The 56,758-nt window shown below is 67.5% G+C and carries 51 protein-coding genes and 2 tRNA genes (1 of these 53 cut by a window edge); 28 read left to right on the top strand and 25 right to left on the bottom strand.

What is annotated here, in order from left to right:
- From ABB28_RS18210 to ABB28_RS15440, 4 genes are all read right to left on the bottom strand, one after another.
- Positions 1-68: the 5' portion of a LiaI-LiaF-like domain-containing protein gene (locus ABB28_RS18210; RefSeq protein ID WP_042614080.1), read on the bottom strand. Its footprint begins 100 nt before the window's first position; only the first 68 of its 168 coding nucleotides appear in the window; its start codon is at positions 66-68; its stop codon lies off the left edge, out of view.
- A 16-nt stretch (positions 69-84) separates the two neighbouring features.
- Positions 85-507: an HIT domain-containing protein gene (locus ABB28_RS15450; RefSeq protein ID WP_057687266.1), complete on the bottom strand. Its 423-nt coding sequence runs from the start codon at positions 505-507 to the stop codon at positions 85-87.
- On the bottom strand, positions 504-1,178 hold the full coding sequence (locus ABB28_RS15445) for a dienelactone hydrolase family protein (RefSeq protein ID WP_057687265.1): 675 nt from the start codon (positions 1,176-1,178) through the stop codon (positions 504-506). Before ABB28_RS15445 ends, ABB28_RS15450 begins: the two co-directional genes overlap by 4 nt.
- Positions 1,179-1,249: 71 nt before the next feature.
- On the bottom strand, positions 1,250-1,489 hold the full coding sequence (locus ABB28_RS15440; RefSeq protein WP_057687264.1) for a hypothetical protein: 240 nt from the start codon (positions 1,487-1,489) through the stop codon (positions 1,250-1,252).
- A 261-nt stretch (positions 1,490-1,750) separates the two neighbouring features.
- Between ABB28_RS15440 and rimO the strand changes: the two genes are divergently transcribed.
- Both rimO and ABB28_RS15430 read left to right on the top strand, forming a co-directional pair.
- Positions 1,751-3,124 (top strand): 30S ribosomal protein S12 methylthiotransferase RimO, encoded by a 1,374-nt coding sequence (rimO, locus tag ABB28_RS15435; RefSeq protein WP_057687263.1) that lies wholly within the window; start codon positions 1,751-1,753, stop codon positions 3,122-3,124.
- Positions 3,121-4,014 carry a DUF3025 domain-containing protein gene (locus ABB28_RS15430; RefSeq protein WP_057687262.1) on the top strand — a complete coding sequence of 298 codons (894 nt, stop codon included), beginning with the start codon at positions 3,121-3,123 and terminating at the stop codon, positions 4,012-4,014. Before rimO ends, ABB28_RS15430 begins: the two co-directional genes overlap by 4 nt.
- Before the next feature lie 360 nt (positions 4,015-4,374).
- Here ABB28_RS15430 and greB read toward each other — a convergent pair whose 3' ends face one another.
- Together greB and ABB28_RS15420 are read right to left on the bottom strand one after the other, a co-directional pair.
- Positions 4,375-4,893 (bottom strand): transcription elongation factor GreB, encoded by a 519-nt coding sequence (gene greB / locus ABB28_RS15425; RefSeq protein WP_057687261.1) that lies wholly within the window; start codon positions 4,891-4,893, stop codon positions 4,375-4,377.
- A 43-nt stretch (positions 4,894-4,936) separates the two neighbouring features.
- Positions 4,937-6,442, bottom strand: a complete 1,506-nt coding sequence (locus tag ABB28_RS15420; RefSeq protein ID WP_057687260.1) for a helicase HerA-like domain-containing protein — start codon at positions 6,440-6,442, stop codon at positions 4,937-4,939.
- 123 nt (positions 6,443-6,565) lie between these two features.
- Between ABB28_RS15420 and ABB28_RS15415 the strand changes: the two genes are divergently transcribed.
- Positions 6,566-8,170, top strand: a complete 1,605-nt coding sequence (locus tag ABB28_RS15415; protein WP_057687259.1) for a transglycosylase SLT domain-containing protein — start codon at positions 6,566-6,568, stop codon at positions 8,168-8,170.
- 187 nt (positions 8,171-8,357) lie between these two features.
- On the opposite strand, the gene ABB28_RS15410 is transcribed toward ABB28_RS15415, so the two are convergent.
- The 3 genes from ABB28_RS15410 to cysS are packed head-to-tail and all read right to left on the bottom strand — an operon-like array spanning position 8,358 to position 11,485.
- The gene (locus tag ABB28_RS15410) at positions 8,358-9,605 is read right to left on the bottom strand and encodes an MFS transporter (RefSeq protein ID WP_057687258.1); all 1,248 of its coding nucleotides are present in this window, start codon (positions 9,603-9,605) and stop codon (positions 8,358-8,360) included.
- Positions 9,602-10,054: a SufE family protein gene (locus tag ABB28_RS15405; RefSeq protein WP_057687257.1), complete on the bottom strand. Its 453-nt coding sequence runs from the start codon at positions 10,052-10,054 to the stop codon at positions 9,602-9,604. The genes ABB28_RS15410 and ABB28_RS15405 overlap by 4 nt, the downstream gene beginning before the upstream one ends.
- 54 nt (positions 10,055-10,108) lie before the next feature.
- Positions 10,109-11,485 carry a cysteine--tRNA ligase gene (cysS, locus tag ABB28_RS15400; RefSeq protein ID WP_057687256.1) on the bottom strand — a complete coding sequence of 459 codons (1,377 nt, stop codon included), beginning with the start codon at positions 11,483-11,485 and terminating at the stop codon, positions 10,109-10,111.
- A 175-nt stretch (positions 11,486-11,660) separates the two neighbouring features.
- Here cysS and ABB28_RS15395 point away from each other — a divergent pair, with 175 nt between their 5' ends.
- The 10 genes from ABB28_RS15395 (at position 11,661) to proB (ending at position 21,694) form a co-directional block, all read left to right on the top strand.
- Positions 11,661-12,221: a hypothetical protein gene (locus tag ABB28_RS15395; RefSeq protein ID WP_057687255.1), complete on the top strand. Its 561-nt coding sequence runs from the start codon at positions 11,661-11,663 to the stop codon at positions 12,219-12,221.
- A 263-nt stretch (positions 12,222-12,484) separates the two neighbouring features.
- A complete protein-coding gene (locus tag ABB28_RS15390; RefSeq protein ID WP_057687254.1) occupies positions 12,485-13,495 on the top strand; it encodes an N-acetylornithine carbamoyltransferase in 1,011 nt (336 codons plus the stop codon).
- Positions 13,496-13,556: 61 nt separating this feature from the next.
- Complete coding sequence (locus ABB28_RS15385; RefSeq protein ID WP_057687253.1) at positions 13,557-14,750, top strand: argininosuccinate synthase; 1,194 nt, start codon at positions 13,557-13,559, stop codon at positions 14,748-14,750.
- A 132-nt stretch (positions 14,751-14,882) separates the two neighbouring features.
- Positions 14,883-15,971, top strand: a complete 1,089-nt coding sequence (locus ABB28_RS15380) for an acetylornithine deacetylase (RefSeq protein ID WP_057687252.1) — start codon at positions 14,883-14,885, stop codon at positions 15,969-15,971.
- 72 nt (positions 15,972-16,043) lie between these two features.
- Positions 16,044-17,372, top strand: a complete 1,329-nt coding sequence (locus tag ABB28_RS15375; RefSeq protein ID WP_057687251.1) for an acetylglutamate kinase — start codon at positions 16,044-16,046, stop codon at positions 17,370-17,372.
- Entirely contained in the window at positions 17,369-17,971 is a 603-nt protein-coding gene (locus ABB28_RS15370; RefSeq protein ID WP_057687250.1) for a GNAT family N-acetyltransferase, read from the top strand. Before ABB28_RS15375 ends, ABB28_RS15370 begins: the two co-directional genes overlap by 4 nt.
- On the top strand, positions 17,968-18,921 hold the full coding sequence (gene argC, locus ABB28_RS15365) for an N-acetyl-gamma-glutamyl-phosphate reductase (protein ID WP_057687249.1): 954 nt from the start codon (positions 17,968-17,970) through the stop codon (positions 18,919-18,921). Before ABB28_RS15370 ends, argC begins: the two co-directional genes overlap by 4 nt.
- A 40-nt stretch (positions 18,922-18,961) precedes the next feature.
- A complete protein-coding gene (gene argH, locus ABB28_RS15360; RefSeq protein WP_057687279.1) occupies positions 18,962-20,257 on the top strand; it encodes an argininosuccinate lyase in 1,296 nt (431 codons plus the stop codon).
- Entirely contained in the window at positions 20,257-20,520 is a 264-nt protein-coding gene (locus ABB28_RS15355) for a YciI family protein (protein WP_057687248.1), read from the top strand. The genes argH and ABB28_RS15355 overlap by 1 nt, the downstream gene beginning before the upstream one ends.
- Before the next feature lie 10 nt (positions 20,521-20,530).
- On the top strand, positions 20,531-21,694 hold the full coding sequence (gene proB, locus ABB28_RS15350) for a glutamate 5-kinase (RefSeq protein WP_057687247.1): 1,164 nt from the start codon (positions 20,531-20,533) through the stop codon (positions 21,692-21,694).
- Positions 21,695-21,728: 34 nt separating this feature from the next.
- Here proB and ABB28_RS18055 read toward each other — a convergent pair whose 3' ends face one another.
- Complete coding sequence (locus ABB28_RS18055; RefSeq protein ID WP_152983490.1) at positions 21,729-23,171, bottom strand: Ig-like domain-containing protein; 1,443 nt, start codon at positions 23,169-23,171, stop codon at positions 21,729-21,731.
- Positions 23,172-23,440: 269 nt separating this feature from the next.
- On the opposite strand from ABB28_RS18055, the gene ABB28_RS15340 reads away from it, so the two are divergent.
- Positions 23,441-24,697 carry a glutamate-5-semialdehyde dehydrogenase gene (locus ABB28_RS15340; RefSeq protein WP_057687245.1) on the top strand — a complete coding sequence of 419 codons (1,257 nt, stop codon included), beginning with the start codon at positions 23,441-23,443 and terminating at the stop codon, positions 24,695-24,697.
- A 140-nt stretch (positions 24,698-24,837) separates the two neighbouring features.
- On the opposite strand, the gene pgaD is transcribed toward ABB28_RS15340, so the two are convergent.
- The 10 genes from pgaD to ABB28_RS15290 all read right to left on the bottom strand — a co-directional run bounded on the left by pgaD (position 24,838) and on the right by ABB28_RS15290 (position 35,476).
- Positions 24,838-25,332 carry a poly-beta-1,6-N-acetyl-D-glucosamine biosynthesis protein PgaD gene (pgaD, locus tag ABB28_RS15335; RefSeq protein ID WP_057687244.1) on the bottom strand — a complete coding sequence of 165 codons (495 nt, stop codon included), beginning with the start codon at positions 25,330-25,332 and terminating at the stop codon, positions 24,838-24,840.
- Positions 25,329-26,579 (bottom strand): poly-beta-1,6-N-acetyl-D-glucosamine synthase, encoded by a 1,251-nt coding sequence (gene pgaC / locus ABB28_RS15330; protein WP_057687243.1) that lies wholly within the window; start codon positions 26,577-26,579, stop codon positions 25,329-25,331. Before pgaC ends, pgaD begins: the two co-directional genes overlap by 4 nt.
- A gap of 1 nt (position 26,580) precedes the next feature.
- Positions 26,581-28,467 (bottom strand): poly-beta-1,6-N-acetyl-D-glucosamine N-deacetylase PgaB, encoded by a 1,887-nt coding sequence (gene pgaB, locus ABB28_RS15325; protein WP_057687278.1) that lies wholly within the window; start codon positions 28,465-28,467, stop codon positions 26,581-26,583.
- A 16-nt stretch (positions 28,468-28,483) separates the two neighbouring features.
- Entirely contained in the window at positions 28,484-30,520 is a 2,037-nt protein-coding gene (gene pgaA, locus ABB28_RS15320) for a poly-beta-1,6 N-acetyl-D-glucosamine export porin PgaA (RefSeq protein ID WP_057687242.1), read from the bottom strand.
- A 350-nt stretch (positions 30,521-30,870) separates the two neighbouring features.
- Complete coding sequence (locus ABB28_RS15315; RefSeq protein WP_057687241.1) at positions 30,871-32,091, bottom strand: CynX/NimT family MFS transporter; 1,221 nt, start codon at positions 32,089-32,091, stop codon at positions 30,871-30,873.
- Positions 32,092-32,264: 173 nt separating this feature from the next.
- Positions 32,265-32,341, bottom strand: a tRNA-Pro gene (locus ABB28_RS15310).
- A gap of 84 nt (positions 32,342-32,425) precedes the next feature.
- Positions 32,426-32,502, bottom strand: a tRNA-Pro gene (locus ABB28_RS15305).
- Positions 32,503-32,556: 54 nt separating this feature from the next.
- Entirely contained in the window at positions 32,557-32,673 is a 117-nt protein-coding gene (gene cydX, locus ABB28_RS15300; RefSeq protein ID WP_042614095.1) for a cytochrome bd-I oxidase subunit CydX, read from the bottom strand.
- Between the two features lie 46 nt (positions 32,674-32,719).
- Positions 32,720-33,874 (bottom strand): cytochrome d ubiquinol oxidase subunit II, encoded by a 1,155-nt coding sequence (cydB, locus tag ABB28_RS15295; RefSeq protein ID WP_057687240.1) that lies wholly within the window; start codon positions 33,872-33,874, stop codon positions 32,720-32,722.
- 15 nt (positions 33,875-33,889) lie between these two features.
- Positions 33,890-35,476 (bottom strand): cytochrome ubiquinol oxidase subunit I, encoded by a 1,587-nt coding sequence (locus ABB28_RS15290; protein WP_057687239.1) that lies wholly within the window; start codon positions 35,474-35,476, stop codon positions 33,890-33,892.
- A gap of 192 nt (positions 35,477-35,668) precedes the next feature.
- Here ABB28_RS15290 and cydD point away from each other — a divergent pair, with 192 nt between their 5' ends.
- The 4 genes from cydD (at position 35,669) to ABB28_RS15270 (ending at position 42,169) form a co-directional block, all read left to right on the top strand.
- On the top strand, positions 35,669-37,447 hold the full coding sequence (gene cydD, locus ABB28_RS15285; protein ID WP_083492054.1) for a thiol reductant ABC exporter subunit CydD: 1,779 nt from the start codon (positions 35,669-35,671) through the stop codon (positions 37,445-37,447).
- Positions 37,444-39,129 carry a thiol reductant ABC exporter subunit CydC gene (gene cydC / locus ABB28_RS15280; RefSeq protein ID WP_057687237.1) on the top strand — a complete coding sequence of 562 codons (1,686 nt, stop codon included), beginning with the start codon at positions 37,444-37,446 and terminating at the stop codon, positions 39,127-39,129. Before cydD ends, cydC begins: the two co-directional genes overlap by 4 nt.
- 144 nt (positions 39,130-39,273) lie before the next feature.
- Positions 39,274-40,770: a S8 family serine peptidase gene (locus tag ABB28_RS15275; RefSeq protein ID WP_057687236.1), complete on the top strand. Its 1,497-nt coding sequence runs from the start codon at positions 39,274-39,276 to the stop codon at positions 40,768-40,770.
- A gap of 187 nt (positions 40,771-40,957) precedes the next feature.
- Complete coding sequence (locus ABB28_RS15270) at positions 40,958-42,169, top strand: trypsin-like serine peptidase (RefSeq protein WP_057687235.1); 1,212 nt, start codon at positions 40,958-40,960, stop codon at positions 42,167-42,169.
- 6 nt (positions 42,170-42,175) lie between these two features.
- On the opposite strand, the gene ABB28_RS15265 is transcribed toward ABB28_RS15270, so the two are convergent.
- From ABB28_RS15265 to ABB28_RS15250, 4 genes are all read right to left on the bottom strand, one after another.
- Positions 42,176-42,583, bottom strand: a complete 408-nt coding sequence (locus tag ABB28_RS15265; protein ID WP_245625352.1) for a DUF1294 domain-containing protein — start codon at positions 42,581-42,583, stop codon at positions 42,176-42,178.
- Positions 42,580-43,692, bottom strand: a complete 1,113-nt coding sequence (metX, locus tag ABB28_RS15260; protein WP_057687234.1) for a homoserine O-acetyltransferase MetX — start codon at positions 43,690-43,692, stop codon at positions 42,580-42,582. The genes ABB28_RS15265 and metX overlap by 4 nt, the downstream gene beginning before the upstream one ends.
- Before the next feature lie 100 nt (positions 43,693-43,792).
- Entirely contained in the window at positions 43,793-44,635 is an 843-nt protein-coding gene (gene asd, locus ABB28_RS15255; protein WP_057687233.1) for an archaetidylserine decarboxylase, read from the bottom strand.
- Positions 44,632-45,282 carry an SCO family protein gene (locus ABB28_RS15250; protein WP_057687232.1) on the bottom strand — a complete coding sequence of 217 codons (651 nt, stop codon included), beginning with the start codon at positions 45,280-45,282 and terminating at the stop codon, positions 44,632-44,634. Before ABB28_RS15250 ends, asd begins: the two co-directional genes overlap by 4 nt.
- 127 nt (positions 45,283-45,409) lie before the next feature.
- On the opposite strand from ABB28_RS15250, the gene prmB reads away from it, so the two are divergent.
- From prmB to ABB28_RS15210, 8 genes are all read left to right on the top strand, one after another.
- Positions 45,410-46,339 (top strand): 50S ribosomal protein L3 N(5)-glutamine methyltransferase, encoded by a 930-nt coding sequence (prmB, locus tag ABB28_RS15245; protein ID WP_057687231.1) that lies wholly within the window; start codon positions 45,410-45,412, stop codon positions 46,337-46,339.
- On the top strand, positions 46,336-47,439 hold the full coding sequence (gene aroC, locus ABB28_RS15240; RefSeq protein WP_057687230.1) for a chorismate synthase: 1,104 nt from the start codon (positions 46,336-46,338) through the stop codon (positions 47,437-47,439). Before prmB ends, aroC begins: the two co-directional genes overlap by 4 nt.
- On the top strand, positions 47,432-48,469 hold the full coding sequence (locus ABB28_RS15235; RefSeq protein WP_057687229.1) for a 2-hydroxyacid dehydrogenase: 1,038 nt from the start codon (positions 47,432-47,434) through the stop codon (positions 48,467-48,469). Before aroC ends, ABB28_RS15235 begins: the two co-directional genes overlap by 8 nt.
- An 81-nt stretch (positions 48,470-48,550) precedes the next feature.
- Positions 48,551-49,579 carry an aspartate-semialdehyde dehydrogenase gene (locus ABB28_RS15230; protein WP_057687228.1) on the top strand — a complete coding sequence of 343 codons (1,029 nt, stop codon included), beginning with the start codon at positions 48,551-48,553 and terminating at the stop codon, positions 49,577-49,579.
- Between the two features lie 66 nt (positions 49,580-49,645).
- Positions 49,646-51,604 (top strand): FimV/HubP family polar landmark protein, encoded by a 1,959-nt coding sequence (locus ABB28_RS15225; protein WP_057687227.1) that lies wholly within the window; start codon positions 49,646-49,648, stop codon positions 51,602-51,604.
- Between the two features lie 26 nt (positions 51,605-51,630).
- A complete protein-coding gene (locus ABB28_RS15220; protein WP_057687226.1) occupies positions 51,631-51,996 on the top strand; it encodes a VOC family protein in 366 nt (121 codons plus the stop codon).
- Positions 51,997-52,049: 53 nt separating this feature from the next.
- The gene (truA, locus tag ABB28_RS15215; protein ID WP_057687225.1) at positions 52,050-52,820 is read left to right on the top strand and encodes a tRNA pseudouridine(38-40) synthase TruA; all 771 of its coding nucleotides are present in this window, start codon (positions 52,050-52,052) and stop codon (positions 52,818-52,820) included.
- Complete coding sequence (locus tag ABB28_RS15210) at positions 52,817-53,473, top strand: phosphoribosylanthranilate isomerase (protein WP_057687224.1); 657 nt, start codon at positions 52,817-52,819, stop codon at positions 53,471-53,473. The genes truA and ABB28_RS15210 overlap by 4 nt, the downstream gene beginning before the upstream one ends.
- A 21-nt stretch (positions 53,474-53,494) precedes the next feature.
- Here the strand turns inward: ABB28_RS15210 and ABB28_RS15205 are convergent, their stop codons facing one another.
- The gene (locus tag ABB28_RS15205) at positions 53,495-54,388 is read right to left on the bottom strand and encodes a LysR family transcriptional regulator (RefSeq protein WP_057687223.1); all 894 of its coding nucleotides are present in this window, start codon (positions 54,386-54,388) and stop codon (positions 53,495-53,497) included.
- A 96-nt stretch (positions 54,389-54,484) separates the two neighbouring features.
- On the opposite strand from ABB28_RS15205, the gene trpB reads away from it, so the two are divergent.
- Together trpB and trpA are read left to right on the top strand one after the other, a co-directional pair.
- On the top strand, positions 54,485-55,702 hold the full coding sequence (gene trpB / locus ABB28_RS15200) for a tryptophan synthase subunit beta (RefSeq protein ID WP_057687222.1): 1,218 nt from the start codon (positions 54,485-54,487) through the stop codon (positions 55,700-55,702).
- 39 nt (positions 55,703-55,741) lie between these two features.
- Complete coding sequence (gene trpA, locus ABB28_RS15195) at positions 55,742-56,551, top strand: tryptophan synthase subunit alpha (protein WP_057687221.1); 810 nt, start codon at positions 55,742-55,744, stop codon at positions 56,549-56,551.
- The last annotated feature ends 207 nt before the right edge of the window (positions 56,552-56,758 follow it).

Raw genomic sequence — 56,758 nt, 5'->3', positions numbered from 1 at the left:
AGGTTGGTGGCGAGCATGAACAGCCCGACCAGGATCAGCAGGATGGCAGCGACTAGATTGAAACGCATCGGAGTCTGCGAACGCTCAAGGGTGGGGCGGATATCCTAGCTTGTCCTTCCAATGCGCGACACGCCGCTGCAGCTCGGCCGCGTCATGCCGATGTGCCTGGCCGCTGCCCCAGACCGGACCGGGCCACGCCGGATCGCCCTCGTGGCGGCCGATCACGTGGAAATGCAGCTGGCGCACGATGTTGCCCAGCGCGCCGATGTTGATCTTCTCTACGCCGTCTTCGGACTTCAGCGCCTTGGAGGTGCGGTTGAGTTCGGTACGCAGCTTGTCCTGCTGTTCGCCGTCCAGTTCGATCCATTCGGTGATGCCCGCCAGCCGCGGCACGATCACCAGCCACGGGAAACGTTCGTCGTTCATCAGCCTGATCTGGGACAGGGGCCCTTCGGCCACCAGGACGCTGTCATTGGCCAGGCGCGAATCCAGTTCAAAATCGCTCATCCAAGATGCTCCGTGAAGAAGTCCAGGGTGCGTTGCAGCGCCAGGGCGGCGCTGTCTGGATCATACGCATGTCCGACGTCGCGGTTGAAGCCATGGTCGGCCGGGTAGACGAAGGTTTCCATGGTCGGCAGCTTTTCGCGGTGCGCGGCGACGGCTTCCGGCGGGATGCTCTTGTCCAGCGCGCCGAAGTGGAACATCACCGGCGCCTTCGGCGTTTCATCGAGGTACTGCACGTTGCGCGCCCCGTAGTAGCTGACCGACGGCAGGCCCAGGCGCAGCGCGGCGAGCAGGGCGATGCTGCCACCCCAGCAGTAGCCGACGGTGCCGACCTTGCCATGGCCTGCCAGCCGGGTAGCCGCGGCCCGGACCAGGACCAGCGACTTTTCCACGCCGATCGCGTTGACCGCGTCCAGGCCGGCCTTGACCCCGTCGTTGTCGTAGGGCAGCTCCAGCGGGGCGGACCCCGCGTGATCATCGAGCAGGTCGAAGAAGGACGGCACCAGCACCGCATAGCCTTCAGCGGCGAAGCGTTCGGCCACCGAACGCATGTGCGCATTGACGCCGAAGATCTCCTGGATGACCACCAGGGCGCCGCGCGGCGTGCCCGCGGGCAGGACTTCCCAGGCCTGCGCCTTTCCGTGGTGGGTATCGAGCGTGATCCAGTTGCCCATCGTGTGAGGCCTCTTCAGTAGGGTTCTGATCGCATTATCCTCCTCCGGTACGTCAGGGCGCTGTCAGCGATTCAGCGGCATCCCAGGTGCTGCGGATGCTTGTCCTGTGCCCTCAGGTCGGCAAGGAAGGCCTCGAACCTGGCCATGGCCGCCTGCAGGGTGGCTTCGACGTACTCGATGCGGCGGACCACGGGTTGGCCGTTCTCGTACAGTCGATAGGAGCAGGTGTAGGTGCTGGCGGCGGCATTGGCGGGCGAAAAGCCGGCGCCCAGCAGCACGGCGGCCATGCAGGTCACGACAAAGGGTTTCATCAGGCGACTCCTGTGGGATGGATGCCGGCAGCGTGCCGGTCCGCGCACCTGCGATGTCCGCAGTGCGCAGCTCCATCGTGTGTCTGCCGGGGCCGTGTGCCCATGCAGGATGCTGCGGAATCGCGGTAAAGGGGGCGGCCGCGTCCGCACCGACGCCAGCCGTCGGCGGGGCAGGGTTCAGGGGCGTCCAGCGGGCCCGGTATACTTGTCCCATCCAGGCCCCCAGGCCACGCCCGGCCCAGGCCCCCAGAGTCCCGATCCATGTCCCAGCTGAACCCCAAAGTCGGCTTCGTCAGCCTTGGCTGTCCGAAGGCCCTCGTCGATTCCGAACGCATCCTCACCCAGTTGCGGGTAGAGGGATACGACATCGTCCCGACCTACGACGCCGCCGACGTGGTGGTGGTCAACACCTGTGGCTTCATCGATTCGGCGGTGACCGAATCGCTGGATGCGATCGGCGAGGCGATGAACGCCAACGGCAAGGTGATCGTCACCGGCTGCCTGGGCAAGCGCCCGGAGCAGATCCGCGAGGCGTATCCGGGCGTGCTGGCGGTGTCCGGGCCGCAGGACTACCAGAGCGTGATGGAAGCGGTGCATGCGGCGATTCCGCCGCGCCACGACCCGTTCGTGGACCTGGTACCGGACTACGGCGTCAAGCTGACCCCGCGCCATTACGCCTACCTGAAGATTTCCGAAGGCTGCAACCACAAGTGCAGCTTCTGCATCATTCCGTCGATGCGCGGCAAGCTGGTTTCGCGGCCGGTGGATGAGGTGCTGCGCGAAGCCGAACGGCTGGTGCGTGGCGGCGTGCGCGAACTGCTGGTGGTGTCCCAGGACACCTCTGCCTACGGCGTGGACGTGAAATACGCCGAGCGCATGTGGCGCGACAAGGCCTACCAGACGCGGATGAAGTCGCTGTGCGAAGGCCTGTCCGAGCTGGATGCCTGGGTGCGCATGCACTACGTCTACCCGTACCCGCACGTGGACGAGATGGTGCCGCTGATGGCGGAAAACCGCATCCTGCCTTACCTGGACATCCCGTTCCAGCACGCCAGCCCGCGCATCCTGCGGCTGATGAAGCGTCCCGGCGCGGTGGAAAAGACGCTGGAGCGGGTGCAGAACTGGCGCCGCATCGCGCCGGACATCACCGTGCGCTCGACCTTCATCGTCGGCTTCCCGGGCGAGACCGAAGCCGAGTTCGAGGAACTGTTGTCGTTCCTGGACGAGGCGCAGCTGGACCGCGTCGGCGCGTTCGCGTATTCGCCGGTGGAAGGCGCCACCGCCAACGACCTGCCCAACCCGGTACCGGAAGAAGTGAAGCAGGAACGCCTGGCGCGCTTCATGGAAAAGCAGGCGCAGATTTCCGCGTCGCGGCTGGAAGCCAAGATCGGCACGGTGCAGCAGTGCCTGGTCGATGCGATCGAAGGCGATATCGCCGTGGCGCGCTCGAAGGCCGACGCACCGGAAATCGACGGGCTGGTGCATATCCAGAATGCCGATGCGGTGACCCTGCGGGTCGGCGATTTCGTCGACGTGGAGATCACCGAAAGCGACGAGCACGATCTGTACGGCGATGCCTTGCCACCGGCTGCCGTGCCCGCCGTGCGCAAGGCACTCGACCTGAAAATGCTGTGACTCCGCCGGAAGCGCAGGGTCCCGGGTGGGCGACGACCGCTGGTCGTCACGCTTCGGATTCCAGCGCGACCCGCCGCCGCTTCGTCGCGCCACCGCGCGAGGCGGTGGATGCGGCCTGCTTCGCGCACCCGCTGTTTGGCGCACTGGCGCCGTTTTCCAGGCTGCTCGAGGCTGCGCAGTGGCCTTCCATCGAAACGCTCAACGCGGTGTTGCCGTTATCGGAAAAGCAGCTGGCCGAGCAGGACGCGGCATTGCTCGCGGATGGCCGGCATTACGAGCAGCGCATCGCCGAAACCGGCCAGATCGCCACCCGTGCCTGCAACTGGCACGACCTGTTCAACGCGCTGGTGTGGGCGCGGTACCCGGGCATCAAGCGGGCGCTCAATGCCCGCCAGTGCCAGCACATCCAGCAGGTGGGGCGGCAGGTGCGCAACCGCGCGCAGGCCGCGCTGACCCAATTCGACGAATCGGGGGTGATCGTGCGGGTGCGTGACCCGCATCTGCTCGCGGCGTGGGATGCGCACGACTGGCAGGCGCTGTTCGTGCAGGGGGCAGGGCAGTGGGTGAGCGGGGAGATCGGCGTGGCCGCAGTGATCGGTCATGCGCTGATGGAGCAGGCGCTGCTGCCGGAGCGGCTGCTGGTGGGCAAGTGCCTGGTGGTGCAGGGCGAGGAGGACGATGCCTGCATTGCAGCCGTGACGCGTGCGCTGGACGCGGGGGCGGTGCTGCAGGACCCGCTGGAGCTGCGGCCATTGCCACTGGCCGGCATCCCGGGCTGGCACCTGCGGCAGGATGCCGGGCTGTACGCCCAGGCCGATTATTTCCGTCCGTTGCGGGCGGGACGCGAGTATCCGCCGCCGCTGTGTGTTGGGGGGCTCGGTCCGCACTGATGCAGGGCGCGCGTTCCGGTAGCGCCGACCCAGGGTCGGCGGCTTCTGGGGCAGCTGCGCGATGCGCTCGCCGAGCGTGGCTCGGCGCTACCGGAATGTCCGTGCGCTTCGGTAGCGCCGACCCAGGGTCGGCGGCTTCTGGGGCAGCCGCGCGATGCGCTCGCCGAGCGTGGCTCGGCGCTACCGGAATGTCCGTGCGCTTCGGTAGCGCCGACCCATGGTCGGCGGCTTCTGGGGCAGCCGCGCGATGCGCTCGCCGAGCGTGGCTCGGCGCTACCGGAATGTCCGTGCGCTTCGGTAGCGCCGACCCATGGTCGGCGGCTTCTGGGGCAGGCCGAGCGCGGCTCGGCGCTACCGGCGTTACCGTTCCTGCGTTCCGGCGCCGTACTGCACCGACAGGATCGCAAAGCCCTGGCGGCCGCCGGGCAGTTCGACTTCGAACTCATCGTCCACGCGCTTCTTCAGCAGCGCCCGCGCCAGCGGTGAGTCGATGCTGATCCAGCCGGTGGCGGCATCGGTTTCGTCCGGGCCGACGATGCGATAACGGCTGATCTCCGCGCTGTCCACGTTCTCCAGCTCCACCCATGCACCGAAGAACACCGCCTGCGCGTCGCTCGGTTCGCCATCGACCACGCGCAGCGCCTCCAGCCGCTTGCTGAGGTAGCGCACGCGGCGGTCGATCTCGCCCAGCTGCTTCTTGCGGTAGGTGTACTCGGCATTCTCCGAGCGGTCACCTTCGGCCGCCGCAGACGCCAGTGCCTTCACCACCTCCGGGCGGCGCACCCGCCACAGGTCCTCCAGCTCGGCCTTCAAGCGTGCATGGCCGCCGGAGGTGATCAGCGCGGTGCTCTTTTCTGCGGGGGGACGCCAACGCGACATCTACTGCTCTCTACGCAACTGCAATGGGACAGCTTACGGGCCTTCAGCGCTTTCCGCCGAAGATGCCGCCGAGGATCCCGCGCACGATCTGGTTGCCCAGCTTGGTGCCCACCGTGCGCGTGGTCTGCTTGGCCATGGTTTCGATCATCCCCTGGCGGCGCTTGGTGCCGAAGATCGCATCCTTGATCGTCTGGCCGAAACCGCCGTCCTGCGCGTCGTCCTGCTCGCGCGTGCGCGCCTTGGGGGTAGCGGCCTGTTCGACGGTCTTCTGCGCGCGCTGGGCCAGCAGTTCAGCCGCCGATTCGCGGTTGATCGCCGTGTCGTAGCGGCTGCCGACCGGACTGCCTGCGCGCACCTGGGCACGTTCGGCTTCGGTCACCGGCCCCATGCGGCAGCGCGGCGGGGCAATCAGCGTCTGCTGCACCGGCATCGGGATGCCCTTGTCCTGCAGGGTGGATACCAGCGCTTCGCCGGTGCCCAGCGAGGACAGCACGCGTGCCACGTCCAGCTTCGGGTTGGGCACGAAGGTCTCCGCAGCGGTCTTCACTGCCTTCTGGTCGCGTGGGGTGAAGGCGCGCAGCGCATGCTGCACGCGGTTGCCCAGCTGGCCGAGGATGTTGGACGGCACGTCGTCGGGGAACTGCGAGCAGAAGTACACGCCCACGCCCTTGGAGCGGATCAGCCGCACCACCTGTTCGATGCGCTGCACCAGGGCAGGGGGCGCATCGTTGAACAGCAGGTGGGCCTCGTCGAAGATGAAGACCAGCTTGGGTTTTTCCAGGTCGCCGACTTCCGGCAGGGTCTCGAACAGTTCCGACAGCAGCCACAGCAGGAAGGTGGAATACAGCTTCGGCTTGAGCACCAGCTGGTCGGCGGCCAGGATGCCGATCACCCCGCGGCCATCGTGGTTGACCCGCATGATGTCGGCCAGTTCCAGCGCCGGTTCGCCGAAGAACGCCTCGCCGCCGTCCTGTGACAGCCGCAGCAGGGCGCGCTGGATCGCCGCCACCGACTGCGCACTGACCAGCCCGTATTCGGTTGAAATGTCCTTGCGCTCTTCGGCCACCAGGCCGAGCAGGGCACGCAGGTCGTCCAGGTCCAGCAGCAGCAGGCCGCGGTCGTCGGCCAGCTTGAACACGATGTCCATCACCCCGGCCTGGGTGTCGCTGAGCTCCAGGATGCGGGTCAGCAGGGTCGGGCCCATCTCGCTGACGGTGGTGCGCACCGGATGGCCGAGCTTGCTGTACAGGTCCCAGAACACGGCCGGACTGGCGGCCGGCGCGTAGTCGGCCACGCCGATCTGCGCGGCGCGCTGCAGCAGCGCATCGCCACCGGCGCCGGCCACGGCCAGGCCGGACACATCGCCCTTCACGTCGGCCAGGAACACCGGCACGCCGATCCGCGAGAAGCCCTCGGCCAGCGTCATCAGGGTCACGGTCTTGCCGGTACCGGTGGCGCCGGCGACCAGGCCGTGGCGATTGCCGAGCTTCGGCAACAGGGTGACCGCTACGTCGTCGGTGATGCCTTTGCCGAGCAGAATCGGGTCCATGGTCCATCCCTCGTGATGAATGCGCGCAATGTTAACCGGCAGCGCGGTGCGGGCCCGCCCCGGGTTGCCCGGATCGTGGCGGCACCGCTACTCTGCCTGCCTGATTCGCACACAGTGCCAAAAATGCCCGTTCCTGTCCTGCTTGCTCGTGGATTGCCCGTCCTGGCCCTCGCCAGCCTGCTGCTGGCCGTCCCCGATGCCCATGCGCAACGTGTTTCCGCCCGTGATCGTGCCAAGGCCGAGGCGCTGCAGCAGCGCATGGGCGTGGCCGAAAAGCGCTACACCGACGCGCTGCTGCGCGTGGCCAATGCCGATCCGAAGGCGGCGGGCGAGGCCGATGCAGCGCTGGAAGACATGGAGGACGTGCTGAGCGAGTGCGTGGGCCAGAAGGGCTGCCAGATGAGCACCCTGCTGGCGACCTACAAGCGCCTGCTGAAGCGTGATGCCGACGCCGAAGGCGATGACAGCGTGGCCGATGAGGCCGGCGACACCCTGCAGGCCGACCCGGACCACATCGGGCCGCTGGCGGCCGACGTGCCCGAGGCGGCGCGCGCGGCGGCGCTGCTCAACGACAAGCGGCATGCCTTCGACAGCATGGTCGAGTACAACCCGGCCATCCAGGCCGGCATCCGGCGCTGGCTGACCGACATGCGCCCGGCGCTGCTGACCAGCTACGAGAATTACCAGAACGTGCGCGCGGTGATGTGGCCGGAATGGGAAAAGCGCGGCCTGCCCGAAGCGCTGTTGTTCGGCATCATGGCCAAGGAATCCAACGGTCGCGTACACGCCTCCTCGCGCGCCGGCGCGGCCGGCCTGATGCAGTTCATGCCGGCCACCGGCCGGCGTTTCGGGCTGGGCCCGGATGGCACCGGCTTCGACACCCGCTTCGATGCGCGCAGCGCGGCCGAAGCCAGTGCGACCTACCTCAACGAGCGCATGCGCCAGCTCAACAACAACATCGAGCTGTCGTTGGCCGGCTACAACGGCGGCGAAGGCCGCGCGCTGCGCGTGTTCCGCCAGGGCGGCGGGCAGAGCTTCTGGGTAGACAGCGTGTACAGCGAATTCCCGGCCGAGACCAAGGACTACGTGCCGATGGTGATCGCCGCGGCGTGGATCTTCCTGCACCCGCAGCAGTACGGGGTGGAGTTCCCGAAGGTCAACGCACAGCCGGCGACGGTGCGCCTGGCCAAGTCCACCACGATCTATGAGCTGACCATCTGCCTGGGCAGCCAGGGCACGCGGGATGGCTACATGCGCACCCTGCGCAACCTCAACCCGCGTTACGAAGCCGATGGCTGGATCCCGGCCGGTACGCTGATCAACGCGACCACCCGGATCGCCGGCCTGTACACGCGCAACTGCGTGAGCGGCCCGCGGGCTGACCTGGCACGCACGCTGATCACCGCTGATCTGAACGCGGCGATCGTGCGCCCCAGCGCGGCCAGCTTCACCGGCAGCGTGGCGGTGGGCGGGGTGGTGCCGGTCGCCGCGGCGGAAGCCAGCGTGGTGGGCACCGCGCCGACCGCGCCGGTCGTGGCGCCGCGTCCGGCCGCGCCGCGCGCGCAGCCGGTGCGCTCGCACAAGGTAGGAAAGGGTGAGACGCTGGGCCGGATCGCCGCGAAGTTCAGCTGCGACGTGCCCACGCTGGCCCGCGCCAATGGCCTGAAGGCCCCGGCCTACAGCCTGCGCCAGGGCCAGACGCTGAAGCTGCAGGGCTGCGGCAACTGACGATCCAGGCAGTGACGGCCGCTGGCCGTCATGCGGCAGGATCCCGCCGAGCAGGGCTCGGCGCTACCGGACCACCGGCGGCCGAACCACCGGCAGGGTAGTGACGGCCGCTCGCCGTCATGCGGTTGGATCCCGCCGAGCATGGCTCGGCGCAACCGGACCACCGGCGGCCGTCACGCTGCCGGATCTATTGCAGGTCGCGCAGGTTCAGGCGGCGCAGCGTGGGGTTCTTCCACGCCGTGATGCCCGCCACGCTGAGCACCGCGAATCCGCCCAGCACGACCGCCGGCACCAGTCCCAGCCACTTCGCCATCGTGCCGGCGTAGAACGCGCCCAGCTCGTTGGACGAGCTGATGAAGATGCCATTGATCGACGAAACGCGGCCGCGCATCTCTTCCGGCGTGGCCAACTGCAGGATGGTCGAGCGCACCACCACCGAAACGCCATCGAACGCGCCGTAGAACAGCAGGATCAGCGCCGACAGCCAGAAGTGGTGCGACAGCCCGAAGCCGATCACGCACAGCCCGAAACCGGCCACCGCGAACAACAGCACGCGGCCGGCATGCTTCTGCAGCGGGTGGCGGGCCAGCCACAGGCCGACCGCGATGGAGCCCAAGGCAGGCGCCGCACGCAGGATGCCCAGTCCTTCCGGCCCGTAATGCAGGATCTCCTGCAGGAAGGCAGGCAGCATCGCCACCACGCCGCCCAGCAGCACCGAGAACATGTCCAGCGCCATCGCCCCGACCATGATCCGGTTGCCGATCACGAAGCGCGCACCTTCGGCGATGCTGCGGAAGATCGGTGCGGCCGGACCGGTGTGCACCGGCTCGCTGACTTTCAGCGTGGCCAGGCAGGCCATCGCCATCAACGCAAAGCCGGTCGCAACGCCGTACGCCACGCCCTTGCCGCCCCAACCGACCAGCACACCGCCCAGTGCGGGGCCGACCACCATGCCGGCCTGGAAGAACACACTGCCCAGGCCTGCGCCGCGGGCGAACTGGTGGCGCTCCAGCACCCGGGCGAACAGGGCGTTGTAGATCGGTGACAGGAAGGCACGGACCATGCCGGTCAGCGCGATGGCGGCATAGATCGGCCACACGCCGTGGAACGGCAGCCAGCCCAGCGCCACCGCGCACAGCACCAGCGCAGTCGCCACCAGGCCGGCGCAAGCGGCCATGCCCAGCCGGCGTCGCGGCAGATGGTCGACCAGGTAGCCGGCAAACGGGGCGACGCAGAAGAACGGCAACACTTCGGCCAGGCCGACCAGGCCCAGCGAAAAGGGATTGCGGGTCACTTCATAGATGTGCCAGCCCACGGTGACCGCAACCACCTGGTAGGACAGCATCGCGAAGATGCGGTAGGCCAGCAGCTTGCTGAAGCCCGGGCGCGCCAGCAGCGTGCGTGCGGTCTCTTCGGTGGGGGCCGGCAGACTCACGGGCGCGTGGACTGCAGCTGTGCCTGCGCGGTTTCGCGGATGAAGGCCAGCATCGCGGCCACGCCGTTGCTGCGGGTGGGCGACAGGTGCCGTGACAGGCCGATGTCCTGGATGTAGCTGGGTTCGGTATCGATGATTTCCTGCGCCGAGCGCCCGGAGTACACGCGCAGGGCCAGGAAGATCAGCCCGGACACGATGGCCGAGTCACTGATCGCGTGGAAGTGCAGGGCATCGGCGTTGCCCTCCGGCACGATCCATACCATCGACTGGCAACCCAGCAGGCGGTGCTCTTCGCTCTTCCATTCTTCCGGGAAGACCGGCAGCTTGCGGCCCAGGTCGATCAGGTACTGGTAGCGCTCTGACCAGTCGCCGAAGAAGGAGAACTCCTCGGCAATGGTGGTCTGGGCCTCGGCGGCGGTGGCTTCAAGCGGGAACGGGGAGTCGGTCATTTCATTCTTCATGTGGCGGAGTGCGGCCGGCAGGGAGGGCCGGCACGAGGGCGATCAGGCGCGCTTGCGCACCCAGCGCACGCCCTGCGCGGTGTCTTCCAGCACGATCCCTTCGGCGGCCAGCTGGTCGCGGATGGCGTCGGAGCGGGCAAAGTCCCGTGCCTGCTTGGCGGCGGCACGCTCATCGATCAGGGCCTGGATGCGCGCATCGTCGTCGCTGCTGCCGCCCGCGGTGCCGAACCAGGCGGCGGGATCCTGCTGCAGCAGGCCCAGCGCCAGTCCGGCGCCCAGCAGGTCCTGCTTCAGTTGCATGCGCTCGGCCGGATCGGTGGCCCTGCGCGCTTCGCCGGCGATGCGGGCCAGTTCGGCCAGCGCAAGCGGCGTGTTGAGGTCGTCGTCCAGGGCTGCTTCCACCACGGCCGGTATGCGGGCACTGGCCTGCAGGTCGGCGAGGTCGCGCAGGGTGCCGTACAGGCGGTCCAGGGTGCGCCCGGCCTGCTCGATCACCGCATCGGACCAGTCCAGCGGCTGCCGGTAGTGGGCGGAAAGCAGGGCCAGGCGCAGGGCTTCGGGCGGATGCTGGCGGACCAGGTCGTGCACGCGCTCGATGTTGCCCAGCGACTTGCTCATCTTGGCGCCGCCGAAGTTCAGCATGCCGTTGTGCAGCCAGAAACGCGCGAACACCTTGCCGCCATGCGCGCACTCGCTCTGCGCGATTTCGTTCTCATGGTGCGGGAACTGCAGGTCCACGCCACCGGCATGGATGTCGATGGTCGGGCCCAGGTGGGCGGCGGCCATCGCCGAGCATTCGATGTGCCAGCCAGGTCGACCACGGCCCCATGGCGAGTCCCAGCCGGGCAGGTCGTCGCTGGAAGGCTTCCACAGCACGAAATCGCCGGCTGCGCGCTTGTACGGAGCCACTTCCACGCGGGCGCCTGCCAGCATTTCCTCCGGATCACGGCGGGAGAGCTTGCCGTAGCCGTCGAAGGTGTCCACCGCGAACAGCACGTGGCCTTCTGCGGCATAGGCGTGCCCGTTGTCGATCAGCTGGGCGATCATTTCCACGATCTGCGGCATGTGCGCGGTGACTTCCGGTTCGATGTCCGGTGGCACCACGCCCAGCGCGGCCATGTCCTCGCGGTAGGCGGCGGCGAAACGGTCGGTGATGGTGCTGATCGGAACGCCCTGCTCACGCGCGGCGGTGTTGATCTTGTCGTCCACGTCGGTGATGTTGCGGGCATAGCGCAGGGCGCCGAAGCGACGGCGCAGCAGGTCGGCCAGCACCCCGAACACGACCGGGCCGCGTGCATTGCCGATGTGCACGTAGTTGTAGACCGTGGGGCCACACACATACAGGGTCGGACAGGCCGGATCGAGCGGGGCGAACGTTTCCAGCTGGCGTGTCAGGTTGTTGTGCAGGCGCAGGGTCATGGCGGGGGCGCTGGGGGACAAGCCGTTGATTCTAGCGCTGCAGGGGCTCCCGGGGTACCGCGCGGGGTCATCCGGGCACGCCATGGGCTGGCCCCCTGCGCGGCGGACGGGTAATGTTCAGCCCCTTGGCGTCCGTGCTGCCTACACTATCGATGTGCCCTCGAACCCGTTGCCGATGAGATACCTCTTCCTTCCCGCACTGGCTGCCTGCCTGCTGGCCGGCCCTGCCATGGCCCAATCGGAAGAGGCCGAGCCGCGCAACCGGGTGGTGATCGTGGAGAACATCAAGCTCGATTACGCCCAGGTGCTCAACGTCGAACCGGTGTTCCAGACCCTGCGCGCCACCCGCACCGAAGAGCATTGTGAACCGGTCACCACGCGCAACCTGCCGCCGGTCAACGTCACCGGCGAAGAGCCGGTGGAAGAAAAGGGGCGCTTCGGGCGCCTGTGGGATTCGGTGCGATCGATCTTCAAGCCCGGCGAAGAGGGCAGTGCCGACGTGGCCGCGGTGCCGGTCGGGGCCCAGCCCAGCAACGCGCCGATCCTGACCCGTGACTGCCGCATCGTGCCGGTCGGGCGCGAGTTCCGCCGGCCCATCGCCTATGACGTGGACTACGTCTACAAGGGCACCAAGTACCGCTCGCGGCTGCCGGAAGATCCTGGCAACCGGCTGAAGATCCGGGTCTCCATCACCCCCTGGGTCGGGGCCGAACAGGGTTCGCCGGCAAATCCCTGACGGCGGGTCTTGCACCGCACCATCGGCCATGCCACCATGGGCGGAAATGAACGCCACCGACTTCCAGCACGACTCCAGCGCCGCCCGCCAGGCCAGCAGCATGACCTCGCGTGCCCGCCGACCGGAATCCCACATTTCCGCTGGGTGACCGGAGCTTCGTGCTGTCTGTTCGGTAAAAAACCCAGCCCCCCGGCTGGGTTTTTTCGTTTCCGGGTTCTGAAAAGTTGCATCTGCACTCACCTCCACACCGCAAGGATCGATTGATGTCCCTCAAGCACTTCCTGAACACCCAGGACTGGAGCCGCAGCGAACTCGATGCGCTGTTGACCCAGGCCGCGCTGTTCAAGCGCAACAAGCTCGGCGACCAGCTGAAAGGCAAATCGATCGCGCTGGTGTTCTTCAACCCGTCCATGCGCACCCGCACCAGCTTCGAACTGGGAGCTTTCCAGCTCGGTGCCCACGCGGTGGTGCTGCAGCCGGGCAAGGACGCATGGCCGATCGAGTTCAACCTCGGCACCGTGATGGATGGCGATACCGAAGAGCACATCGCCGAAGTGGCCAAGGTGCTGGGCCGCTACTGCGACATGATCGCGGTGCGCGCCTTCCCGAAGTTCGTGGACTGGTCGGTCGACCGCGAAGACACCGTGCTGAAGAGCTTTGCCAAGTACTCGCCGGTGCCGGTCATCAACATGGAAACCATCACCCATCCGTGCCAGGAACTGGCCCACGCGATGGCACTGCAGGAGCACTTCGGCACCCAGGACCTGCGTGGCAAGAAGTACGTGCTGACCTGGACCTACCATCCCAAGCCGCTGAACACCGCGGTGGCCAACTCCGCGCTGACCATCGCCACCCGCATGGGCATGGACGTGACCCTGCTGTGCCCGACCCCGGATTACATCCTGGACGAGCGCTACATGGGCTGGGCCGAGCAGAACGTAGCCGAGAACGGCGGTTCGCTGCAGGTCAGCCATGACATCGAAAGCGCCTACACCGGTGCCGACGTGGTGTACGCCAAGAGCTGGGGCGCGCTGCCGTTCTTCGGCAACTGGGAACCGGAAAAGCCGATCCGCGACCAGTACAAGCACTTCATCGTCGACGAGCAGAAGATGGCGCTGACCAACAACGGGGTCTTCAGCCATTGCCTGCCGCTGCGCCGCAACGTCAAGGCCACCGATGCGGTGATGGATTCGCCGCAGTGCATCGCCATCAACGAGGCCGAAAACCGACTGCACGTGCAGAAGGCGATCATGGCCGCGCTGGCCGGCCGCTGATTTCTTTCCGATTCGAACCTTCCGCCGGGCTTGGCCCGGCGCTACCAGGACCTTACCCCCCATGAGCAACAAAGACGTCGTCCTCGCCTTCTCCGGCGGCCTTGATACCAGCTTCTGCGTGCCCTACCTGCAGGAACGCGGCTACAACGTGCACACCGTGTTCGCCGACACCGGCGGCGTGGATGATGAAGAGCGCGATTTCATCGAAAAGCGCGCCGCCGAACTGGGCGTCACCAGCCATGTCACCGTCGACGGCGGTCCTGCGATCTGGGAAGGCTTCGTCAAGCCGTTCGTGTGGGCCGGCGAAGGCTACCAGGGCCAGTATCCGCTGCTGGTGTCGGACCGTTACCTGATCGTCGATGCCGCGCTCAAGCGCGCCGCCGAACTGGGCACCAACATCATCGCCCACGGCTGCACCGGCATGGGCAACGACCAGGTGCGCTTCGACCTGGCAGTGAAGGCGCTGGGCGACTACCAGATCATCGCCCCGATCCGCGAAATCCAGAAAGAGCACACCCAGACCCGCGCCTACGAGCAGAAGTACCTGGAAGAGCGCGGCTTCGGCGTGCGCGCCAAGCAGCAGGCCTACACCATCAACGAGAACCTGCTGGGGCTGACCATGTCCGGCGGTGAGATCGACCGTTGGGAAGCGCCGGGCGAAGGCGCCCGCGGCTGGTGCGCACCGCGCAGCGAATGGCCGGAGCAGGCCCTCACCGTCACCCTGAAGTTCGTCGACGGCGTTGCCGTGGAGCTGGACGGCAAGGCGCTGCCGGGCGAGAAGATCCTGGCCACGCTCAACAAGCTGTTCGCTCCGTATGGCGTGGGCCGCGGCGTGTACACCGGCGACACCGTGATCGGCCTGAAGGGCCGCATCGTGTTCGAAGCGCCGGGCCTGGTCTCGCTGCTGGCCGCGCACCGTGCGCTGGAAGACGCGGTGCTGACCAAGCAGCAGAACCGCTTCAAGCCGGACGTGGCGCGCAAGTGGGTGGAGCTGGTGTACGAAGGCTTCTACCACGACCCGCTGAAGACCGACATCGAAGCCTTCCTGAAGTCCTCCCAGGCCAAGGTCAATGGTGAAGTGGTGCTGGAAACCCGGGGTGGCCGCGTCGACGCGGTGGCCGTGCGTTCGCCGCACCTGCTCAACACCAAGGGCGCCACCTATGCGCAGTCGGCCGACTGGGGCGTGGAAGAGGCCGAAGGCTTCATCAAGCTGTTCGGGATGAGCTCCACCCTCTACGCGCAGGTCAACCGCTGAGCGGTTGACCACGCATTCCACCTAATCCCCGCGCCGTTGGCGCGCCCCCTTGAATACCAAGGGGGCTCTCCACCAGACGCATTACGGTAGCGCCGGGCCATGCCCGGCGGAATTCCACAGGATTGTTGATCCATGCTTGAACAGACGCTTCATCACCTGCAGGCGCTGGTGTCCTTCGACACCCGCAACCCGCCGCGTGCGATCACCACCGGTGGCATCTTCGATTACCTGCGCGACAACCTGCCCGGGTTCAATGTGGAGGTGGTCGACCACGGTGACGGCGCGGTCAGCCTGCATGCGGTGCGCGGTGCGCCGAAGTACCTGTTCAACGTGCACCTGGATACCGTGCCGGATTCGCCGCACTGGAGTGCGGATCCGCATGTGATGCGCCGCCTGGACGACCGGGTGGTCGGCCTGGGCGTGTGTGACATCAAGGGCGCGGCCGCTGCGCTGGTGGCTGCGGCCAACGCCAGTGAGGGCGATGCGGCGTTCCTGTTTTCCAGCGACGAGGAAGCCAACGATCCGCGCTGCATTGCCGCCTTCCTGGCCCGTGGCCTTCCCTACGAAGCGGTGCTCGTGGCCGAGCCGACCATGAGCGAGGCGGTGCTGGCCCACCGTGGCATCAGCTCGGTGCTGATGCAGTTCGCCGGCCGCGCCGGCCACGCGTCTGGCAAGCAGGATGCGGCCGCCAGTGCGCTGCACCAGGCAATGCGTTGGGGAAACCGCGCGCTGGACCATGTGGACTCGTTGTCCACGGCGCGCTTCGGCGGGCTGACCGGCCTGCGTTTCAACATCGGCCGCGTGGAAGGCGGGATCAAGGCCAACATGATCGCGCCGGCGGCCGAGCTGCGTTTTGGTTTCCGTCCACTGCCGTCGATGGACATCGATGCACTGCTGGCGACCTTTGCCGGCTTCGCCGAACCGGAAGCGGCGGTGTTCACCGAGACCTTCCGTGGCCCCAGCCTGCCGGCCGGTGACATCGCCGATGCCGAAAACCGACGCCTGGCCGCGCGTGACGTGGCCGATGCGCTGGACCTGCCGATCGGCAACGCGGTGGATTTCTGGACCGAGGCCTCGCTGTTCTCGGCCGGTGGCTACACCACGCTGGTGTTCGGCCCCGGCGACATCGCCCAGGCCCATACCGCCGATGAGTTCGTGACCCTGGAACAACTGCAGCGCTATGCCGACGCCGTGCACCGGATCATCAGCGCCGGCGCGTGAACCCCCCAACGCCGTCGTGCCCCGGCACGGCGGAACTGCAACGCGGCCCCCGCCGCCTGTGACGAAACCGAAATGTCCCCAGCCCTCCAGCCTCATCGCCAGACCCGCCAGACCATCGTGCGCCTGCTTTCCAGCATGGCCAGCGCGAAGGAAATCAGCCAGTACCTCAAGCGTTTTTCGCAGCTCGACGCCAAGCGCTTCGCCGTGGTGAAGGTCGGCGGGGCGGTGCTGCGCGATGACCTGGAAGCGCTGACGTCCTCGCTGTCGTTCCTGCAGGAAGTAGGGCTGACCCCGATCGTGCTGCACGGCGCCGGCCCGCAGCTGGATACCGAGCTGGCCGCCGCCGGCATTGAAAAGCAGACCGTCAATGGCCTGCGGGTGACCTCGCCGGAAGCGCTGGCGATCGTGCGCCAGGTGTTCCAGCAGTCCAACCTGCGGCTGGTGGAGGCCCTGCAGCAGAACGGCGCGCGCGCCACCTCGATCACCGGCGGCGTGTTCGAAGCCGAATACATGGACCAGGCCACCTACGGGCTGGTCGGCGAAGTGAAGAAGGTCAACCTTGCACCGATCGAAGCCAGCCTTCGCGCCGGTTCGATTCCGGTCATCACCAGCCTGGGCGAGACCCGCAGCGGACAGATCCTCAACGTCAACGCCGACTTCGCCGCCAACGAGCTGGTGCAGGAGCTGCAGCCGTACAAGATCATCTTCCTGACCGGCACCGGCGGGCTGCTGGACGAGGAGGGCAAGGTGATCGACTCGATCAACCTGTCCACCGAGTACGAACACCTGATGACCCAGCCGTGGATCCACGGCGGCATGAAGGTGAAGATCGAGCAGATCAAATCGCTGCTGGACCGGCTGCCGCTGGAGTCGTCGGTGTCGATCACCCGGCCGGCCGACCTGGCCAAGGAACTGTTCACCCACAAGGGCTCCGGTACGCTGGTGCGCAAGGGCGAACGCGTGCTGCGCGCGACGTCGTGGGACGAACTGGACCTGCCGCGCCTGCGCGGGCTGATCGAATCCAGTTTCGGCCGCGTGCTGGTGCCGGATTACTTCGACAAGACCCGCCTGCTGCGCGCGTATGTCAGCGAAAACTACCGCACCGCGGTGATCCTCACCGACGAAGCCGAAGGCGTGTACCTGGACAAGTTTGCCGTGCTCGACGACGCACAGGGCGAGGGCCTGGGCCGGGCGGTGTGGAACGTGATGCTGGACGAGACGCCGCAGCTGTTCTGGCGCTCGCGCAACGGCAATCCGATCAACCACTTCTACTATGCCGAATCCGATGGCTGCTACAAGCAGGGCACGTGGAAGACATTCTGGTTCGGTGCCGACGGCTTCGATCGCATCAAGGCCTACGTCGACCATTGCGCGCAGCGCGCGCCGAGCCTGCTCGGATGAACGCGCCCGCCGACTGGACCACTGCGCCGACGCTGTCGGGCCGCCACGTCTCGCTGGAGCCGCTGCAGGCCCTGCACGTGCCGGGCCTGCAGCGCGCCGTGGAAGGCACCGGGCTGGACCAGCTGTGGTTCACCCAGGTACCGTCGGTCGCCGGCATGGCGGCGTATGTGGACGCCGCGCTGCAGGCGCAGGCAGACGGCAACGTGCTGCCGATGGTGATCCGTGATGCAGGCGGAGAGATCGTCGGCACCACGCGCTGCTACGCGCTGGATGCCAGCGTGCCCAAGCTGAGCATCGGCTATACCTGGTACGCGCCGCGCGTACAGCGCAGCGGGGTCAATACCGAGGCCAAGCTGCTGTTGCTGCAGCATGCCTTCGAAACGCTCCGCTGCCTGGCCGTGGTGTTTGAAACCAGCTGGTTCAACCATGCCTCGCGCACGGCCATCGCGCGTCTTGGCGCCAAGCAGGACGGCGTGCTGCGCAACCACACCCGGCATCCCGACGGCACGCCGCGCGATACCGTTGTTTTCTCCATCATCGACACGGAATGGACGGCGGTGAAACGCCACCTGCAGTTCCGCCTGGACAGCCACGCATGAACGTAAAAACCTTCACCCTGGGCATCGTCGGCGCCCGCGGCCACACCGGCGCGGAGCTGATCAAGCTGGTCGCCGCGCATCCGAACCTGCAGCTGGCGTTCGTGTCTTCGCGCGAACGCGCCGGGCAACGGCTGGCCGACCACCATCCGGAGATCACCGGCGAGGTGCAGTACGAAAACCTGGACGCCGACGCGGTCGCCGCCAAAGGCGTGGACGCGGTGATCCTGGCGCTGCCCAATGGCCTGGCTGCGCCGTTCGTGGCCGCGCTGGAGTCGGCAAGGCCGGACACGGTGATCGTCGATCTGTCCGCTGATTACCGCTTCGAAGGCAGCTGGTACTACGGCCTGCCCGAGCTGACCCGCACCCAGTACAACGGTGAGAAGCACATCAGCAACCCGGGCTGCTATGCCACCGCGATGCAGCTGGCGATCCACCCGCTGCTGGACCTGCTGGCCGGTCCGCCGCAGTGCTTCGGGGTGTCCGGCTATTCCGGCGCCGGTACCACGCCTTCGGACAAGAACAATCCGGAACTGCTGGCCGACAACCTGATGCCGTACGCACTGACCAACCACGTACACGAACGCGAGGTGTCCGCGCACCTGCGCGTGCCGGTGGAGTTCATGCCGCACGTGGCGCCGCACTTCCGCGGCATCACCATGACGGTCAACCTCTGGCTCAACCAGGTGCAGACCCGCGAACAGATCGCCGCGCGCTTCGCCGATGCCTACGCCGCCGAGCCGCTTGTCGATGTCGTCGACGACGCGCCGTGGGTGAGCCGCATCGCCGGCCGCCACGGCGTGCAGGTCGGCGGCTTCACCGTTGCGCCCGGCGGCAAGCGGGTGGTGGTGGTGGCCACGCTGGACAACCTGTTGAAGGGCGCGGCCACCCAGGCCATGCAGAACCTCAACCTCGCGCTGGGTATCGACGAACTCACCTCGATCCCGCATTGATTGAATCAACGGGCGGCCCAGGCCGCCGATGGAGCACAGCATGGCAGACCTTCTGTGGCAGAAGCCGGGCGTCGCGGTCGACGCAAAGATCCAGACCTTCCTCGCCGGTGATGACGTGATCCTTGATCGCGAATTCTTCCTGCATGACATCGCCGCCAGTGCCGCGCACGCCGAGGGCCTGGCGCACATCGGCATCCTCAGCGCCGACGAGCTGGCCGGCCTGCAGCGTGAACTGGAGGTGCTGGCCGATGACTTCCGTGCCGGGCGTTTCGTGCTGGACGAGCAATACGAAGACGGCCATTCGGCCATCGAAGCGCGCCTGACCGACCGCCTCGGCGATGCCGGTCGCCGCATCCACACCGGCCGCAGCCGCAACGACCAGGTGCTGGTGGCGACCCGGCTGTGGCTGAAGGAAAAGCTGCAGCGCGTAGCGCAGCTCAGCGCGGAGATCGCCAAGGTGGCGCTGGATCGGGCCGACGCCGAGAAGGACCTTCCGATTCCGGGCTATACGCACATCCAGCGCGCCGTGGTGTCCTCGGCCGGCATGTGGTGGGCGGGCTGGGCCGAGGCGTTCATCGACAACGCCATCCGCGCCCGCGATACGCATGCGCTGGTGGATGCCAATCCGCTGGGCACCGCCGCCGGCTACGGCGTCAACCTGCCGCTGGACCGCGAACACACCACTGCCGCGCTCGGCTTCGCGCGCATGCAGGTATCGCCGATCTACGCGCAGCTTTCGCGCGGCAAGTTCGAAATGGCCGCGCTGGAAGCACTCGGCGGCGCGACGCTGGACCTTCGCCGCATCGCCTGGGACCTGTCCCTGTTCACCAGCGCGGAGTTCGGTTTCGTGGCACTGCCGGCGCAGTACACCACCGGCAGTTCGATCATGCCGAACAAACGCAATCCCGATGTCATCGAGCTGATGCGCGCGACCCACGCCAGCGTCGCCGCGGCACGCACCGAAATCGAGCAGCTGCTGTCGCTGCCGTCCGGCTACCACCGTGACCTGCAGGGTTCCAAGGGCGCGATCTTCCACGGCTTCGGCCGCGGCCTGGCCGCGCTGGAACTGCTGCCGGCGCTGCTGGCCAACCTGGAATGGCGCAACGACAAGCTGCTGGCCGGGATCGATTCAGGCATGTACGCCACCGACGTGGCGGTCGAGGCGGCCGTCGCCGGCGTGCCGTTCCGCGAAGCCTACAAGGCCGCAGCGGCAGGCGCAGACACGGCGGGCCAGGGCCGTACGCCGGAAGGCAGCCTGGCCGCGCGGGTGTCGCCCGGCGCCGCCGCCGACCTGCGCCTGGACGTCCTGCGCGCGCGCTGGCAGGCACTGGCCTGATGGCCGCCACGCTGTATCTGGTGATGGCGATGCGGCGGCCGGATTTCGATCCGGCGGCGGTGCAACCGCACATCGCCTTCCTTGATGAACTGCGTGCTGCCGGCCAGCTGCAGCTGACCGGCGGTTTCAGTGACGGCAGCGGCGGGGCATACGTGCTGTGCAACGTGGACAGCCTGGAGCAGGCCCGCGCCATCGTCGCGCGCGATCCGCTGGTGACCCTGCAGTCTTCGGACCTGACCGTCCACGAATGGACCACCCGGTGAGCCCCTCCTGATGATCGACCCTGCCGCCATGACCGCATCGCCGTTTCCCGAACAAGCGTTGCCGGACTGGCGGCGCGCCGTGCTGAAGGTCGGCAGCAGCCTGCTCGCCGCAGATGGCGGCGGGCTGTCCCCACGCCATGCCCTGGGGCTTGCCCAGTTCGTATCGGCCAACGTGCTGGCAGGCCGCGAAGTGGTGATCGTGTCTTCCGGCGCGGTCGCCGCCGGCCGCGCGATCCTGCCGCGGGTCGAGGCGGCCGGTGCGGCGATGGCCGCCCGCCAGGCATTGGCCGCACTCGGCCAGGCCCAGCTGATCGGCCTGTGGCAGCGCTTCTTCGAACGGCCCGTGGCGCAGGTGCTGCTCACCCACGATGACCTGCGCAACCGCCGTCGTTATCTCAACGCACGCGCTACCCTCAACGAGCTGCTGCGGCTGGGCGCGCTGCCGGTGGTCAACGAGAACGACACCGTATCGGTGGACGAGCTCAAGCTTGGCGACAACGACAACCTGGCCGCCACCGTGGCGGCGCTTGTGGATGCGGATGTGCTGTTCATCGCCACGGACATCGACGGCCTGTACAGCGCCGATCCGCGCCGCGATGCGTCGGCGCAGCCGATCCCGCAGGTGCAGGAATTGACCGCCGACGTGCTGGCGATGGCGGGCGGCAGCGGCAGCAGCGCAGGCACCGGCGGCATGCGCACCAAGTTGGAAGCCGCATCGAAAGCGGCGCGGCTGGGCATCGAAACGATACTGTTCAATGGCCGCAACGGCGATGTGGTGCGCGCGCTTGCGCAGGGGCGTCTGCATGGCACGCGCCTGCATGCGTCACAGAGCCGCGAGGCCGCACGCAAGTACTGGCTGCGGCACGCCCCCGTGGAACCCGGGGTGATCTGGATCGACGACGGCGCCGTGCAGGCGATGCGCGGCAAGGGCGCGTCGCTGTTGCCGGGGGGCATCACCGGGGCGGACGGTGAGTTCCGGCGGGGCGACATGGTCGAAATCCGCTGCCGGCCGGGGGCCGGCGGTGGCGAGGCGAGCGTCGCGCGCGGCGTCACCCAGTACGCGGCCAGCGACATACGCCGCATCGCCGGGCGCCATTCGCGGGATATCGAAGCGGCGCTCGGCTACAACTACGGGGGCAACGTCGTGCACCGCGACGACCTGGTGCTGGTCTAGCGTCGCGCTGTGCACGGCTGTTTCGCGTCTACTGCTACGGGTTTACATCGGGAACTCCGGGAGGCGCTTCTGCCAGCACCCGGATGGTGCGTCGGGTGATCTCGCGCTGCGGCCGGGAAGACATGCGTGCGATGATGGTGTGCTCTCCGGGCGCGAGCGGCCCGACTTCAATGCTCCATTTGTTCTCCTTGTCTGGTCTGAGATGCTGTTTGCTGCCGTCTGCCAGCTCGATATCGAAGGGGCCCACTGCGGTGCCGCTGAAGACAGGAGTAGGGCCCGTCTCTGCCCCTTCCCGTGGTGAGGTGATGATCGGTGCCTGAAACTCGACCGTGTGCAGCTGGGCGAGCGGATCGCTCGCCGTACGCAGGAATAGTCGTCCCGGCCGGAACGGCGCTGGTGGGGGGGTGATCAAGTGCTCGAATCGCCACACACCGTTTTCGTCAACGGTGCTCAGTTCTGTCCACGGACCGTCCCTGCCCACGCTGAACTCAATGATGTCGAAGTGCTCGCCCGTGCCCTCGGCGATGGCACCGAACCGAGTGACCAGGCCGGTTTCATCGACCAGAGGGCCAGCGATCAGACGAGAGACGCTCCAGGGCGAAAAATAGTCGACCTCGACACGGCGTTCAACGACCTCCCCGGTTGACAGATTTTCAACCCGCAGCACGACCTCTCCGGAGCGCTCGGAGCGGACCTCACTGACTTCCCATGCGCCGCCCGGATTCGCTGTTGCTGTGGCTGGAGGACCCTCGCCCAGCGACACCTGCAAGTCCGAGTATGGAGTGGAGACGCCGGTAACGCGCGTTATCCGGGTAATCTTTCTGCCTTCTTCTGGAAACTGCAGTCCCAGGGGGATGTGCGGGGGGGCGCTGACGGTAACGCTTGTAGAAGCGGGAGCCGAGTTGCCCAGTCGCACATCGAGCGCGATTGCGCTGGCGGTGTGTGTTCCCTCCGCTGCAACGACGGTGGCTGTCCAGCGGCCGTCGCGATTCGCCTCGACGGTCGTGACCCGCCCGCTGACACTGAGCTGGGCTGATGCGTTTGGCCGCACTCTGCCGGTTGCCACCACTTTCATCACACCGTCGCGGGCGGTGAACTCGGCCGGTGGAGGTACCTCGGGCAGCGGTACGTCCACATACTCGCTGGCCCGCCTCGGGTTTTCCCGTTCGCGTGCTGCGAAGAATCGCATCGTGCGGTTGGAATTTTTTCCCACTGATGCCCACCACTGTCGCGTGCCGAAAGGCTGGGAGTGCATCTCCCCACTGCTTTTCGTAGCACTATGGCGATGCAGTTTTCCTTCACTGTCTTCGCTCCATAGCTGGTAGCCGGCGCTGGGATTGAGGAGCGTGGAGGCACTGATCCTGAAGTCGATCGCCGCGCCGGCCTGCGGTGCCAACGTGACATTGTCAATGGCGAGGTGGATGGTGGGATCGGGGGACGGATCGCGAGGATTGGATTCTTCGGCGTTGGTCGACATTGCTTGGTCGGCTCCATGGTCAGGGTCGGGTTGCGGGCCGGGCGCTGGATTCAAAGGCCCGGCCCAGCATTGCGCACATGCGCCCGGGCAGCTTGAAGTCAGTACAGGTGCGCCCTGTGGCGCCGCCGATGAACCCGCAACGACGGCGAACGCTCCGACGGAAGGAGTCAGACCAGACAGGCGGGTGCGGGGTCACCCGGCCAAGGCCCAGTGCAGGCCTCGGCTATACTCCGGTTCCCACCTTGTGAACCCGGTCAGTGCCTGCTGCCATGAGCGATATCGAAGGACAAGCACGCGCCTGCCGCGCTGCGGCCACCGTGGTGGCCGGGCTCGACACGGTGCAGCGCACCGCGCTGCTGCAGTCCATGGCCGCTGCGCTGGAATCGCATGCCGGGCAGATCCTGGCCGCCAATGCACGCGATCTCGCCGCCGCGCGTGACAAGGGCATCGGCAGCGCGATGCTGGACCGGCTGATGCTGGACCCGCCGCGTCTGTTCGCGATGGCGCAGGCGCTGCGCGACGTGGCCGGGCTGCCGGATCCGGTAGGCCAGGTGACCCGTGACGACGTGCGTCCCAATGGCATCCGCGTACAGAAAGTGCGCGTGCCGCTGGGGGTGATCGCGATGATCTACGAAGCGCGCCCGAACGTCACCGCCGAGGCCGCGGCGCTGTGCCTGAAGGCCGGCAACGGGGTGATCCTGCGCGGCGGCTCGGAGGCGATCCATTCCAACACCGCCATCGCCGCCGCACTGGGCAGCGCATTGCCTGCGCACGGCGTGCCAGAGGCGGCGGTGACGGTGCTGACTGACCTGCGCCGCGAGGCGATGCTGGAACTGCTGCAACTGCATGACTTGATCGACCTGGCGATCCCGCGCGGTGGCGAAGGGTTGATCCGCTTCGTCGCCGAACATGCGCGCGTGCCGGTGATCAAGCACTACAAGGGCGTCTGCCATCTGTTCGTGGATGCCAGCGCCGATATCGATCAGGCCATCGACCTGCTGGTGGACGGCAAGTGCAGCCGGCCCTCGGCGTGCAACTCGCTGGAAACCCTGCTGGTGCACCGGGATGTCGCTGCGGAATTCCTGCCGCGCGCCGGCCAGGCGCTGGCCGCACGCGGCGTCGAGCTGCGCGCCGACGCCCTGTCCCTGCCGCTGCTGGCGGGCAGTACGGCGGCCACCGATGAAGACTACGCGGCCGAGTTCCTGGACCTGGTGATCGCGGTGAAAGTGGTGGACGATCTGGAGGCGGCCATCACGCATATCCGCCGCTACACCTCCGACCACACGGAAGTGATCGCTACGCGGGACGCGGACCACGCCGAACGCTTCATCCACGCCCTGCAGTCGGCGGTGGTGATGGTCAATGCATCATCGCGTTTTTCCGATGGCGGCCAGTTGGGGCTGGGCAGCGAGATCGGCATTTCCACCACGCGCCTGCATGCCTACGGCCCGATGGGCCTGGAAGCGTTGACGGTGGAACGTTTCGTGGTGCGCGGCGAAGGCCAGGTGCGTACGGCCAAGGCGTGACGACCAACGGTCGTCACCCACCGAGGCCAGGAGCAGACGGCCAGCGGCCGTCACTGGCGTGACGACCAACGGTCGTCACCCACCGAGGGCAGGAGCAGACGGCCAGCGGCCGTTACTACCGCAGGGCGGGTAGCCGCAGGTCAGCCGACCGCGAGCGGGCGCACCATCAGCACCTGTTCGGTCATGCCGACCGGGCGTGCATCATCATCCATGTGCAGCGTGACCGCCTTCGCCCCGGACAGCTGGCGTGCCAGCGCATCGCTGGCGCCAAGGTCGCGAGCGATCTCCGGCAGTGCGACATCCACGCGCGGGGTGCGCCGTTCCTTGCCGGCAAACCGGTAGCGGTTGTACTCGGCCCACAGGATCAACAGGGCCGCGCAGCCGATCAGCAGCACCGGCAGCGCGATGACGATGAACGGATCCAGCTGCTGCTTGCGCTCATACAACTGCAGCCACGCCAGGCGTCCACCGACCAGCCACGAAATCAACGTCAGCACCGGCGCCCACAGGTAGAAATAGAACGCCCAGAACGCGATGGTGACGAATCCCCATGCAGTGCGCTGCAGGCGTGGCTGCTGGCGCGGCTTCTGGATGAGGCGCGAATCGAAACGACGCGACGGCTTGTTGGCGTTCATCGAATTCCCCGGTCTGGACTGACCCAGGTGGCGCGCTTCCTGCCCCGCTTCATCAGCGTTTTCGGCAGTGCCACCAGGGTGGTGAAGAGGCTGATCAACCAGTAGGCCATCGGGTACCAGATCACCCAGAAGTAATTGCGGCCGATGTTGATTTCGTAACGACGGTCGATGATCAGGCTGCTGGCGAACTGCAGCAGGCAGACCAGCGCCAGGATCACGCCGTGCCACTGCGGCAGCAGCGTCTGGATGTACAGCGACGGCGGCAGTTCGACGAACTTGCCCAGCGCCCACAACACGATGATCAGCAGCATCACGTAGGCCCACAGCACGCTGAAGATGTACTCCACCAGCACGCCCCACATGCGGCGCTTGCGCCAGTTGAACAGGCTCATGCCATGCCGCAGCAGCACCTCCACGCCGCCCTGTGCCCAGCGCAGGCGCTGCTTCCACAGCCCGCGCAGGGTTTCCGGCATCAGGATGAAGCACAACGCATTGGGCTCGTAGCGGATGTCCCAGTGGTCCAGCTGCAGGCGCCAGCTGATGTCGATGTCTTCGGTGACCATGTCATCGGCCCAGTAGCCGATGCGATGCAGGGCGGTGCGGCGGAAGCCGGCGATCACCCCGGAGATGGTGAAGATGCGGCCGTAGACGCGCTGGGCCCGCTTGATCATGCCGATGATCGAGGAAAATTCGGCCACCTGCAGGCGGCCCAGCAGGGTGGAGCGGTTGCGGATGCGCGGGTTGCCGGTGACCGCGCCCACGCGCGGCCCGCTGGTCAGGTGCCAGACCATCCAGTGCATGGCGTGCTCTTCCAGCATCGCATCGCCATCGATGCACACCAGGTACTCCGAGCGCGCGGCCAGTGCGCCCATGCGCAGCGCGTTGGCCTTGCCCAGGTTGCGGTCCAGGTGCACCACGCGCAGGCGCGGATGGATCGCTGCCAGCGCGTCCAGGCGCGCGCCGGTGTCATCGCGGCTGCCATCGTTGATGGCGATCACTTCGAAGTCCGGGTAGCGCTGCGCCAGCGCCGCGCCGATGGTGTCGTCCAGGTTGTCCGATTCGTTGTGGCAGGGAATCAGCAGCGAAGCGAACGGGTACTCGTCCATCGGCGGCGGATCATTGCGGTCACGCGACTTCCGCTCCCGCCGGAAGAAGTAGTACAGGCCTCCCGACATCCAGAAGAACGCCATCACCATCGGGTAGAAGAAGGCGAACTGGAACAGGTAGTAGACAGGCGCGTGGTCCATGTCACCGCTCCGGGTAGGGGAAGTTGCGCGCCGACATCGCCGCGCGCGCATCGGCCGTGGAAGGCTTGTCCGCGATGAAGTCATCCGGGTACCACGCCAGGTGGCGCACGCCCTGTGCCTGCAGGCGGCGTACCTGCGCACGCAGGCGCTCGCCGGGGATCGCGGTCTGGGTGCGCCAGTCAACGGTCTGCAGTTCGAACAGGGTGTGCTTCAGCTCCGGATCGTGTTCGCGCACCGCGGCCACCAGCCGGTCCAGCCAGCGCTCCGGGTGGCGGCTGCCTTCCATCCACGGCATCGCCATCAGGGCGGTGTGGTCGTAGGCGGCGTTGAACAGGTCCAGGCGCTGGGCGAACCACGCCGCGCTCTGCGGCTCCAGCACCGGCTGTGCATACAGGTTGCGCACGGTGCCCAGCTTCGGTCGCCAGCGCTGCGCACGGTCGCGCAGGGCCAGGGTGAAGTCGATCAGCGCCTGGGTCCGGTTGCCGTCATCGCCTTCCTGCGCCAGGCCGGTGAGTTCGGTATCGCGCACGTAGGCATCGTCGTGGAACAGCAGGCCTTCGAAGTAGGAGTTGATCGCCAGGTCTTCGTAGATGTCCAGGATGATCTGGCGAGCGGCCGGCTTGGTGAAGTCCATCCGGTACATGCCGTCTTTTTCCGGACTGGCGATGCCCAGTGCCTGCTTCTGTGCCGGATCGGGCAGTTCATAGCCCAGCACCGGCAGCCACGCGTACACCTTCACGCCTGCGCGGGTCTTCAGCTGCCACGCCACGCGGTTGAACAGGTCTGCGCGCATCGGCAGGTGGCGATTGGGGAAATACAGCGCATCGGCGGTGTTGTTGCCGTCCGGATCGGCGAAGGCCTGCAGGTAGACGTGGGTCGGGCCGATCTTCTTGACCCGGTCGATCAGCGTGTCCAGGTTGCGCGCCAGCTGCGCCGGGTCTTTGTCATAGACCGCGTCCATGTCGATCTGCAGGGCGCGGGTGCCGTCCAGGTTGGTGTTGCGGCGCAGTTCGAAGGCCAGTCCGGTGACGTTCGGATTGCCGGTCACCAACAGGCGCGCCAGCCCGTGCAGGTCACGCGTGACCGGCGTGCTGCGGCCTTCCAGATCGAAGGACACCGGCATGCCGAGCTGCTCGGCGATGTCGTTGCTGAGCTGGTTGTAGGCCGCGTACGGCCAGACGATCGCCTGCGGACGCACGCCGAGGTTCTTTTCAATCAGCCCGGCACTGCGCGACAGGTCATCGCGCAGGCGCTTTTCATACGCAGCCGCGCTCTCGTAGGTACCGGTGGCCGGATCGTAAGCGCGGGTGATGACCGCCGGCGTGGAGTTGCCCTGCGGGTTGGACTGCACGCCGTGGTGCTGGTTGTCGGTATGGCTGGCCAGTTCGATCAGGCCGCTGTCCTTCATCTCGCGCAGCTGGTCCCAGGTCAGGAAATCATCGCGGCCGAACGGGCGGTAGCCGTAATCGATGGTGCGATCCGGGGCCATGTCCACGTAGTCGGTGATCACCGCCACCAGCGCCGGGTAGTTGTAGGCGCGCAGCAGCGGGTAGACCTTGCTGTAGACGCTGCGCAGGCCATCATCGAAGGTCAGCAGCACCGGCTTGGGCGGCAGCGTCGCTTCCCCGCGCGATGCCTTGACCAGCTGGCTCAGCGACACCGGGTGGTAGCCGTGCGCGGACAGCCAGTCCAGGTGGGCGGCGAAGTTCTGCGTGCTCACCGCATAGGCATCCGGATCGCCCTTGGCGGCCACGTCATCGCGGATGTCGTGGTAGCTCAGCACCAGCAGGCCGTTGCCGGCCGCATCCAGTTCCGGGCGGGTCTGGGCCTGCAGCGGCGCGCACAGCGCCAGCAGCACCAGCAGGATCATCATCATCGGCAGTCGCATGTCGCTCACTCGCATCTCATTCTCCCCAGCGCAGGCCGGCTTCCAGGCCGACATGCCGCTCGCGTTGGCCGTCATACACCGGACGCGACCAGCGCACCCCGTACTCGAAAATGCGCCCCGCGCCGATCTGCCACTCGTGGCGATACTCCACCGAGGGCACCAGTGCGCTGCCGAAGTCTTCCTGCCAGTAGTCGCCGACCGACACGGTCAGGCGGTGGCGGAAATGCTTCTCGTAGTGCCGCCACAACTGCTGGTCGATGCGCAGGCCGATTTCCACCGAGCGGTCGCGCGAGGGATTGAAGTAGGGCACGTCATCGCGGCTGCCACGGCTGGCATACAGGCTGCCCAGCCCGTCCACCTGCAGGGTCGGGCGGCTGAGCAGGCGCTGCTCCACCGAGGTGCTGACGGTGTCGCGGCGGTTGCCGTCGTCATAGCGGTACTGGCTGGCGCCGATCCGCCACTGCGTACGCTCGTTGCGGGTATAGGTCGTGGCCAGCGCCACGCTGTCAGCGGTGATGCCCGATACGCGGGCCTGCATCGAGGCATCGGCATCGTTGCGTGCGGCGCTGGCGCCGATGTGCCACTGGTCGTTGAACTGCCAGCCGAGTCCGGCGCGCAGGCCGGTATCGCCGACGTCGTCATTCGGGTGCAGCACCACCAGCTCGCCATCCAGCTGGTCGAAGCGGTAGTTCACCCCGGCCCCGAACCACCACGGGTTGATGCGCTGGTTCTGGAAGTCCACCGAACGGCGGTCTGCAAAGGCCAGCACCCGCCAGCGATCGGCCAGGATCGGCGAAGAGGCCTGCACGCGGTAGCTGCCATCGTCGTTGCCCAGCGGCGAAGCGCCGCCACCGCCACTGCTGCGGCCGACTTCCGCATTGGCTTCCAGCTGCCAGCCGCGGTGCGCGCGCCAGGCGCGGTCCATGCGCTGCACCGAAGGCTGGTTCGGGTAGCGGGCCAGCAGGTCGTCGTGTATCGGACGGGCGCGGTCGTCGCGCTGCAGCGCGATGTGGGACTCGAACATGCCGATGCGCGGAGAGACATCGCGCGGATCCAGCGTGTAGGCCATCTGGTGGCGCTCCAGCGCACGCCGTGGCCATCCGCGCATCTGGTACACGCCGCCCAGCGCGGTCTGCAGGCCGCCGTTGCCCGGGCCGATCGCCACCCGCTGTTCCAGCTCGGCCTGGGCCGTGGGCAGGTCGTTGCTGTAAGCGCGGATCATCGCCAGGTTGAGGTCGGCCTCATAGCGGGCCCAGTTGGCGTAGGGCGCACGCGCGTTCGGGCCCCAGCGCCAGATCGGCTCGTCCTTCTGCCAGGCCACCAGGTAGTCGATGGCGGTGTCCGCCTGTTCGGTTTCCAGGTACGCATAGGCCAGTTCCGAGCGCGCCTGGAAGCGCGAAGGGTCGTTCTTCACGGCCTGCGACAGCACCGGGATCGCCTCGTCCGGATGCTGGGTGGCCATCAGCGAGTCGCCCACCGCCGGCAGCACGTAGTCGGGCAGCTCGATGCCATCGGCGCGCAGGGCGAGATACTCCTCGCGCAGCTGGGCGTGGCGGGACAAGCGGTTGAGCAGGATCAGGCGGTCCAGGCGGATGCGCCGGGGGGCCTGCGCCAGCGGGATGCCGTCGCGCCGCAGGTAGTTTTCCATCAGCGCCAGGGTGTCTTCGGCTTCATCCAGGCGGGTGTCTTCGCTTTCGCCATAGGCCATGCTCCAGCCCACCAGGCGAGCCAGGTAGTCCGCTTCGAAGCGTTCCTTCTGGCCCGCATCGAACAGGTCCGGGCGTGCCTGGTACAGCTGCCAGGCACGGCTGGCATTGCCGATATCACCCAACGTCAGCACCTGCAGCTTGTACAGCAGGTCGTCGCCGGGACTGGACTGCTGCGCGCGCTCGATCGCCGCCAGCGCATCCAGCCACTGGGCCTGGTCGCGATGGCGGCTGATTTCAGCCATCTGCTCGGCGCGGTTGGCGGGGGCAAGGGCGGCATGCGCGCCTGTCGCCAGGACGAGGCAGGCCAGGCCGACGCAACGCGCCAGCGGACGATGGACAAACATGAAACCCCCAGGAGCTGGTTCGTGCGATAAAGAATTAGAAAGTGTGACGCACATCACGTGCCAAGCCCCTGCAACGACGCGTTGCGGAGCCGCGTGATGAAATCGAGGGATGCGAAGGCGGGCCGGTCCAGCCTGATCGTGCCTGCTGCCAGTGACTTTGCCCGCATCCTTGCCCCTATACGCAATGCGGGGGCGACTGGATGCACGTCCGGCTACGGACGTTCATGCTGCGGCCGCCACCGCAGGAAGACGCCCTGCGACAGATGCAGGGTCGACAAGTGACGCGTTGCGTCAGTTGCGACGGATCATAACGCGATTGTCGTGGATGGCTTTTCACCCAGCGACGTGTTTCACCACAGGTCTTCGAGCTTGCGCGGCTTGCAGGCGAACCACGACGCGCACAGCATCACCAGCGCGCAGCAGAACAGGAACCCGAACGGCAACGTCCAGCTGCCGCTCATGTCGTGCAGCCAACCCACCAGGAAAGGACCCAGGCAACTGAAGCTGTAGCCGACGCCCTGCATGAAGCCGGACAGCGCGGCCGATCCGGTCGGGGTGCGGGTGCGCAGGTTGATCAGGGTGAGCGCGAGCGGGAAGGTCGACGGACCCAGGCCCAGCAGGCAGGCCCACAGCAGCGGGGCCTTCATCGGCGCCAGCAGCAGCCCGGCGAAGGCCACCACGAAGGCGCCGAAGCCGATCAGCACCAGCGGGAACGGGTTGGCCATGCGCACCGCAAGCGACGGAATCACCAGCGAAGGCAGCAGGCCCAGCGCGGAGAACATCGCCACCATCACCCCGCCGAAGGCCGGCGATGCGCCGGCTTCGACCACGATGCGCGGCAGCCAGGTGAACATCGAATAGGTCATCAGCGAGGTCATGCCGAACATCAGCGTCATGCCCCAGCCCAGCGAGGTCGCGGAGACCCGGCCGTGCGGCTGGGCGCCCGGATCCGGGCTGTCGGTGATCACATCGTGGCGCGGGGTGCGGCGCACCAGCATCAGCCACGGCAGGGTCGCGGCCAGGGCCAGCAGCGCCCACATGCCCAGCGACACGCGCCAGCCGGCCGCGTTGGCAACCGGCACCGCCAGCAACGCCGGCAGCATGGTGCCCAACTGCAGCGCGCTGATGTACAGCGTGCTCATCGTGCCCACCTTGTTGGCGAAGTAACGCTTCACCAGCGGGGGCACCACCACGTTGCCGATCCCCATGCCGGCCAGCGCGATGACCGAACCGGCCAGCAGGCTGCCCATGCCGACCGCACTGGAGCGCAGCAGCAGGCCGACCAGCGCCAGCGACATCGCCAGCAGCGTGGTGCGTTCCAGGCCGAGGCGGCGCGCCAGCAGGGGCGTGCACACACCGAACAGCGCGAACGAAGCGGTCGGCAGCATGCCGAGCACGCCGGTCATGGTGGTGCCGAAGCCGAAGGTCTGGCCCAGCACGTCCAGCAGCGGGGTGACCGAGGTCACCGCGGTGCGCAGGTTGACCGCGGCCAGCACGATGGCGGCGAAGACCAGGGCGCGCCCGTGCAGCAGCGAAGGCGCAGGCGATGACGGGGAGGCGGTGGGGCTCATGGTGGATCCTTGCCGGTGGCGCGCGCGGCGGCCTCCGGATGCAACGGCGGCACCGGGCGAACGCCGGTGCGGCAGGGTGGGGGAGGTGGCCATTGTACGTCGCCAGCAAAAACGACAGGCACAAAAAAACCCGGGAGACCGTCGTCTTCCAGGTTTCTTCGTGACCAACAAAGTGGTCGGGGAGACAGGATTCGAACCTGCGACCTCTACGTCCCGAACGTAGCGCTCTACCAGACTGAGCTACACCCCGAAGGGTAGCCGCCTATCATATCGATTCCCGCACTCGGCGGCAAGGGGAATCTGATTTTTCCTTCGGTCGTTCCGACCACCAGAGTGGTCGGGGAGACAGGATTCGAACCTGCGACCTCTACGTCCCGAACGTAGCGCTCTACCAGACTGAGCTACACCCCGAAGGAGCCGCCTAAGATACCGTGTGAAGGCCAAGGCGGCAACACTTTTGTTACATCATTTGCCGTCGCGGCCGTCGATGCTGCCCGACTCGCGGGCTTCGAACCACATGCCGTTGAGGATGGCCACGACCGAGGCCAGGCCGGTGCCGAGGATCCAGGCGAAATACCACATGGTGCGCTCCTTCAAGAGGTGCCGGCGGTTGGCCGGCACGTGGGGGTCAATACGCGTTGGGGTTGTCTGACATGTCTTCGGCCGTGGTCTTGCCCTTCAGCACCCGGTAGACCCAGGTGGTGTAGGCCAGCACGATCGGCAGGAAGATCACCGTGGCCACCAGCATGATGAACAGCGTGAGGTGGCTGGAGGAGGCATCCCATACGGTCAGGCTGGAACCGGGCTGGCTGGAGGAGGGCAGCAGGAACGGGAAGATCGCGAAACCGACGGTCAGGATGATGCCGGTGATCGACGCCCCCGAGGCCAGGAACGCCAGGCCGCCACGCCGGGCACGCAGCAGCACCGCACTGGCCAGTGCGCCAAGCAGGCCGACGATCGGTGCCAGCAGGGTGGCCGGCATGCTGCTGTAGTTGCGCAGCCAGCCGCCGGCCGCGGCGCCCTCGGCGGCGGTTTTCAGCAAGGGATTGGTCGGGCCATCGGTGACCACCTGCGAGGTGATTTCATAACCCGGCAGGCCGAAGGCCACCCAGGCGCCGGCCAGGGCGAACAGCACGAAGCTGAGCAGCGCCGCCACGCTGCCATAGCGGGCGGAGCGTTCGGCCACCGGGCCGTCGGTCTTCAACACCAGCATGGCCGCCCCGTGCGACACCAGCATCGCCACGCTGACCCCTCCGGCGATCAGTGCGAACGGGGTGAGCAGGCCGAAGAACGAGCCGGTGTAGAAGATCCGCATGCTGTCATCGAAGTGGAACGGCACGCCCAGCAGCACGTTGCCCACCGCCACGCCGGCGATCAGGCCGGGCAGCAGGCCGCCGACGAACAGCACCCGGTCCCAGTTGTCGCGCCAGCGCTTGCCGGGCATCTTGCTGCGGTACTTGAAGCCCACCGGGCGCAGGATCAGGCCGAACAGCATGGCGAAGATGGCCAGGTAGAAGCCGGAGAAGCTGACCGCGTACAGCGGCGGCCAGGCGGCGAAGATCGCACCGCCGCCCAGTACCAGCCAGACCTGGTTGCCTTCCCACACCGGGCCGATGGTGTTGATCACCAGCCGGCGTTCGTCGTCGGTCTTCGCCACGAACGGCAGCAGCGTGCCGACACCGAGGTCGAAGCCATCCATCACCGCCCAGCCGATCAGCAGGATGCCCAGCAGCAGCCACCAGATGATGCGCAGGGTGGTGTAATCGAGTCCAAGGAATTCCATCGGGGTTCTCCTGCCTTACGCCTGGCCTGGGGCCGGGGCGGCATTGTGGGAAACGGACGCGCGCGGCGCCTGCAGGGACGGCAGGATCTCGTCGGGGCCGGTGCGGATGGCCTTCAGCATCAGCTTGACCTCGATCACCAGCAGCACCGTGTACAACAGCGTGAACACCGCCAGGGTGGTCAGGATTTCATGCAGGGCCAGGCCGGAGGCAGCGTAGAACGTGGGCAGCACGCCATCCACGGCCCACGGCTGGCGACCGTATTCGGCAACGAACCAACCGCATTCGATGGCGATCCACGGCGCCGGCAGCGACCACAGGGCCAGGGTCAGGAACCAGCGCTTGTCCTGGAAGTTGTTGCGGCAGGAGTAATAGAACGCCAGTGCGAAGAAGGCGATCAGGTAGAAGCCCAGCCCGGCCATGATGCGGAAGGTCCAGAACAGCGGAGCGACCCGCGGTACGGTGTCCATCGCCGCCTTGCTGATTTCTTCCGGCGTGGCGTTGCCGATGTCGTCGCGGTAGCGCTTCAGCAGCAGGCCATGGCCGAGGTCCTGCCAGTGGCGGTCGAACATCTCGCGCGCCTGCAGATCGTTCTTGTCCGCACGCACGCGCTGCAGCGCCCCGTAGGCGATCTGACCGCCGCGGATGCGGTGCTCGGCCCGTTCCACCAGTTCCAGGATGCCGGGAATCGGCTGGTCCACCGAACGGGTGGCGATCAGCCCCATCAGGTAGGGGATCTTGATCGCGAAGTCGTTCTGCTGGGTCGCCTGGTTGGGAATGCCGAAGGCGGTGAAGTCCGCCGGTGCCCGCTCGGTCTCCCACATCGCTTCGATCGCAGCCAGCTTCATCTTCTGGTGTTCACTGGCGGCATAACCGCTTTCGTCACCCAGCACCACCACCGACAGCGAGGACAGCAGGCCGAAGGCGGCCGCCACTGCGAAGGAGCGGCGCGCCATGTCACGGTGCTTGTTGCGCAGCAGGTAGAACGCACTGATGGACATCACGAAGATCGCACCGGTCACGTAGCCGGCGCTGACGGTGTGCACGAACTTGGCCTGCGCCACCGGGTTGAGCAGCACCGCGGCGAAGTCGACCACCTCCATGCGCATCGTTTCCGGGTTGAACACCGCGCCGGTGGGGTTCTGCATCCAGCCGTTGGCGATCAGGATCCATACCGCCGACAGGTTGGTGCCCAGCGCCATGAACCAGGTTACGGCCAGGTGCTTGACCGGGGTCAGCCGCTTCCATCCGAAGAAGAACAGCCCGATCAGGGTGGCTTCGAGGAAGAACGCCATCAGGCCTTCGATCGCGAGCGGCGCACCGAAGATGTCGCCGACGTAATGGCTGTAGTAGGACCAGTTCATGCCGAACTGGAACTCCATTACCAGGCCGGTGGCCACGCCGATGGCGAAGTTGATGCCGAACAGCGTGCCCCAGAACAGGGTCATCTGGCGCCAGACCGGCTTGCGGGTCATGACGTACACGCTTTCCATGATGGCCACCAGGAAGGACAGGCCAAGGGTGAGCGGGACGAAGAGGAAGTGGTACATCGCGGTCAGGGCGAACTGCAGCCGCGACAGTTCTACGACTGTCGAATCAATCATGGCCTGGCTACCTCGTGGGATAGTGCCGTTGGGGTTGCGGGAAGGGTGGTCTACGTGGAGCGATGATGTGACCCACTACTTCGAACAGCCTTGATTCAGATCAATGTATGAAGGGATCCCCGGCGCAATCGTATGCCAACCGCTACGTCGGTGCGACCGGGCGCCGCAGGGGTGCAGGGAGCTGCGCCTACAATGCCCCCACACCGTTCCAGCCGAGCCACCGTGAGCCAGGACATCGAAACCCAGTTGATCCAAGCCCAGCGCCACGAAGCGCTGCAGCGCAAGGCGCGCCAGCACTGGTTGGATACGCTGGGAGCCGCGGCAAGCGGCCGCCGCCGGCTGGCCGCCACCGCGATCAGCGTTTCCGGGGTGCTGCTGGTGGCCCAGGCCGGGGCGATTGCCTGGCTGGTCCAGCACGTGCTGTTCGAAGGCGCACCGCTGGCCGACGGCGCGTGGGTGCTGGCGGGGCTGGGCGTGGTGCTGCTGCTGCGCACCCTGCTGGGCAGCGCGACCCAGGCGTGCGCCGGCGATGTAGCCGATGCAGCACGGCTGGCGCTGCGCGAACGTGCCTATGCCAGCGTGCTGGGCAAGGGGCCACTGTGGCTGCGGCAACAGCGCAGCGGCGAGCTTGGCGAAGTGATGCTGGCCCATGCCGATGCCATCGAGAACTACTACAGCGGCTTCCAGCCGGTGCGCATCGAGGTGGTGGTGGTGCCGCTGATCATCGCCGTGGCAGTGGCCTGGGTGGACTGGGTGGTGGCGATCATCTTCATCGCGACCGCGCCGCTGGTGCCGTTCTTCATGATGCTGGTGGGCTGGGGCGCCGAAGCGGCCGGGCGCGCCCAGTTGGGTGAGCTGGCACGGATGAGCGGGCACTTCGCCGACCGTATCAAGGGACTGGGCCTGCTGCGCCTGTACGGCCGCGGCCAGGCCGAACTGGAGGGCGTGGCCGAGGCCGCCGATGGCGTGCGCGAGCGCACGATGAAAGTGCTGCGGATCGCGTTCCTTTCCTCCACCGTGCTGGAGTTTTTCGCATCGGTCAGCGTGGCGATGGTGGCGCTGTACCTGGGCCTGAGCTACCTCGGCATGATGTCCCTGCATGCGCAGGTGCCCACGCTGGGGGCGGGCCTGTTCTGCCTGCTGCTGGCACCGGAATTCTATGCGCCGCTTCGTCGCCTCGCCGCGCACTACCATGATCGTGCCAACGCGCTGGCCGCTGCCGCGGAGATCGAACGCCTGCTCGGCGAGCTGCCCGGGCCTGCGGTGGGACCTGCCCCGCGGCGGGCGCCGGTCAGTGTGCCTGCAGAGCCGGTGCAGGTGCACGCGCCCGTGCTGCAGGCGCGTGGGCTGGTCCTGCGCCCGCTGGGTGCAGGCCACGATGTGCTGCAGGACCTCGGTTTCCAGCTGGAACCGAACCAGCGACTGGCGGTTGTGGGGCCCAGCGGCAGCGGCAAGAGCACCCTGCTTGAAGCCTTGGCCGGCTGGCTGCCGCCACGCGAGGGCAGCATCACCGTGCGTCCGGGACTGGAAGTCGGTTATGCCGGCCAGCGCCCCTATCTGTTCCACGGCAGCATCGCCGACAACCTGCGGCTTGCCGATCCAACCGCCAGCCTGGCCACCCTGCGCCAGGCGGCCGGGGCCGCGCAGGTGCTGGCCTTCGCCGACCGCCTGCCCGACGGACTGGATACGGTGATCGGCGAGCGCGGCTTCGGTTTGTCCGGCGGTGAAGCGCGGCGCATCGGCCTGGCCCGGCTGCTGCTGCGCAATCCCGGCATCCTGCTGCTGGATGAACCCACCGCGTTCCTGGATCCGCGTACCGAAGCGGCCCTGCTGCAGGCGCTGGCGATCCATGCGCGCGGTCGCAGTGTGATCATCGCCACCCACAGCCCCGCGGCCATCGCCTGGGCCGACAGCACGTTGCGGCTGCCCGACGGCCTGCTGCACCCCGACCCGCGGCAGGTGCGCGCATGAGCGCCGCGCAACGCGATCCGCTGCGCAGGGTGTTCGCCCGCCACACGCCCCGCCTGCTGCTGACAGTCCTTTTGTTGTGGACCACGATGCTGGCCGGGACGGCGCTGCTCGGCCTGTCCGGCGGCTTCCTGACCGCGGCCGCGCTGGCTGGTGCTGCCGGCCTTGGCAGCGGGTTCAACTTCTTCTCGCCCTCGGCGGGCATCCGCGGCCTGACCATGGCGCGGATCGTGTCGCGCTACTTCGAAAAGCTGGTCGGCCACGATGTGACCCTGCGCATCGCGCGCGATGCACGGGTATGGTTCTTCCGCCGCGCCTTGCCGCTGGCACCGGCGCGGCTGGGCGGCACGCGTACCGGCGAACTGCTGGCCCGGTTGCTGGGCGACATCGCCGAGGTGGATGGTCTGTTCGTGCGCGCGCTGGGTCCGCTGGCCGCGCTGGCCGCGCTGAGCCTGGTGGCGATCGGATCGGCGTGGCTGATCCTGCCCCAGGCCGCGGCGCTGCTGGCGGCCATGGCCGTGCTGGTCGGCGTGGGCGTCCCGTGGCTGGGGGTGCGCGGACGCGCCGGCGAAGAAGGCGACCGCGCAGCACACCGCACGCAGCTGCGCACGCTGTCCCTGGAGGGCATCGAGGGGGCTGCCGACCTGGCGGCGCTGGATGCGCTGGACCATTGGCAGGGCAGGGTGGACGTGGCCGCGCGGCAGCTTCGCGCGCGTGATCGTCGGCGGCGCTGGCGCCTGCTGGCCGGCACGACGTTGCATGGCGTGGTGACCGGCGGCGGCCTGTTGGCCATGCTGGTGCTGGCGTTGTCAGCCCATGAAACCGGGCGCCTGGATGCACCGATGGCCGCCGGGCTGGTGTTCCTCAGCGTGGCCCTGATCGAACTGTGGGCCGGGCTGGGGCTGGCCTGGCAGGCATTGCAGTCCGGCCAGGTGTCGGTGTCCCGGCTGCAGTCCATCGTCGACCAGCCGCCGATGGTCAGTGAGCCTGCATCGCCGCGACCCCTGCCGACGGTCCCGGCGGCAGTGTGCTGGGAAGGCGTTTCGTTCGCCTGGATGGAGGGCGGGCGCAGCGTACTGGATGGCGTGGACCTGACCTTGGAGCCCGGCCGGCGCATCGCCATCGGCGGCGACAGCGGCAGCGGCAAGACCACCCTGTCCAGCCTGCTGCTGCGCCTGTATGACCCGAGCGGCGGACGCATCACCCATGGTGGGATCGACATCCGCCACTACGCGCAGGATGACTGGCACCGACAGCTGGCGTGGCTGCCGCAGCACGCACCGGTGTTCGCCGGCAGCGTGTCCGACAACCTGCGTCTTGGTGATCCCGGCGCCAGCGACGCCGCGTTGTGGGCGATGCTGGAGCGGGTGCGGCTGGGCGACTGGGCGCGCGCGGTCGGTGGCCTGCAGGGCTGGGTCGGCGAGAACGGCGCTACCCTGTCGGCGGGGCAGGCGCGGCGCCTGGCGCTGGCGCGTGCGTTGCTCCGCGGCGCACCTGTGCTGGTACTGGACGAACCTACCGAAGGGTTGGACGTGGATGCCGCCCATGCACTGCTGGCTGACCTGCCGGCGCTGCTCGAAGGTCGCAGCCTGCTGATCATCACCCATGATCCACTGCCTGCCGGCGTGGTGGACCAGGTGTACCGGCTGCAGGCCGGACGGCTGCACGTGGTGGAGCCTGGCTGAGTCCGCCAGCGTCAGGTGATTCCCGGAGCTGGCGCCGCAGCGTTGTCCGATGGAAGCAATCCGGGCGTTCAGCACACTGGAGATGCGCCACACCGTGGCGCGTGCGGGCCTCGACCCGCGCCACTGTCCCCAGGAGGAATCTCCATGCGCCTGACCTTGTCCCAGGCCCTGTTCGCCAGCGCTGCCTGCTCCCTGCTGCTGTCGCCCGCCATCGCCGGCGCGCAGGCCGGCAACGATGATCCGGCGTGGTCCATCGAAAAACCCCGGCAGACCCGGATCGGCCCTGGCTACTCGCAGGACCTCATCGAAGTGAAGTTCCGCAATGCCGATCGCACCGCGCCCGGCAAGGCCGGCTGGACCTCCCGCCGCAGCGGCGCTTTGCCCCGGCTTGACGCGTTGACTGCAGCGGATGGACCGGTGCTGCGGGTCACCCCGCTGTTTTCCGCCGATGTCGTGCACGACACGTCGCATCGCGTGGACCTGCCCGCACTGGGCCAGTGGTATCGCATGCAGCTGAAAGCGGGACAGGACGCGGCAGCCATCATCGACCTGCTGAACGGCATGGATGCGGTGGAAATCGCCTATGCCGCACCGCTGCCGGCGCCACCGCCATCGGTCGCTCCGGCGCCCGCCACCATGCAGTGGGCGTCACCGCTGTTCGTCGAGCGGCAGGGGTACGCGCTGGCTGCCCCGACCGGTATCGATGCCGTCCACGCACGCACGGTGCCGGGGGGCGATGGAAAGGGCATACGCGTGGTCGACATTGAATACAGCTGGAACTGGCAGCACGAGGACCTGACCAAACTGCGCGTGCCGGGAACCTGGATCAAGCAGGGCGCCAGCATCAGTGATCCGTTCAACGACAACAACCACGGCACATCGGTGCTGGGCGAGATGATCGCCGATGACAACGGCTTCGGGGTGCGCGGGCTGGTCAGTGGTGCCACGCCGCACTACGTCAACGTCACCAGTCCACAGACCGGCTACAACGCGGCCAATGCAGTGGCGCTGGCAGCGGCGAAGCTCGCGCCGGGCGATGTGATCCTGATCGAACAGCAGTTCCCCGGCCCGGCGCCGTGCAATGGCTATGTGGCACCCGAATGGATCCCATCGATCTACGACGCGGTGGTTTCCGCGGTCAGGCGTGGCATCCACGTGGTGGAGACCGCAGGCAACGGCAACGTCAACCTGGACGCTGGCTGCTTCGGTCCCGGTTTTCCGCGCGGGCGGCCTGACTCCGGCGCCATCCTGGCGGGCGCGGGCGGTGCGGCGGCCACGCAGTGGTGCAGGGACAGCGTGGTGCCCCGCTCCAGACTGGGTTTCTCCACCCACGGACGCCGGGTAAACCTGCAGGGGTGGGGCGGCTGCGTGGCCACCACCGGAGGCCGCGACCTGTACAGCGGGGGGCCCAACGCGAGCTACACGCAGCGTTTCAACGGTACCTCCAGCGCGGGACCGATCGTGGCTTCGGCGGTCGCTGCGGTGTCCGGCGCCGCCAAGGCGCGCGGGACCTCGCTCACCCCGTTGCAGATGCGCAACCTGCTGGTGGAAACCGGCACGCCGCAGGTCGGCAACAATGGCCACATCGGCCCCCTGCCCAACCTGCGTGCGGCGCTGGACCGGCTTGCCGGCATGCCATGACCTGACAGCTGAAGGCAGCGCCGGCATGGACGGTCGCTGCTGAATCGTGATGCGCAGGTCCGGCACTGCAGATGCCGGCACCAACGCACGTTGACAACCCCGCAGGCGTCGGGTGGTTGCCCGACGTCACTTCATGGCAGAGGGCCGCACCGCCCCGTCGAATTGAGTCGATTTCCTGGAGCGCACAATGAACCATGCATCATCAAACGTCCGTCGGCTGGGCTGTGTCCTGGCCCTGAACACACTGTTTTCCCTGGCTGCCAGCGCAGCTGAGCCGCTTGTCGCGGGGATCACCCGCGCGACGGACCTGCGGCTGGTCTCCACTGCGTCGCGCGGTGCAGCTGAAACCAAACCCATCGTTGTGACCGCACAGCATGCCAGCTACATCAAGATCCACCTCAGCCAGTTCGATCTGCCACGGGGCGTAACGCTGGAGATAGCCAGTCCGGACGGATCGGAAGTCCACCGCTACAGCAGCAAGGCCCGTGATGCCCACACCGTTGATGCTGCCCTTGATGAGGACGGTCTCTCAAGCTTCGGTGCGATGTCCATCCACGGCGACACTGCCATCCTGCGCCTGACCGGCACGGCGGAAGAGCCTTGGGAAGGCCATCACGGCGTCCACGTTGCACACTATGACGAAGGGTTGCCGCTTGACCAGGTTGCCCGGTCTGCTGCGGCCAGCCCGCCGGAAGGTGCGGCTGCAGGGCCGCGCGCGATCTGCGGCGCCAATGACCTGCAGCCGGTTGCCTGCCTGGCAGGTCATGACAGCCAGGCGTACAACGCGGCCAGGCCGGTGGCACGGCTGCTGATCGGTGGACGTTCCCTGTGTACCGCCTGGCGGGTGGGCAGCGACAACCGACTGTTCACCAACAATCACTGCTTCAACAGTGCCGCAGGTGTCGCCTCCACGGAGGTCTGGTTCAACCATCAGGCAGCGCAGTGTGGCAGCGGGGTCCCGGCGGCAGTTACGAAGGTGAGTGGCGCTGCGCTGCTGAAGACCGATGCCGCACTCGACTACAGCCTGTTCACGGTCAACCAGTTCGAGAACATCGCGCGCTTTGGTTACCTCGGCCTGGACGTCGGCACGCCCCGGCCAGGCCAGGAAATCTTCATCCCGCAACATCCTGGTGGTCGCCTGAAAGAGCTGTCGGTCACCAGCGACGCGCAGGGTGGGGGGCGTTGCACGCTCATCAGCACCGCCGCCAACGGCGGGCGGGACGCCAGCTACAGTTGCGATACCCAAGGCGGAAGCTCCGGTTCGCCGGTCATCGGGCGTGCCAGCAACCGCGTGGTCGCACTTCATCACCTCGGTTGGGGCAACTGCACCAATTCCGGGGCGAGGATCGACCTGATCTGGCCGCAGGTAAAGCAGTACTTCAACAACATCGTGCCCTGATCGATCTCAGGCAGCAGCGGAAAAGGCGCGCAGCAATGCCAGGGTGCACGCTGCGTTTGCCGCCGCGCAGACCCAGAACACCTGCTGGAAACTCACCTTGCGGTTCTTGTGATGCAGCAGCGATTGGGCAAACAGGGCACCCGGCCAGCCCCCCAGCAGCGCCAGCACCTGCAGCCTGCGTTCGGATACCCGTGGCTGGGCGCGGATCGCGGCGCGCTTGTCCCGCCAGTAGGCGCCGAAGGTCCACAGGCTGACCAGCAGCAGCCAGCCGGCCAACCACTCCGGCAGCCAGCCGGCCACCGTGCAGCCCAGCAGCATCCCGGCCACCAGCAGCGCCAGCGCGGTCCGCGGGCTCAGCGCGGGTGCATCGGCCGCGGGCTTTGCGCGCTTGCGTGGCGTGGCGCGGCGACTCACAGTTCGCCGAGAAAACCGCGTACCGCAGGACCGAAGCGCTCGAAATCAACCAGGAACGCATCGTGTCCCTGCGGGGAATCCAGGCCGATGAAGTGCGCTTCGGCCCCGCCCGCACGCAGGCCGTCGGCGATCTGCTGCTGCTGCTGTACCGGGAACAGGATGTCCGTATTGGCGCCGATGGCCAGGGCTTTTTCCACCTTGATGGTCGCCAGTCCGGCCATTACGTCGCCATTGCCATGCTCGGCCAGGTCGAACCAGTCCATCGAGCGGCTGAGATACAGATAGCAGTTGGGGTCGAAGAAGCGCACGAAGCGTCTTGCGTGGCCTTCCAGGTAGCTTTCCACCTGGAATTCCAGGCCGAACGGATCGTCATCGGCCTGGTCCGAATCCAGGCGAACGCGACCGAAACGACCATCCCACTCCAGTGCCGAACGGTAGGTGATCACCCCGAGCTTGCGCGCCATGCGCATCCCCGATTCCGGGTAGTTGGCATCGTCATACTGGCCGCCATTCCATTGCGGATCCAGCCGGATCGCCTCGCGTTGCAGCGAGCGGATGGCAATCGAGAACGGCAGGGCCTGCGCACTGCCGGAGATGTTGATGTGGCTGCGCGCGATGCCCGGGTGCAGCAGCAGCAGGGCCAGCGCGGTCATGCCGCCCATCGAGTTGCCGACCAGGCAGGCCAGCTGCGTGATGCCCAGCGCACGCACCACCTCGACAGAGGCGCGTGCGCCGTCTTCCACCGATAGTTCGGGGAAGCTCAGGCGGTACGGCTTGCCGGTGGCAGCGTCGATGCTCGCCGGCCCGGTGGAGCCCTTGCAACTGCCCAGTGAGTTCACGCAGATCACGAACCAGCGATCGGTATCTATCGGCTTGCCCGGTCCGACCATGCCTTCCCACCAGCCCGTAGCCGGATTGGCGGCGTTGCTGGCGGCGTGCGCGTCGGGCGAGAGCCCGGTGACGATCAGGATCGCATTGCCGGCGTCGGCATCCAGCGTGCCCCAGGTTTCATACGCCACCCGTCCAGCGGTCAGCGCGCCGCCGCGCTTGAACGGGAACGGGGAGGGGAGGGCGTGGAACAGCGTGCCGGGCGGAATGAATTCAGTCATGACCGCATTCTATCCCGCCGCCCTGTATTGCCGAGGTATGCCGGTGGGATACGGTGTTGCCGCATCTGCCCTGCAGTCGTGACGGCCGCACGGCAGCCGATCAGCGCAGCGTGGCCAGCGCCTGCCCCAGCTGCACTGCGTGTTCGGCATCCAGGTGCGGGGCGAAATCGGCCACGCCCGGCGGCAGCAGCACGATCACCGTGGAGCCATAGTTGAAACGCGCCATTTCGGCGAAGCGCTCCAGTGTGATGCCCTGGCCGCGGTAATCCTTGCGGGTGATGCGGTCACCGTAGTGCGGGATCTCCTCGCCACTCCAGACCGTCTCCACGCCGGACACCAGCAGCGCACCGACCATCACGCTGACCATCGGACCGAAGCTGGTGTCGAAATGGCAGACCAGCCGCTCGTTGCGCGCGAACAGGCCGGGTACCTTGTTGACCGCCGCCGGGCCCACGCTGAACAACCGCCCGGGCACATGCACGGTCTCGCGCAGGGTGCCGGTCCACGGCATGTGCACGCGGTGGTAGTCCTTCGGTGACAGGTACACCGTGGCGAACAGGCCGTCGTTGAACGGCGTGGCATCTTCGGCACTGCCCAGCAGTTCGGCGGCGGTGAACGACTGGCCCTTGGCCTGGAAGATGCTGCCGCCTTCGATGCGGCCGAGCTGGCTGATGCGGCCGTCCGCCGGCATCACCAGGGTGCGCGGATCGGCATCGGCCACGCGCGCGCCGGGTTTCAATGCCCGGGTGAAGAACTGGTTGAACGTCGTGTAGCTGCGCGGATCCGGATTGGCGGCTTCGCCAAGGTTCACGCCGAATTTCGCGGTGACGGTGTCGATCAGCCACTGCGCTACGCGCGGGTTGTCCGAGTACGCCAGCGCACGCGCCATCGAAGACAGCAGTCGGTGGGGCAGGGCGTAGCTCAGGGTGGTCATCAAGCTCATGGGGCGGATTTCTCGGTCAGCTTCTGCAGGTCGCGGGCGATGGCCGGCGCATTGAACGGGGGACGGATGATGCCGGCCAGCCGGCCTTCGGCATCCAGCACGGCCAGCGTGGCCGAGTGTTCCATCGTGTAGTCCTCGGGGTTTTCGTCGAAGGTCTTGCCGGGCACCTTCTGGAACACCAGGCCCAGCGAGGTCGCGAATTTTTCCAGCGACGGCACGTCGCCGGTGGCGGCCAGGGTGTCCTTGTGGAAGGCGTGGACGTATTCGCCGAGCCGGGTGGCGCTGTCGCGCTCCGGGTCGACCGACACGAACAACACGCGTGGGCGCAGCGTTTCAGGCACCGCCTCCCATTGCTTCTGCGCCTGGGCCAGGTCCAGCAGGGTGGTGGGGCAGACATCCGGGCAGAACGTGAAGCCCAGGAACACCAGGGTCCAGTGGCCCTTCAGCTCGCCGGGAATGAGCCGGGTGCCGTCGGACTGGGCCAGGTTGAAGTCCGGCAGGGGTCGCGGCTGGGGATAGAAGGTGATCGCTTCGGTAGCGGGCTGGCCGCTGGGTGCCTTGGGCGCGAATACCTTCTGCGCGGCCAGCAGGCCCAGGCCCGCGGCCAGGGCGATCAGCAGGATGATGCCGACGTTGCGATTGAACATGAGGGCCTGCGCTGCCGAGGGATCGGCCCCCATCATAACGGCAGCGCGGTGGCGGTTTCCCCTGCAACGGATGCCGAGGCAGGCGCCAGACCCTATAATCGGGGGCCAATCTACCCGTCGTACCGCCATGACCGCCGAACCGGCCGCCGAACTCCACACGATCATCGACCTGATCCGCTACGGCACCAGCCGTTTCAACGCGGCGGGCCTGACCTTCGGGCACAGCTACGACAATGCGCTGGATGAAGCGACCCAGCTGGTGCTGCACAGCCTGCACCTGCCGCACGACCTCGGTCCGGCCTACGGGCAGGCGCGCCTGCTGCAGTCTGAAAAGCAGGACGTTCTGGCGCTGTTCCAGCGCCGCATCGACGAACGCGTGCCGGCCGCCTACCTGACCGGCGAGGCCTGGTTTGCCGGGCTGAGCTTCAAGAGCGACAGCCGCGCGCTGGTGCCGCGCTCGCCGATCGCCGAACTGATCGAAACCGGCTTCGAACCGTGGCTGGCTGGCCGCCACGTGGACCGCGCGCTGGACCTGTGCACCGGTTCGGGCTGCATCGCCATCGCCATGGGCCACTACTACCCGAACTGGGAAGTGGACGGCGTGGACCTGAGCGATGACGCGCTGTCGCTGGCGCATGAGAACAAGGACCGCCTGCAGGCGCACAACGTGACCCTGCTGAAGTCGGACCTGTTCACCGGCCTGGCCGGGCGCCATTACGACCTGATCGTCACCAACCCGCCGTACGTCACCAATGACGAAACCGACGCGCTGCCGCAGGAGTATTCGTACGAGCCTGAGATGGGTCTGCGCGCGGGCGACGATGGCCTGGACCTGGTGTTGAAGATCCTGCGCGATGCGCCGCTGCACCTCAGCGAAGACGGCCTGCTGATCTGTGAAGTGGGCGAGTCCGAACAGCACCTGGTCAAGCTGCTGCCGGAAGTGGACTTCGCATGGGTCGAGTTCAAGGTCGGCCAGATGGGCATCTTCGCGGTGGAATGCCGTGAGCTGATCGCCCACAGTGCCCGCATCACCGAACTGGCGGCACAGCGGCCGTGAGTTCCAATTCGTTCGGCAAGCTGTTCACCGTCACCACCTTCGGCGAGTCGCACGGTCCGGCCATCGGCTGCGTGATCGACGGCTGCCCGCCGGGGTTGGCGTTGGATGCAGCCGAATTCGCCCACGACCTGCAGCGGCGCGCCACCGGCAAGAGCCGGCATACGTCCGCGCGCCGCGAGGCCGATGAGGTCGAGATCCTCTCGGGCGTGTACGAGGGGCTGACCACCGGCACCCCGATCGCCCTGCTGATCCGCAACACCGACCAGCGCAGCAAGGACTACGCCAACATCGGCCAGCAGTTCCGCCCGGGGCATGCCGACTACAGCTACTGGCACAAGTACGGCATCCGTGATCCGCGCGGCGGCGGCCGCTCGTCGGCACGCGAAACCACCATGCGCGTGGCGGCCGGCGTGGTCGCCAAGAAGTGGCTGGCCGAGCGCTTCGGGGTGACCGTGCGCGGTTACCTGTCGCAGCTGGGCGAGATCACGCCGCGTGCTTTCGACTGGTCGGCGGTGGAAGACAATCCGTTCTTCTGGCCCGATGCCGCGCAGGTGCCGGAGCTGGAGACCTACATGGATGCGCTGCGCAGATCCGGCGATTCCGTCGGCGCGCGCGTGGACGTGGTGGCCGACAACGTGCCGCCGGGCTGGGGCGAACCGATCTACGGCAAGCTGGATGGCGAACTGGCCTCGGCGCTGATGAGCATCAACGCGGTGAAGGGCGTGGAGATCGGCGACGGCTTTGCCAGTGCCGCGCAGAAGGGCACCGAGCATCGCGACCTGCTGACCCCGCAGGGGTTCGCCAGCAACCATGCCGGCGGCATCCTGGGCGGTATTTCAACCGGGCAGCCGGTGACGGCGTCGATCGTGCTCAAGCCCACATCCAGCCTGCGCCTGCCCGGTGCTTCGCTGGACAGCGAAGGCAATGTCATCGAAGTGGTGACCACAGGCCGGCATGACCCCTGCGTGGGCATCCGCGCGGCGCCGATCGCCGAAGCGATGATGGCGCTGGTGCTGATGGACCAGGCGCTGCGCCACCGCGCGCAGTGTGGCGATGTCGGCAGCATCACCCCGCGCATCCCGGGCCACATCGATGGCTGATGCGCGCCCCGTCGTCTGGGTCAGCCAGCCGCTCATCGATGCGGTGATCGAGCCGCTGCGCGCGCAGGTCGAGCTGATCACCACCGACGCGGTGACCGCGTGGACGCAGGAGCAACTGGCGGAACGGCTGCGGGGCGTCGACGGTGCCATCATCACCCTCAACGAACGTATCGGTGCGGCCCAGCTGGCCGGTGCCGATCGCCTGCAGGTGATCGCCAATGTCGGGGTGGGCTACAACAACCTGGATGTCGATGCGCTGAGCGCGGCCGGCGTCCTGGCCAGCAACACGCCGGACGTATTGACCGAGACCACCGCGGACCTGGGCTTTGCCCTGTTGATGGCCGCCGCGCGCCGGATCACCGAATCCGAACGCTGGCTGCGCGATGGCCAGTGGGGCCAGTGGTCGTTCCAGACCATGCTGGGCGCGGACATCCATGGCAGCACGCTGGGCATCCTGGGCATGGGCCGCATCGGGCAGGGCATCGCCCGCCGCGGCGCGCACGGCTTCGGCATGCGCGTGCTGTACCACAACCGCTCGCGGCTTCCGGCCGCGACCGAAGCGGAGGTCGGCGCGCAGTATGCCGAGCTGGATGCCCTGCTGGCGCAGAGTGACCACCTGGTGCTGGTGCTGCCGTACACGGCAGCCTCGCACCACCTGATCAACGCGTCCGCGCTGGCGAAGATGAAGCCCACCGCGACGCTGGTGAACATCGCCCGCGGCGGTATCGTCGATGAGCTGGCGCTGGCCGATGCACTGGCCCACGGCCGGCTGGCGGCGGCCGGGCTGGATGTCTACGAAGGCGAGCCGCAGGTGCGTCCGGAACTGCTGGCGCTGCGCAACGTGGTGCTGACCCCGCATATCGGCAGCGCCTCGCTGGGCACCCGCAAGGCCATGGTGCAGCTGGCGGTGGACAACCTGCTGGCCGCGCTGGGCGTGGCCGGTGAAGCACCGCGCATGCCAAGCGCGATCAATGCCGACGCGGCCCTGGCCGCGCGCGCTGCTTCGGGCGATGAAAGCAAAAAACGATAGGGAGCCTCCGCGCCTGCACGAGGAGGTTCCCCGAACCCGGCCGCATTGCGTGAATCCCCCTACTTTTTTTGAGAATGCCCCATGAGTACCGAACAACGTTCCTTCCATGTCGCCGTCGTCGGCGCCACCGGTGCGGTCGGCGAAACCATGCTGTCCATCCTGGCCGAGCGTGACTTCCCGGTCGGCACGCTGACCCTGCTCGCCTCGTCGCGCTCGGCCGGCGGCGAAGTCGAATTCAACGGCCATAAGCACATCATCAAGGACCTCGCCGACTTCGATCCGACCGGCGTGGACATCGCGTTGTTCTCCGCCGGTGGCAGCGTGTCCAAGGACTATGCGCCGAAGTTCGCTGCCGCCGGTGCGGTGGTGATCGACAACTCGTCGGCCTTCCGCTACGACGACGACGTGCCGCTGGTGGTGTCGGAGGTCAATCCGGACCAGGTTGCCAACCGTCCGCGCGGCATCATCGCCAACCCCAACTGCTCCACCATGCAGATGCTGGTGGCACTGGCGCCGCTGCATCGCCGTTACGGCATCGAGCGGATCAACGTGGCGACCTACCAGTCGGTGTCCGGCGGCGGGCGTTCGGCGCTGGAAGAGCTGGGCAAGCAGACCGGCCAGCTGCTCAGCTTCCAGGAAATCGATCCGCAGCGCTTCCCGGTGCAGATCGCCTTCAACCTGATCCCGCATATCGACGACTTCCTGGACAACGGCTTCACCAAGGAAGAAATGAAGCTGGTCTGGGAAACCCAGAAGATCCTCGGCGACAGCAGCATCCTGGTGAACCCCACGGCGGTGCGCGTGCCGGTGTTCTATGGCCACTCCGAAGCCGTGGCGATCGAAACCCGCGACAAGGTCACTGCCGCGCAGGCGCGTGAACTGCTTTCGCAGTCGCCGGGCGTGGAAGTGGTGGATCGCCACGAAGCCGGCGGCTACCCGACCCCGGTCACCCACGCGTCGGGCACCGATGCGGTGTACGTCGGCCGTATCCGCGAAGACCTTTCGCACCCGCGTGGCCTGAACCTGTGGATCGTGTCGGACAACATCCGCAAGGGCGCTGCGCTCAATGCGGTGCAGTTGGCCGAGCTGGTCGCCGCCGAAGCACGCTGAGGAGGGAGGGGGGCGTGCCGGTCGCGACCCCCCACTTTGTGGCGGCCAGCCGTTATATTGGCCGCCATGAACAAAGGGGCCCGCGGCGTCATGCGACCGCTCAAGTATCTTTCCATCCTGCTGCTGGCGCTCGCCAGCAGCTCGGCGATGGCGTTGGGGCTGGGTGACATCCGCGTGCTGTCCCGGCCCGGGCAGCCGCTGGTCGCTGAAATTCCGGTGATTTCCGCCGATCCGTCCGAACTGCAGAACCTGCGGGTCGGGCTGGCTTCGCCGGTGACCTTCGAGCGGGTGGGCCTGCAGCGCCCGACCGGCCTGGTCAGTGAGCTGCAGTTCGAACTCACCCGTACCGCACAGGGACGGGCGGTGGTGCGCGTCACCTCGGCTTCGCCGGTGGAAACCCCTGCGCTGGCGTTCCTGATCGAGGCCGACTGGGGCCAGGGCAGGCTGGTGCGCGAGTATTCGGCGCTGATGGATGCACCGACCAGCGCGGTTGCGCTGAGCGAGCCGGAGATCGAAGCGCCCGCCGGCGCACTGTCCAATGCGATCATCCGTGAGCCGCAGGCTGTGCCGGCGCAGACGCCCCCCGCAACGTTGCCTGCGGACGCTGCACCTGCAACGCGGACCGCCAGCGCGGCGCCGTCCCGCGCGTCGGCTCCCGTTGCCGCGGGGGCTTCCGGTGATATCGCCGTGCGACCGGGGCAGACCCTGTCGCAGATCGCCCAGACCCTCGCCGGCAGCCAGCAGATCAGCCGCGAACGGGCGATGATCGCCTTGCTGCGGGCCAATCCAGAGGCCTTCATCCGCGGCAACATCAACCTGCTCAAGCAGGGGGCGGTACTGCGGGTGCCCGATGCTGCCTCGCTGGCCGCCGTCGATGGCAGCGAAGCGGCGGCGATGGTGAGGGAGCACGCCGCGCAGTGGCGGCAGTCGCGCACCCTTCCGCAGCCTGCAGCAGCCGATTCCAGCGTTGCAGCGGCCACGCCAGCCGCCGCCGCACCGGCGGCCCGCGGTTCCGGCGCGCGTCTTGAAATCGCTCCGGCGGTGGCGGCTGCGGCCGCCACGGCTGGCTCAACCACCGGCACCGGTGATGGCAACGAGGGTGACATGCTCGGCAACGAACAACTGCGTCAGGCAAGGGAAGACGTCGCCACGCGCGATGCCGAGATCGAGGAACTCAAGCAACGCGTCGCGGATCTGGAAAAGCTGAAGGCGCAGCAGCAGGCGCTGGTCAGCCTGAAGGACACCGAGATCGCGGCCGCGCAGGCGCGCCTGGCAGAGGCCCCGCAGCAGGCGTCCAGCGGTCCCTGGTTCTGGCTGGTGCTGCCGTTGCTGCTGCTGGTGGCCGTGGGCTGGTGGCTGTCGCGTCGCCGCAAGCCTTCGCCACTGCCGCCGCTGCGCCGCGACGACCACGACGACAGCGCGCTGTCGGTCGCCGTCCCGGCCGGTGCCGGGCTGGACGTGCTGGCCGAGCGCGCGGGCTGGGAGCACGATCCCCGGGAACAGGCCGAGGCAGACGCCGACGAGGTGATCGACGTGCTGCCGGATGCGCGCACCGACACCGAAACCGGCATTGCCGACGAAACGCCCGTGCATTTCGACCTGGAACCCCCGGCAAGCGTTTCGACGGCGGCGCCGCCTGCGGTGGAACCGTTCGCCGAACCCGAAACCGAACCCGAACCCGAACCCGAACCCGAACCCGAACCCGAACCCGAACCGGTGGTTGATCCGGTGCCTGCCTACGCCCGCCATGCCGAGCAGCAGGATGCCTTCCGCGGCGTTTTCGAGCTTCCCGCCAGCGACGTACCGGTGGCATCGGAACTGCCGGAAGAGGCAGCGGGGCAAGCGCCGGATGCGGCCGCTGCCACGTCGGCGCATTCCGGTGGCCATGACCGCCTTGAACTGGCCATCGCGTACCTGGACCTGGGCGATGCGCAGACCGCGCGCTCGCTGCTGGAAGAGGTGGCGCGCAGCGATGATCCGCATCTGCAGGCGCAGGCGCACGAACTGTTGGCGCGCCTCGGCTGAGCCCTACGCTGAACGGAGTATCGAGCATGCAACGCGACCATCGCATCGACTACATCGAATTCGCTACGCAGGATCCGGCGCAGAGCCGCGCGTTCTTCCAGGCCGTGTTCGGTTGGCAGTTCCAGGATTACGGTCCGGATTACACCGCCTTCGACGATGGGCGGCTGCAGGGCGGCTTCTATCGTGCCGCGCCGGTGGCAACCGACACCGCAGGCGCGCCCCTGGTGGTGTTGTATGCCGATCAGCTGCAGCCGGTGATCGATGCGATCCTCGCCGCGGGCGGCGAGCTGCTCAAGCCGGTGTTTTCGTTTCCGGGAGGCAGCCGGTTCCACTTCCGCGAGCCCGGTGGCAACGCGCTGGCGGTCTGGTCCGAGCGCGATCCAGCCGGCTGACCCCGGCACCGGCGGCCGGGTTGGCGTCTTTTCACAGATTCAGAGGTAGCAGCATGCGTTACGCCTTGGGCGTTGAGTACGACGGCAGCGATTACAAGGGCTGGCAGAACCTGGGCGAAGCCGGCCCGAGCGTGCAGGCCAGCCTGGAAAAGGCGCTGTCGTCGGTTGCTGATTCGCCGGTGCGCGTGGTCTGCGCCGGCCGTACCGACGCAGGCGTTCACGGCCAGTGCCAGGTCGTGCATTTCGACACCGATGCCGTGCGCGATCCGCGCGGCTGGACCCTGGGCACCACCGCGCGACTGCCGAGGTCGATCGCGGTGCGCTGGTGCATGCCGGTTGCTGATGATTTTCATGCACGCTTTTCCGCGCGCGCGCGGCGCTACCGCTATCGCCTGTTGAACCGCTCGATACGCCCGGCGCTGCAGCGGCAGACGCTGAGCTGGGAACGGCGCCCGCTGGATGCCAGCTTGATGCACCAGGCCGGGCAGGCACTGCTGGGCGAGAATGATTTCAGTGCCTTCCGCAGCATCCAGTGCGAGGCGCTGCACGCGCGGCGCGACATGCAGTCGGTCAGCGTGCTGCGCAACGAGGACGTGATCGAAGTGTCGGTGCGCGCCAATGCATTCCTTCATCACATGGTTCGCAATATCGTGGGTTCGCTGATCCTGGTCGGCAGCGGGGAGCGTCCGGTCGAGTGGATCGGCGAGCTGCTGGCTGGCCGGGACCGTACTGTCGCCGGGCCCACTGCACCTCCTCAGGGACTGGTGTTCCTGGGCCCGTTGTACCCCGACAACTGGCAACTGCCTGCCGAGGTCACTCTATGAGCCGCTCCTATTACCGTACCCGCATCAAGTTCTGTGGCATGACCCGGGCCGGCGATGTCCGCCTGGCCGGCGAGCTCGGCGTGGATGCGGTGGGCTTCATCTTCGCCCGCGAGAGCAAGCGCCGCGTGGCGCCGGCCGAAGCACGCGCGATGCGCCAGGCGATCGCGCCGATGGTCGATGTAGTGGCCCTGTTCCGTGACAACACGCGCGAGGAAGTGCGCGAAGTGCTGCGCACCGTGCGCCCGACGCTGCTGCAGTTCCATGGCGATGAAGACGAGGGTTTCTGCCGCGGGTTCAACATGCCTTACCTGAAGGCCATTGCGATGGGCGGCCGCGAAGAGGTCAATGCGCGCACCCTGCAACTGCGTTACCCCAGTGCGGCCGGCTTCCTGTTCGACAGCCACGCGCCGGGCGGCGGCGGCGGGACCGGCGTTGCCTTCGACTGGACGCGGATTCCCAGCGGCCTGCACCGACCGTTCCTGCTGGCAGGCGGGCTGACCCCGGAAAACATCTTCGACGCGGCCGTGGCGACCCTGCCGTGGGGCGTGGATGTGTCCAGCGGAATCGAGTCCGAGCCGGGCATCAAGGACGGTTACCTGATGCGCAAGTTCGTCGAAGAGATCCGCCGCGCGGACTGCGCCACCCTCGACTGAGCAGATGCGCCCAGTGCCGGCTCATTGATCGGCAAGTTCGGCCTTCAGCCAGGCCACCAGCGCATCGACACGCGGATCCGCACGCGCTGCGTGCCGCGCCAGCACCCACGCCCCGGCGGTGGCGGTGAATCCCCAGGGTGCGATCAGTCGCCCGCCGGCGATGTCATCGGCGACCAGCGGTTCCGGCGCGATCGCGACCCCGAGCCCTGCCACGGCCGCTTCCAGCAGGTAATACAGGTGTTCGAAACCCTGGCTCGGGCGTAGCGCGCGCGCGTCCAGCGCATGCGCAGCCGCCCAGGCCGGCCATGCCTGTGGCCGCGAGGTGGTATGCAGCAGTTCCTCCGGCAGCAAGGCGGACGCCGGCCGACCCTGCAGGCGGGCCGCCGCCGGGTGCTGTGGCGAGAGCACCGCGCCGACCCGTTCCGGTGCCAGTTCGATCACCTCCCAGCCGCTCGGCCAGGGCGGTTCCGCCAGCAGCAGCACGGCATCCAGCCGGGCCTGCGCGTCGCTGAAGCTGCCATCCAGCGCCGACCAGTGCACGCTGAGCGCGGGCAGGGCGGACTGCAGCCGCGGCAGGCGCGGGATCATCCAGCGCGCCAGCACGCTGCTGCTGCAGCCCAGCACCAGCGCATCGCGCAGGGCCGGGCGATGCAGCTGGTCCACCGCGGCGTGCAGGCGTTCAAAGGCGTCCTTGCAGGCGGCCTGCAGGGTCTGGCCGCTGGCGGTCAGGCGCAGGCCGCGCCCGTCGCGCTCGAACAGCGCCAGGCCGAGATCGGCCTCGAGCAGCTTGATCTGCCGACTGATCGCGCCATGGGTGACATGCAGTGCCTGCGCCGCGCGCCCCACGCCGCCGAGCCGGGCCGTTGCTTCGAAGGCGCGCAGGGCATTGAGGGGCGGCAGCGGGCGCGTTGTCATGTGAGAAATACTGACATGATGTGGCAAAAATATCGATATTCCCGTAATAACCCGTGCGCTAGAGTGGCGGTCCACCTGCTCGACCCGGCTGCCCTCATGTCGCTCCCCCCGATTCCTGACTTCCATGCCTATCCCGATGCCAATGGGCACTTCGGGCGTTACGGCGGCAGCTTCGTCGCCGAGACCCTGGTGGGGCCGCTGCAGGAGCTCGCCGCGGCCTACGACCAGGCCCGCAAGGATCCGGCCTTCATCGCCGAATACGACCACGATCTGGCCCATTACGTGGGTCGTCCCAGCCCGATCTACCATGCGCGGCGGCTCAGCGACCACGTCGGCGGCGCGCAGATCCTGCTCAAGCGGGAAGACCTGAACCACACCGGCGCGCACAAGATCAACAACACCATCGGCCAGGCGCTGTTGGCCTCGCGGATGGGCAAGAAGCGGATCATCGCCGAAACCGGCGCCGGCCAGCATGGCGTGGCCAGCGCGACGGTGGCCGCACGGCTGGGCCTGGAATGCGTGGTGTACATGGGCGCCACCGACATCGAACGGCAGAAGATCAACGTCTACCGGATGAAACTGCTGGGCGCCACGGTGGTGCCGGTGACCTCCGGTTCGGCCACGCTGAAGGATGCCCTCAACGAAGCGATGCGCGACTGGGTCACCAACGTGCAGGACACCTTCTACATCATCGGCACCGTGGCCGGCCCGGATCCGTATCCGCGCATGGTGCGTGATTTCAATGCCATCGTCGGCCGTGAAGCACGCGAACAGATGCTGCTCGAGTATGGCCGCCTGCCCGATGCGATCACCGCGTGCGTGGGCGGTGGCAGCAATGCCATCGGCCTGTTCCATGCGTTCCTGAACGACCGTGAGGTGCAGATCTTCGGCGCCGAAGCGGCCGGTGATGGCATCGAGACCGGCCGCCATGCCGCCTCCATCGCGGCAGGCCGCCCGGGCGTGCTGCACGGCAACCGCACCTATGTGCTGTGCGATGACGATGGCCAGATCATCGAAACGCATTCGGTGTCCGCCGGCCTGGATTACCCGGGCGTCGGGCCGGAGCACGCGTTCCTGGCCGACAGTGGCCGCGCGACCTACCTGGGCATCACCGACGAGGAGGCCCTGCAGGCCTTCCACCTGCTGTCGCGCACCGAGGGCATCCTGGCCGCGCTGGAGTCCAGCCACGCGCTGGCGCAGGCGATCAAGCTGGCCCGTGAGCGCCCGCGCGACCAGCTGGTGCTGTGCAACCTGTCCGGCCGCGGTGACAAGGACGTGCACACCATCGCCGCGCGCGAAGGCCTGATCCTGTGATGTCTGCCGCCACTGTATTGATTGAAGGACGTGCCTGAAATGCCTGTATCCCGACTTGATGCCCGTTTCCAGCGACTGCGTGATGCGCAGCGCAAGGCGCTGATCCCCTTCATCACCGCCGGTGATCCGTCGCTGGAGGCGACCGTGCCGGTGATGCACGCGCTGGTCGAGGCCGGCGCCGACGTGCTGGAACTGGGTGTGCCGTTTTCCGATCCGATGGCCGATGGGCCGACCATCCAGCGTAGTTCCGAACGTGCGCTGGCGCGCGGGGCAGGGCTGCGTTACGTGCTGCAGGCGGTCGCGGAGTTCCGCAGCCGCGACAGCGACACGCCGGTGGTGCTGATGGGTTACCTGAATCCGGTGGAGATCCACGGCTATGCGCGGTTCGCCACCGAAGCGGTCGCGGCCGGGGTGGACGGGATCCTGCTGGTGGACCTGCCGCCGGAAGAAGCGCACGAGGCCAACGAGGCCTTCGATGCGGCGGGCCTGGCGCTGGTGCTGCTGGCCTCGCCCACCACCAGTGATGCGCGTGCCGATACGCTGCTGGGCCTGGCGCGCGGCTATCTGTACTACGTGAGTTTCGCCGGCGTGACCGGTGCGTCGGACCTGCTCGACCATGATGCGGCGGGTGCACGGCTGCAGGCGCTGCGGGCTCGCGCCAGCGTGCCGGTGGTGGCCGGGTTCGGGATCAAGGATGCGGGCAGTGCGGCGGCGATGGCGCGCCAGGCTGATGGCGTGGTGGTGGGAAGTGCGTTGGTGTCGGTGTTGGCACAGGCGACCACGGTGGAGGATGCCGTGCAGGCGGCGGGGGCGTTCCTGGCGCCGCTGCGGCAGGCGCTGGATGCCTGAGCGGCTTCGGGGCTGTTGGTCTGTTGGTCTGTTGGCTGGCGGGGCGGGGTGGGGTGGCGGGGGGCGGGGAGAGCCGGCCCTTGGGGGCTCGTTTTACGGCATTCATTGGGCCCCAAGCCCCCGCCAACCCACCCCCCCCCCCCCTCCACCGGGTGCTGGTTCCCCCCGCTGCCACGGCCCCCTGGTGGCGGCCTCACCGCACACTGG

This window comes from Stenotrophomonas chelatiphaga, assembly GCF_001431535.1.
In the GTDB taxonomy this organism is placed as follows: domain Bacteria; phylum Pseudomonadota; class Gammaproteobacteria; order Xanthomonadales; family Xanthomonadaceae; genus Stenotrophomonas; species Stenotrophomonas chelatiphaga.
Note: the sequence above shows the minus strand (reverse complement) of the source record. Positions and strands in the feature narration are given on the sequence as shown.

Coding starts and splice junctions, on each gene's coding strand:
- ABB28_RS15450 (WP_057687266.1), bottom strand. CDS start 507: ATGAGCGATTTTGAACTGGATTCGCGCCTGGCCAATGACAGCGTCCTG.
- ABB28_RS15445 (WP_057687265.1), bottom strand. CDS start 1,178: ATGGGCAACTGGATCACGCTCGATACCCACCACGGAAAGGCGCAGGCC.
- ABB28_RS15440 (WP_057687264.1), bottom strand. CDS start 1,489: ATGAAACCCTTTGTCGTGACCTGCATGGCCGCCGTGCTGCTGGGCGCC.
- rimO (WP_057687263.1), top strand. CDS start 1,751: ATGTCCCAGCTGAACCCCAAAGTCGGCTTCGTCAGCCTTGGCTGTCCG.
- greB (WP_057687261.1), bottom strand. CDS start 4,893: ATGTCGCGTTGGCGTCCCCCCGCAGAAAAGAGCACCGCGCTGATCACC.
- ABB28_RS15420 (WP_057687260.1), bottom strand. CDS start 6,442: ATGGACCCGATTCTGCTCGGCAAAGGCATCACCGACGACGTAGCGGTC.
- ABB28_RS15415 (WP_057687259.1), top strand. CDS start 6,566: ATGCCCGTTCCTGTCCTGCTTGCTCGTGGATTGCCCGTCCTGGCCCTC.
- ABB28_RS15405 (WP_057687257.1), bottom strand. CDS start 10,054: ATGACCGACTCCCCGTTCCCGCTTGAAGCCACCGCCGCCGAGGCCCAG.
- cysS (WP_057687256.1), bottom strand. CDS start 11,485: ATGACCCTGCGCCTGCACAACAACCTGACACGCCAGCTGGAAACGTTC.
- ABB28_RS15395 (WP_057687255.1), top strand. CDS start 11,661: ATGAGATACCTCTTCCTTCCCGCACTGGCTGCCTGCCTGCTGGCCGGC.
- ABB28_RS15390 (WP_057687254.1), top strand. CDS start 12,485: ATGTCCCTCAAGCACTTCCTGAACACCCAGGACTGGAGCCGCAGCGAA.
- ABB28_RS15385 (WP_057687253.1), top strand. CDS start 13,557: ATGAGCAACAAAGACGTCGTCCTCGCCTTCTCCGGCGGCCTTGATACC.
- ABB28_RS15380 (WP_057687252.1), top strand. CDS start 14,883: ATGCTTGAACAGACGCTTCATCACCTGCAGGCGCTGGTGTCCTTCGAC.
- ABB28_RS15375 (WP_057687251.1), top strand. CDS start 16,044: ATGTCCCCAGCCCTCCAGCCTCATCGCCAGACCCGCCAGACCATCGTG.
- ABB28_RS15370 (WP_057687250.1), top strand. CDS start 17,369: ATGAACGCGCCCGCCGACTGGACCACTGCGCCGACGCTGTCGGGCCGC.
- argC (WP_057687249.1), top strand. CDS start 17,968: ATGAACGTAAAAACCTTCACCCTGGGCATCGTCGGCGCCCGCGGCCAC.
- argH (WP_057687279.1), top strand. CDS start 18,962: ATGGCAGACCTTCTGTGGCAGAAGCCGGGCGTCGCGGTCGACGCAAAG.
- ABB28_RS15355 (WP_057687248.1), top strand. CDS start 20,257: ATGGCCGCCACGCTGTATCTGGTGATGGCGATGCGGCGGCCGGATTTC.
- proB (WP_057687247.1), top strand. CDS start 20,531: ATGATCGACCCTGCCGCCATGACCGCATCGCCGTTTCCCGAACAAGCG.
- ABB28_RS18055 (WP_152983490.1), bottom strand. CDS start 23,171: ATGTCGACCAACGCCGAAGAATCCAATCCTCGCGATCCGTCCCCCGAT.
- ABB28_RS15340 (WP_057687245.1), top strand. CDS start 23,441: ATGAGCGATATCGAAGGACAAGCACGCGCCTGCCGCGCTGCGGCCACC.
- pgaD (WP_057687244.1), bottom strand. CDS start 25,332: ATGAACGCCAACAAGCCGTCGCGTCGTTTCGATTCGCGCCTCATCCAG.
- pgaC (WP_057687243.1), bottom strand. CDS start 26,579: ATGGACCACGCGCCTGTCTACTACCTGTTCCAGTTCGCCTTCTTCTAC.
- pgaB (WP_057687278.1), bottom strand. CDS start 28,467: ATGCGACTGCCGATGATGATGATCCTGCTGGTGCTGCTGGCGCTGTGC.
- pgaA (WP_057687242.1), bottom strand. CDS start 30,520: ATGTTTGTCCATCGTCCGCTGGCGCGTTGCGTCGGCCTGGCCTGCCTC.
- ABB28_RS15315 (WP_057687241.1), bottom strand. CDS start 32,091: ATGAGCCCCACCGCCTCCCCGTCATCGCCTGCGCCTTCGCTGCTGCAC.
- cydX (WP_042614095.1), bottom strand. CDS start 32,673: ATGTGGTATTTCGCCTGGATCCTCGGCACCGGCCTGGCCTCGGTCGTG.
- cydB (WP_057687240.1), bottom strand. CDS start 33,874: ATGGAATTCCTTGGACTCGATTACACCACCCTGCGCATCATCTGGTGG.
- ABB28_RS15290 (WP_057687239.1), bottom strand. CDS start 35,476: ATGATTGATTCGACAGTCGTAGAACTGTCGCGGCTGCAGTTCGCCCTG.
- cydD (WP_083492054.1), top strand. CDS start 35,669: ATGCCCCCACACCGTTCCAGCCGAGCCACCGTGAGCCAGGACATCGAA.
- cydC (WP_057687237.1), top strand. CDS start 37,444: ATGAGCGCCGCGCAACGCGATCCGCTGCGCAGGGTGTTCGCCCGCCAC.
- ABB28_RS15275 (WP_057687236.1), top strand. CDS start 39,274: ATGCGCCTGACCTTGTCCCAGGCCCTGTTCGCCAGCGCTGCCTGCTCC.
- ABB28_RS15270 (WP_057687235.1), top strand. CDS start 40,958: ATGAACCATGCATCATCAAACGTCCGTCGGCTGGGCTGTGTCCTGGCC.
- metX (WP_057687234.1), bottom strand. CDS start 43,692: ATGACTGAATTCATTCCGCCCGGCACGCTGTTCCACGCCCTCCCCTCC.
- asd (WP_057687233.1), bottom strand. CDS start 44,635: ATGAGCTTGATGACCACCCTGAGCTACGCCCTGCCCCACCGACTGCTG.
- ABB28_RS15250 (WP_057687232.1), bottom strand. CDS start 45,282: ATGTTCAATCGCAACGTCGGCATCATCCTGCTGATCGCCCTGGCCGCG.
- prmB (WP_057687231.1), top strand. CDS start 45,410: ATGACCGCCGAACCGGCCGCCGAACTCCACACGATCATCGACCTGATC.
- ABB28_RS15235 (WP_057687229.1), top strand. CDS start 47,432: ATGGCTGATGCGCGCCCCGTCGTCTGGGTCAGCCAGCCGCTCATCGAT.
- ABB28_RS15230 (WP_057687228.1), top strand. CDS start 48,551: ATGAGTACCGAACAACGTTCCTTCCATGTCGCCGTCGTCGGCGCCACC.
- ABB28_RS15225 (WP_057687227.1), top strand. CDS start 49,646: ATGAACAAAGGGGCCCGCGGCGTCATGCGACCGCTCAAGTATCTTTCC.
- ABB28_RS15220 (WP_057687226.1), top strand. CDS start 51,631: ATGCAACGCGACCATCGCATCGACTACATCGAATTCGCTACGCAGGAT.
- truA (WP_057687225.1), top strand. CDS start 52,050: ATGCGTTACGCCTTGGGCGTTGAGTACGACGGCAGCGATTACAAGGGC.
- ABB28_RS15210 (WP_057687224.1), top strand. CDS start 52,817: ATGAGCCGCTCCTATTACCGTACCCGCATCAAGTTCTGTGGCATGACC.
- ABB28_RS15205 (WP_057687223.1), bottom strand. CDS start 54,388: ATGACAACGCGCCCGCTGCCGCCCCTCAATGCCCTGCGCGCCTTCGAA.
- trpB (WP_057687222.1), top strand. CDS start 54,485: ATGTCGCTCCCCCCGATTCCTGACTTCCATGCCTATCCCGATGCCAAT.
- trpA (WP_057687221.1), top strand. CDS start 55,742: ATGCCTGTATCCCGACTTGATGCCCGTTTCCAGCGACTGCGTGATGCG.